At 51.3% G+C, this 55792-nt stretch carries 54 protein-coding genes, 1 other RNA gene and 1 pseudogene (1 of these 56 cut by a window edge); 31 read left to right on the top strand and 25 right to left on the bottom strand.

The window, feature by feature from the left end:
• Nucleotides 1-67 precede the first annotated feature (67 nt).
• Nucleotides 68-1408: a TIGR03862 family flavoprotein gene (locus tag B9Z32_RS11380; RefSeq protein ID WP_108421523.1), complete on the top strand. Its 1341-nt coding sequence runs from the start codon at nucleotides 68-70 to the stop codon at nucleotides 1406-1408.
• Here the strand turns inward: B9Z32_RS11380 and ffs are convergent.
• Nucleotides 1394-1490: signal recognition particle sRNA small type (gene ffs, locus B9Z32_RS11375), an RNA gene on the bottom strand. The two genes, B9Z32_RS11380 and ffs, sit on opposite strands and share 15 nt — an antisense overlap.
• Nucleotides 1491-1524: 34 nt before the next feature.
• Here ffs and dnaX point away from each other — a divergent pair.
• The 4 genes from dnaX (at nucleotide 1525) to B9Z32_RS11355 (ending at nucleotide 5345) form a co-directional block, all read left to right on the top strand.
• The gene (gene dnaX, locus B9Z32_RS11370) at nucleotides 1525-3201 is read left to right on the top strand and encodes a DNA polymerase III subunit gamma/tau (protein ID WP_108421522.1); all 1677 of its coding nucleotides are present in this window, start codon (nucleotides 1525-1527) and stop codon (nucleotides 3199-3201) included.
• Between the two features lie 20 nt (nucleotides 3202-3221).
• A complete protein-coding gene (locus tag B9Z32_RS11365; RefSeq protein ID WP_108421521.1) occupies nucleotides 3222-3545 on the top strand; it encodes a YbaB/EbfC family nucleoid-associated protein in 324 nt (107 codons plus the stop codon).
• A 14-nt stretch (nucleotides 3546-3559) separates the two neighbouring features.
• A complete protein-coding gene (recR, locus tag B9Z32_RS11360) occupies nucleotides 3560-4156 on the top strand; it encodes a recombination mediator RecR (RefSeq protein ID WP_108421520.1) in 597 nt (198 codons plus the stop codon).
• Between the two features lie 139 nt (nucleotides 4157-4295).
• Entirely contained in the window at nucleotides 4296-5345 is a 1050-nt protein-coding gene (locus B9Z32_RS11355; RefSeq protein ID WP_146179485.1) for an ABC transporter substrate-binding protein, read from the top strand.
• Between the two features lie 4 nt (nucleotides 5346-5349).
• Here B9Z32_RS11355 and B9Z32_RS11350 read toward each other — a convergent pair whose 3' ends face one another.
• Nucleotides 5350-7002, bottom strand: coding sequence for a transglycosylase SLT domain-containing protein (locus tag B9Z32_RS11350; protein ID WP_108421518.1), 1653 nt, complete (start codon nucleotides 7000-7002; stop codon nucleotides 5350-5352).
• On the bottom strand, nucleotides 6999-7772 hold the full coding sequence (gloB, locus tag B9Z32_RS11345) for a hydroxyacylglutathione hydrolase (protein ID WP_108421517.1): 774 nt from the start codon (nucleotides 7770-7772) through the stop codon (nucleotides 6999-7001). The genes B9Z32_RS11350 and gloB overlap by 4 nt, the downstream gene beginning before the upstream one ends.
• Between gloB and B9Z32_RS11340 the strand changes: the two genes are divergently transcribed.
• From B9Z32_RS11340 to B9Z32_RS11325, 4 genes and pseudogenes are all read left to right on the top strand, one after another.
• Nucleotides 7771-8601 carry a class I SAM-dependent methyltransferase gene (locus B9Z32_RS11340; RefSeq protein ID WP_108421516.1) on the top strand — a complete coding sequence of 277 codons (831 nt, stop codon included), beginning with the start codon at nucleotides 7771-7773 and terminating at the stop codon, nucleotides 8599-8601. The genes gloB and B9Z32_RS11340 overlap by 2 nt on opposite strands.
• The gene (gene rnhA, locus B9Z32_RS11335) at nucleotides 8588-9037 is read left to right on the top strand and encodes a ribonuclease HI (protein ID WP_108421621.1); all 450 of its coding nucleotides are present in this window, start codon (nucleotides 8588-8590) and stop codon (nucleotides 9035-9037) included. The genes B9Z32_RS11340 and rnhA overlap by 14 nt, the downstream gene beginning before the upstream one ends.
• A 150-nt stretch (nucleotides 9038-9187) precedes the next feature.
• Nucleotides 9188-10549: an efflux RND transporter periplasmic adaptor subunit gene (locus B9Z32_RS11330; protein ID WP_108421515.1), complete on the top strand. Its 1362-nt coding sequence runs from the start codon at nucleotides 9188-9190 to the stop codon at nucleotides 10547-10549.
• Nucleotides 10536-13622 (top strand): annotated as a pseudogene (locus B9Z32_RS11325) (efflux RND transporter permease subunit). Before B9Z32_RS11330 ends, B9Z32_RS11325 begins: the two are co-directional and overlap by 14 nt.
• Before the next feature lie 54 nt (nucleotides 13623-13676).
• Here the strand turns inward: B9Z32_RS11325 and glp are convergent.
• The 4 genes from glp to B9Z32_RS11305 form a co-directional block, all read right to left on the bottom strand.
• Nucleotides 13677-14954, bottom strand: a complete 1278-nt coding sequence (gene glp, locus B9Z32_RS11320; RefSeq protein WP_108421514.1) for a gephyrin-like molybdotransferase Glp — start codon at nucleotides 14952-14954, stop codon at nucleotides 13677-13679.
• Nucleotides 14951-15574: a molybdenum cofactor guanylyltransferase MobA gene (gene mobA, locus B9Z32_RS11315; RefSeq protein ID WP_108421513.1), complete on the bottom strand. Its 624-nt coding sequence runs from the start codon at nucleotides 15572-15574 to the stop codon at nucleotides 14951-14953. Before mobA ends, glp begins: the two co-directional genes overlap by 4 nt.
• A 31-nt stretch (nucleotides 15575-15605) precedes the next feature.
• Complete coding sequence (gene moaA / locus B9Z32_RS11310) at nucleotides 15606-16763, bottom strand: GTP 3',8-cyclase MoaA (protein WP_108421512.1); 1158 nt, start codon at nucleotides 16761-16763, stop codon at nucleotides 15606-15608.
• Between the two features lie 117 nt (nucleotides 16764-16880).
• Nucleotides 16881-18947, bottom strand: a complete 2067-nt coding sequence (locus B9Z32_RS11305; RefSeq protein WP_108421511.1) for a sodium-translocating pyrophosphatase — start codon at nucleotides 18945-18947, stop codon at nucleotides 16881-16883.
• A 209-nt stretch (nucleotides 18948-19156) separates the two neighbouring features.
• Between B9Z32_RS11305 and ppa the strand changes: the two genes are divergently transcribed.
• Entirely contained in the window at nucleotides 19157-19693 is a 537-nt protein-coding gene (ppa, locus tag B9Z32_RS11300) for an inorganic diphosphatase (protein ID WP_108421510.1), read from the top strand.
• Nucleotides 19694-19714: 21 nt separating this feature from the next.
• Here ppa and B9Z32_RS11295 read toward each other — a convergent pair whose 3' ends face one another.
• The gene (locus B9Z32_RS11295; protein ID WP_108421620.1) at nucleotides 19715-20848 is read right to left on the bottom strand and encodes a GNAT family N-acetyltransferase; all 1134 of its coding nucleotides are present in this window, start codon (nucleotides 20846-20848) and stop codon (nucleotides 19715-19717) included.
• Nucleotides 20849-20900: 52 nt separating this feature from the next.
• Here B9Z32_RS11295 and B9Z32_RS11290 point away from each other — a divergent pair, with 52 nt between their 5' ends.
• On the top strand, nucleotides 20901-22574 hold the full coding sequence (locus B9Z32_RS11290; protein WP_108421509.1) for an NAD+ synthase: 1674 nt from the start codon (nucleotides 20901-20903) through the stop codon (nucleotides 22572-22574).
• 23 nt (nucleotides 22575-22597) lie between these two features.
• Nucleotides 22598-22936: a P-II family nitrogen regulator gene (locus tag B9Z32_RS11285; protein WP_108421508.1), complete on the top strand. Its 339-nt coding sequence runs from the start codon at nucleotides 22598-22600 to the stop codon at nucleotides 22934-22936.
• Nucleotides 22937-22939: 3 nt separating this feature from the next.
• On the opposite strand, the gene B9Z32_RS11280 is transcribed toward B9Z32_RS11285, so the two are convergent.
• The 6 genes from B9Z32_RS11280 to B9Z32_RS11255 all read right to left on the bottom strand — a co-directional run bounded on the left by B9Z32_RS11280 (nucleotide 22940) and on the right by B9Z32_RS11255 (nucleotide 26090).
• On the bottom strand, nucleotides 22940-23527 hold the full coding sequence (locus B9Z32_RS11280) for a TIGR00730 family Rossman fold protein (RefSeq protein ID WP_108421507.1): 588 nt from the start codon (nucleotides 23525-23527) through the stop codon (nucleotides 22940-22942).
• Nucleotides 23520-23909 (bottom strand): diacylglycerol kinase, encoded by a 390-nt coding sequence (locus tag B9Z32_RS11275; protein WP_108421619.1) that lies wholly within the window; start codon nucleotides 23907-23909, stop codon nucleotides 23520-23522. Before B9Z32_RS11275 ends, B9Z32_RS11280 begins: the two co-directional genes overlap by 8 nt.
• 22 nt (nucleotides 23910-23931) lie before the next feature.
• The gene (locus B9Z32_RS11270; protein WP_369909942.1) at nucleotides 23932-24396 is read right to left on the bottom strand and encodes an RDD family protein; all 465 of its coding nucleotides are present in this window, start codon (nucleotides 24394-24396) and stop codon (nucleotides 23932-23934) included.
• Nucleotides 24397-24475: 79 nt separating this feature from the next.
• Nucleotides 24476-25084: a DUF3106 domain-containing protein gene (locus B9Z32_RS11265; RefSeq protein WP_108421505.1), complete on the bottom strand. Its 609-nt coding sequence runs from the start codon at nucleotides 25082-25084 to the stop codon at nucleotides 24476-24478.
• Nucleotides 25084-25527 carry a DUF3619 family protein gene (locus B9Z32_RS11260; RefSeq protein ID WP_108421504.1) on the bottom strand — a complete coding sequence of 148 codons (444 nt, stop codon included), beginning with the start codon at nucleotides 25525-25527 and terminating at the stop codon, nucleotides 25084-25086. Before B9Z32_RS11260 ends, B9Z32_RS11265 begins: the two co-directional genes overlap by 1 nt.
• A complete protein-coding gene (locus B9Z32_RS11255) occupies nucleotides 25524-26090 on the bottom strand; it encodes an RNA polymerase sigma factor (protein ID WP_108421503.1) in 567 nt (188 codons plus the stop codon). Before B9Z32_RS11255 ends, B9Z32_RS11260 begins: the two co-directional genes overlap by 4 nt.
• A 226-nt stretch (nucleotides 26091-26316) precedes the next feature.
• Here B9Z32_RS11255 and B9Z32_RS11250 point away from each other — a divergent pair, with 226 nt between their 5' ends.
• The 6 genes from B9Z32_RS11250 (at nucleotide 26317) to B9Z32_RS11225 (ending at nucleotide 33593) form a co-directional block, all read left to right on the top strand.
• Nucleotides 26317-28101 carry an acetolactate synthase 3 catalytic subunit gene (locus B9Z32_RS11250; RefSeq protein WP_108421502.1) on the top strand — a complete coding sequence of 595 codons (1785 nt, stop codon included), beginning with the start codon at nucleotides 26317-26319 and terminating at the stop codon, nucleotides 28099-28101.
• Between the two features lie 92 nt (nucleotides 28102-28193).
• Nucleotides 28194-28685 (top strand): acetolactate synthase small subunit, encoded by a 492-nt coding sequence (ilvN, locus tag B9Z32_RS11245; protein WP_108421501.1) that lies wholly within the window; start codon nucleotides 28194-28196, stop codon nucleotides 28683-28685.
• 35 nt (nucleotides 28686-28720) lie between these two features.
• A complete protein-coding gene (ilvC, locus tag B9Z32_RS11240) occupies nucleotides 28721-29737 on the top strand; it encodes a ketol-acid reductoisomerase (RefSeq protein WP_108421500.1) in 1017 nt (338 codons plus the stop codon).
• 46 nt (nucleotides 29738-29783) lie between these two features.
• Nucleotides 29784-30599, top strand: a complete 816-nt coding sequence (pssA, locus tag B9Z32_RS11235; RefSeq protein WP_108421499.1) for a CDP-diacylglycerol--serine O-phosphatidyltransferase — start codon at nucleotides 29784-29786, stop codon at nucleotides 30597-30599.
• 186 nt (nucleotides 30600-30785) lie between these two features.
• A complete protein-coding gene (locus tag B9Z32_RS11230) occupies nucleotides 30786-32324 on the top strand; it encodes a 2-isopropylmalate synthase (RefSeq protein WP_108421498.1) in 1539 nt (512 codons plus the stop codon).
• 219 nt (nucleotides 32325-32543) lie between these two features.
• Nucleotides 32544-33593, top strand: a complete 1050-nt coding sequence (locus B9Z32_RS11225; protein ID WP_108421618.1) for a serine hydrolase — start codon at nucleotides 32544-32546, stop codon at nucleotides 33591-33593.
• 47 nt (nucleotides 33594-33640) lie between these two features.
• Here B9Z32_RS11225 and B9Z32_RS11220 read toward each other — a convergent pair whose 3' ends face one another.
• The 3 genes from B9Z32_RS11220 to aat all read right to left on the bottom strand — a co-directional run bounded on the left by B9Z32_RS11220 (nucleotide 33641) and on the right by aat (nucleotide 36051).
• The gene (locus B9Z32_RS11220) at nucleotides 33641-34417 is read right to left on the bottom strand and encodes an IclR family transcriptional regulator (RefSeq protein WP_108421497.1); all 777 of its coding nucleotides are present in this window, start codon (nucleotides 34415-34417) and stop codon (nucleotides 33641-33643) included.
• Nucleotides 34418-34546: 129 nt separating this feature from the next.
• Nucleotides 34547-35293 carry an arginyltransferase gene (locus B9Z32_RS11215; protein WP_108421496.1) on the bottom strand — a complete coding sequence of 249 codons (747 nt, stop codon included), beginning with the start codon at nucleotides 35291-35293 and terminating at the stop codon, nucleotides 34547-34549.
• Nucleotides 35290-36051, bottom strand: coding sequence for a leucyl/phenylalanyl-tRNA--protein transferase (gene aat / locus B9Z32_RS11210; RefSeq protein WP_108421495.1), 762 nt, complete (start codon nucleotides 36049-36051; stop codon nucleotides 35290-35292). The genes B9Z32_RS11215 and aat overlap by 4 nt, the downstream gene beginning before the upstream one ends.
• A gap of 23 nt (nucleotides 36052-36074) precedes the next feature.
• Between aat and maiA the strand changes: the two genes are divergently transcribed.
• Nucleotides 36075-36710, top strand: a complete 636-nt coding sequence (gene maiA, locus B9Z32_RS11205) for a maleylacetoacetate isomerase (RefSeq protein WP_108421617.1) — start codon at nucleotides 36075-36077, stop codon at nucleotides 36708-36710.
• A gap of 55 nt (nucleotides 36711-36765) precedes the next feature.
• The gene (locus B9Z32_RS11200; protein WP_108421494.1) at nucleotides 36766-37506 is read left to right on the top strand and encodes a polyphenol oxidase family protein; all 741 of its coding nucleotides are present in this window, start codon (nucleotides 36766-36768) and stop codon (nucleotides 37504-37506) included.
• Here B9Z32_RS11200 and B9Z32_RS11195 read toward each other — a convergent pair.
• Nucleotides 37496-37765, bottom strand: a complete 270-nt coding sequence (locus B9Z32_RS11195; protein WP_108421493.1) for a hypothetical protein — start codon at nucleotides 37763-37765, stop codon at nucleotides 37496-37498. The two genes, B9Z32_RS11200 and B9Z32_RS11195, sit on opposite strands and share 11 nt — an antisense overlap.
• Before the next feature lie 35 nt (nucleotides 37766-37800).
• Between B9Z32_RS11195 and B9Z32_RS11190 the strand changes: the two genes are divergently transcribed.
• The 3 genes from B9Z32_RS11190 to phbB are packed head-to-tail and all read left to right on the top strand — an operon-like array spanning nucleotide 37801 to nucleotide 41516.
• Nucleotides 37801-39519: an alpha/beta hydrolase gene (locus tag B9Z32_RS11190; RefSeq protein WP_108421492.1), complete on the top strand. Its 1719-nt coding sequence runs from the start codon at nucleotides 37801-37803 to the stop codon at nucleotides 39517-39519.
• Between the two features lie 38 nt (nucleotides 39520-39557).
• Nucleotides 39558-40736 (top strand): acetyl-CoA C-acetyltransferase, encoded by a 1179-nt coding sequence (locus tag B9Z32_RS11185; protein WP_108421491.1) that lies wholly within the window; start codon nucleotides 39558-39560, stop codon nucleotides 40734-40736.
• A gap of 42 nt (nucleotides 40737-40778) precedes the next feature.
• Entirely contained in the window at nucleotides 40779-41516 is a 738-nt protein-coding gene (gene phbB, locus B9Z32_RS11180) for an acetoacetyl-CoA reductase (RefSeq protein WP_108421490.1), read from the top strand.
• Between the two features lie 67 nt (nucleotides 41517-41583).
• On the opposite strand, the gene B9Z32_RS11175 is transcribed toward phbB, so the two are convergent.
• Entirely contained in the window at nucleotides 41584-43104 is a 1521-nt protein-coding gene (locus B9Z32_RS11175) for a cryptochrome/deoxyribodipyrimidine photo-lyase family protein (protein WP_108421489.1), read from the bottom strand.
• A 27-nt stretch (nucleotides 43105-43131) separates the two neighbouring features.
• Complete coding sequence (locus tag B9Z32_RS11170) at nucleotides 43132-44121, bottom strand: MerR family transcriptional regulator (RefSeq protein WP_108421488.1); 990 nt, start codon at nucleotides 44119-44121, stop codon at nucleotides 43132-43134.
• Nucleotides 44122-44228: 107 nt separating this feature from the next.
• Between B9Z32_RS11170 and B9Z32_RS11165 the strand changes: the two genes are divergently transcribed.
• The 6 genes from B9Z32_RS11165 (at nucleotide 44229) to egtD (ending at nucleotide 49327) form a co-directional block, all read left to right on the top strand.
• Complete coding sequence (locus tag B9Z32_RS11165; protein ID WP_108421487.1) at nucleotides 44229-44744, top strand: Rrf2 family transcriptional regulator; 516 nt, start codon at nucleotides 44229-44231, stop codon at nucleotides 44742-44744.
• A 104-nt stretch (nucleotides 44745-44848) separates the two neighbouring features.
• A complete protein-coding gene (locus tag B9Z32_RS11160; RefSeq protein ID WP_108421486.1) occupies nucleotides 44849-45709 on the top strand; it encodes a putative selenate ABC transporter substrate-binding protein in 861 nt (286 codons plus the stop codon).
• Between the two features lie 15 nt (nucleotides 45710-45724).
• Nucleotides 45725-46579, top strand: a complete 855-nt coding sequence (locus B9Z32_RS11155; RefSeq protein WP_108421485.1) for a phosphonate ABC transporter ATP-binding protein — start codon at nucleotides 45725-45727, stop codon at nucleotides 46577-46579.
• Between the two features lie 31 nt (nucleotides 46580-46610).
• Nucleotides 46611-47465, top strand: a complete 855-nt coding sequence (locus tag B9Z32_RS11150) for an ABC transporter permease (protein WP_108421484.1) — start codon at nucleotides 46611-46613, stop codon at nucleotides 47463-47465.
• The gene (phnE, locus tag B9Z32_RS11145; protein WP_369909929.1) at nucleotides 47462-48325 is read left to right on the top strand and encodes a phosphonate ABC transporter, permease protein PhnE; all 864 of its coding nucleotides are present in this window, start codon (nucleotides 47462-47464) and stop codon (nucleotides 48323-48325) included. The genes B9Z32_RS11150 and phnE overlap by 4 nt, the downstream gene beginning before the upstream one ends.
• A 24-nt stretch (nucleotides 48326-48349) precedes the next feature.
• On the top strand, nucleotides 48350-49327 hold the full coding sequence (gene egtD, locus B9Z32_RS11140) for an L-histidine N(alpha)-methyltransferase (protein ID WP_108421483.1): 978 nt from the start codon (nucleotides 48350-48352) through the stop codon (nucleotides 49325-49327).
• Between the two features lie 25 nt (nucleotides 49328-49352).
• On the opposite strand, the gene senA is transcribed toward egtD, so the two are convergent.
• A complete protein-coding gene (gene senA, locus B9Z32_RS11135; protein WP_108421482.1) occupies nucleotides 49353-50534 on the bottom strand; it encodes a selenoneine synthase SenA in 1182 nt (393 codons plus the stop codon).
• A gap of 40 nt (nucleotides 50535-50574) precedes the next feature.
• Here senA and senB point away from each other — a divergent pair, with 40 nt between their 5' ends.
• Both senB and selD read left to right on the top strand, forming a co-directional pair.
• Nucleotides 50575-51618 (top strand): selenoneine biosynthesis selenosugar synthase SenB, encoded by a 1044-nt coding sequence (gene senB / locus B9Z32_RS11130; RefSeq protein WP_233248254.1) that lies wholly within the window; start codon nucleotides 50575-50577, stop codon nucleotides 51616-51618.
• Nucleotides 51619-51666: 48 nt separating this feature from the next.
• Nucleotides 51667-52719 carry a selenide, water dikinase SelD gene (gene selD, locus B9Z32_RS11125; protein ID WP_108421480.1) on the top strand — a complete coding sequence of 351 codons (1053 nt, stop codon included), beginning with the start codon at nucleotides 51667-51669 and terminating at the stop codon, nucleotides 52717-52719.
• On the opposite strand, the gene B9Z32_RS11120 is transcribed toward selD, so the two are convergent.
• The 4 genes in view from B9Z32_RS11120 to B9Z32_RS11105 are tightly spaced (at most 8 nt apart) and all read right to left on the bottom strand, a layout consistent with a single transcriptional unit that may run on beyond the window.
• Nucleotides 52696-53487: an ABC transporter permease gene (locus B9Z32_RS11120; RefSeq protein WP_108421479.1), complete on the bottom strand. Its 792-nt coding sequence runs from the start codon at nucleotides 53485-53487 to the stop codon at nucleotides 52696-52698. The genes selD and B9Z32_RS11120 overlap by 24 nt on opposite strands.
• Nucleotides 53480-54421: an ABC transporter ATP-binding protein gene (locus B9Z32_RS11115; protein ID WP_304598442.1), complete on the bottom strand. Its 942-nt coding sequence runs from the start codon at nucleotides 54419-54421 to the stop codon at nucleotides 53480-53482. Before B9Z32_RS11115 ends, B9Z32_RS11120 begins: the two co-directional genes overlap by 8 nt.
• Nucleotides 54418-55593 carry an ABC transporter permease gene (locus B9Z32_RS11110; RefSeq protein ID WP_108421478.1) on the bottom strand — a complete coding sequence of 392 codons (1176 nt, stop codon included), beginning with the start codon at nucleotides 55591-55593 and terminating at the stop codon, nucleotides 54418-54420. Before B9Z32_RS11110 ends, B9Z32_RS11115 begins: the two co-directional genes overlap by 4 nt.
• An 8-nt stretch (nucleotides 55594-55601) precedes the next feature.
• Nucleotides 55602-55792, bottom strand: the final stretch of a protein-coding gene (locus B9Z32_RS11105) for an ABC transporter substrate-binding protein (RefSeq protein WP_108421477.1). 739 nt of this gene lie beyond the right edge of the window; 191 of the gene's 930 nt are visible here — the last part of the coding sequence; the start codon falls outside the window, past its right edge; its stop codon occupies nucleotides 55602-55604.

Here is a 55792-nt window from a genome sequence, read left to right as displayed (position 1 = left end):
TCCCGTATTTTGACAGAAACACGCAAAGCCGCTCTGATGGCAGGGCCTCCCCTTACTTTTTGACACCATGAACTACATCCCCAACGAGTCCCCAAAGCCACAGAGCGTGCCTGTGGCGGTCGTTGGTGGCGGCCCAGCAGGACTCATGGCGGCACAGGTCTTGTCCAGTCTTGGCTATTCCGTGCACCTGTTTGATGCCATGCCCTCGGTCGGTCGGAAGTTTTTGTTGGCTGGCCGCGGCGGTCTCAACCTCACGCACGCAGAGGCTTTTGAACACTTTGTGCATCGATATGGCGAGCAAGAAACGCAGCTAAAACCAATTTTGAGTGAATGGGGTGCAGATCAACTGCGCTCTTGGGCGTTGGCCTTGGGCATTGACACCTTCGTGGGCACTTCTGGCCGAGTTTTCCCCTTGGAAATGAAAGCCGCGCCATTGTTAAGGGCTTGGTTGTCTCGTTTGCGTCATCCTGCAAGTGCCAAGCCTGTCGAATTTCACATGCGCCATCGCCTCATCGGGCTTAAGGCCTGTTCTGGCGCCAAGCTCGATCAAACCCAAGTTGAATTGACCTTTGAAGTTCGGGGTCTGTCATCCACACAGGTAGAGACGCGGCAATGGACGGCACAGTCTGTTGTTTTGGCCCTGGGAGGAGGTAGTTGGTCCCGCCTTGGATCAGATGGCGCTTGGGTGCCCTGGCTGCAAGCTGCTGGCATTCCGGTGAACCCACTCCAGCCCTCTAATTGTGGATTTCATGTGGCCGGAAGAGAGGGACTTGGATGGACGCCCTTTTTCATTTCCCGTTTTGCGGGCAAACCCCTGAAATCAGTGGCTATGGAGTGGACGGCACCTTTGGGACAGATTTCAAGGCAGCAAGGTGAGTTTGTGGCTAGCTCTTACGGTGTAGAGGGGAGCCTGATTTATGCCGCCTCAGCAGACTTGCGCAAATCTATTCAAGCTCAGGGCAGTGCAGAATTTAAATTGGATTTGCTGCCCGATTGGCCGCTGGACAAAGTGGTTCAAGCGGTTTCGCACCCGAGGGGATCTCGAAGTTTGTCCTCGCATTTAAAGGGGCGCTTGGGCATTGAGGGCATCAAGATGGCGCTCTTGAACGAGCTTTTACCGCCTGAAGTATTGCGAAATTCGGCGCAACTGGCTTTGGCCATCAAGGGCTTAAGCATCAAGCTCACTGCCGCTAGGCCCATGGATGAAGCCATCAGCACGGCTGGCGGCGTGGCTTGGGATGGTTTGGATGAGGGGCTGCAAACCAAAGTAATGCCCGGCGTGTATGTGGCAGGGGAAATGCTGGATTGGGAGGCCCCAACTGGGGGCTATTTGCTGACGGCTTGCATGGCCACTGGCTACAAAGCAGCGCTGTCTGTCCATGCTGAAATAAAAGGTGACGAGCCTTGACCCCGGCACTGGCTCTGCGGTTAGAGCTGCTTGGTTCCCCACCTGACTCGGTTGGCCGCTTTACCATGCGGGAAGGCCCGTCGGGGGCTATTGTAAGACACCCTTAGAATCTCAACATGTCTTATCTTGTTCTGGCTCGCAAATACCGACCCCGCAACTTCACTGAAATGGTGGGGCAGGAGCATGTTGTGCAAGCCCTGACCAATGCCCTTGTGCAACAAAGGTTGCACCATGCGTATTTGTTTACTGGCACTCGAGGGGTTGGCAAAACCACTGTCTCTCGCATTTTGGCCAAATCAATCAATTGCCAAGGAGTCGATGGGCAAGGTGGCATCACGGCTGAGCCCTGCGGTGTCTGCCAGGCATGCCAGGATATTGATTCAGGTCGGTTTGTCGATTACACAGAACTAGACGCAGCATCCAATCGTGGTGTTGATGAAGTGCAAAGTTTGCTCGAGCAAGCGGTCTACAAGCCTGTTCAAGGCCGTTTCAAAGTCTTCATGATTGACGAGGTTCACATGTTGACCAACACGGCATTCAATGCCATGTTGAAGACCTTGGAAGAGCCGCCCGAATACCTCAAGTTTGTTTTGGCCACCACCGACCCGCAAAAAGTGCCAGTCACGGTTTTGTCGCGTTGCTTGCAATTTAATTTGCGGCCAATGGCGCCAGAAACGGTCTTTGAACATTTGACGCAGGTCTTGGCGCAAGAGAATTTGCCTGCTGAGCCAATGGCTCTCAAGTTGCTATCACGCGCTGCCAGGGGCTCGATGCGAGATGCGTTGAGCCTTACCGATCAAGCCATTGCATTTGGCAGTGGTCAGTTGCAAGAGGCAACAGTTCGGTTGATGTTGGGCAGTGTGGATCGAAGCCATGTGATGGGCCTGATAGATGCGCTGTCAAGGGCAGATGGCGCAAGCGTGGTGGCCATTTCAGAGGGCTTGCGGCTGAATGGGTTGTCGGCGGCGTCGGCCTTGGAAGACATGTCGGTGGTGTTGCAACGCATGGCAGTTTTGCAAGCCGTTCCAAGTGCAGCTGCCGAATCAGACGATCCTGACCATCACGAAATGTTGCGTTTGTCTCAGGCCATGCCTGCCGATGAAACGCAATTGCTCTACAGCTTGTGTTTGCACGGCCGCACAGAATTGGGCTTGGCACCCGATGAATATGCCGCGCTCACCATGGTCCTGCTCAGGTTGTTGGCATTCAAGCCTCAAGCACCAAAAGTTCAACAAGCCTTGGCGCCTGTGGCTCAAAAAAAAACTCTAACGACAGCTCCAGTTAGGCCCATTGAAGCGACGGCACCCTCTGTGGTGCCAAGTGCAACACCGGTGCAGATTCGCAATCTGCCAATTCGTGAAGCCACTGAACCCTCAGAAAGAACAATGCCCAAGGTGTTGGCCATTACGGAAGAGGGTCATTTTTGGGCTCAAACAGTTGGCCAGCTGGTAGCCAATGAAGCTGTGACAGCTTTGGCGCGTGAGTTGGCATTGCAATCCCAATTGATTGCCCGCGACACCGATCAATGGCATTTGCGAATTGAAAGCGAATCTTTGAACCAAGGCACTGCTCGTGAACGCCTGCAAGCTGCCTTGAATGCTCAGGGTTTTGCAGTCAAGTTGGCGGTCGAAATTGGCAAGGTGACCGATTCACCCGCTCAGCGGAATGCCGCTGCCTTGGCAGAAAAGCAAAAAGCAGCAGAAAATTTGATTCAATCAGATCCCTTGGTTCAAGACATGATTCAAAATTTTGGCGCCAAAATAGTGCCAGGCACAATCAGGCTTATCTCCTAAATTTCACTGAAGGAAAATTGATGTTCAACAAAGGTCAACTCGCCGGCTTGATGAAGCAAGCACAGGCCATGCAAGACAACTTGAAAAAAGCGCAAGATGAATTGGCTTTTGTCGAGGTGGAAGGCTCCTCTGGCAGTGGTATGGTCAAAGTTTTAATGACTTGTAAACATGCGGTCAAGCGCGTCACGATCGATCCCTCATTGTTGGCGGACGACAAGGACATGCTGGAAGATTTGGTAGCCGCAGCTTTCAATGACGCTGTGCGTCTAGCTGAGGAAGTTTCGCAACAGAAAATGGGCAAACTGACGGCTGGTTTGCCTCCAGGCATGAAGCTGCCTTTTTAAGTGTTCTCAACGCCATGCAAAAATCCAACGCCCACGCTTTAGATGCGTTGATACAAGCGCTGCGAGTTTTGCCGGGGGTGGGCGCAAAGTCTGCATCCCGCATGGCGTTTCACCTGATGCAGCATGAGCGATCAGCTGCAATTGTGCTGGCCAAAGCCTTAGAGCATGCCTGCGCCAATGTTCAACATTGCGCCACGTGTCACACCTTGACAGAGTCTGACGTGTGCAACATGTGCGCCGATCCAGAGCGTGATCGTTCGCAATTGTGTGTTGTGGAAACACCCGCTGACCAAGCCGCCATTGAGCGTACTTCGACATTCAAAGGCCTGTACTTTGTCCTTATGGGAAAACTGAGCCCCCTAGATGGTTTGGGCCCTAAGGATTTGGGCTTTGCCAAGTTGTCAGAGCGCTGCAACGATGGCTTGGTGCAAGAAGTCATTCTGGCCACCAATTTCACTGGCGAAGGCGAGGCGACAGCCCACGTCATTGCTGAAATGTTGAAAAAACGGGGTTTGCGAGTCACACGCTTGGCCAGGGGCGTGCCAGCTGGCAGTGAGCTTGAATATGTCGATTTGGGCACCATCGCCCATGCCTTGGTCGATCGTCGCTAAAAACCAAGCATGAGCACTGCTTTTTTATTGGTGTTCAACATTACGTAATTACCCGCTTGGGATGTTTCCCAATGTGCTGATATCGATACCTTTGTATGCTGAACCCATCTTTCATGGGTACTAACAAAGGGGTCTTGGCGTGGTTGAGAGGTTGCGACGGCGTGAGTTTTCAGCAATGGGCTTAGGCATGGCCATGGCTGGTGCAAGTTTGTCGCCAGCTTTCTCATATGCCGCCTCATCCCCTCAAAAGGTCACTATTGCATTGGCTGCCAAGAGCAGCCTTTATCACTTGCCCTTGGTCTTGGCAGATCAGCTTGGCATGTTCAAAACAGAGAATTTGCAAATTGAATGGCTTGAATGTGATTCAGGCCTTCAAGCTGTGCAGACGGCACTCAATGGACAAGCCGATGTGATTTCGGGTGCGTTTGAACATACCCTTGATTTGCAGGCTCGTGGCTTGAATTACCGAGCCTTTGTTTTGCAAGGCCGAACGCCACAAATGAGCGTCGGCTTGGTCTCTCGAAAGGCCATTGCCATGAAGTCATTGGCCGATTTGAAATCTGTGCGCTTGGGCATTTCTTCCTTGGGATCTGCGACGCATTGGCAGGCATTGCACTGGATGTACAAGGCCAATTTGTCGGCTGACAATTTTCAATTTGTGGAGCTGGGCGCCAATACATCCAACGTGATGGAAGCCATCAGATCTAGCGCAGTAGACGCTCTGTGCTTCGTCGATCCCGTCATGCATTACTTAGAACAAAAAAATGAGTTGCGGCTTTTGTCAGACACCCGAACATTTATCAGCTCACAAAGGCTGTTTGGTGGATCAATGCTGTCAGCATGTTTGATTGGCAAGGCCGAGTTTTTACAAAAACGCCCAGATGTAGCACTGATATTGACATTGGGTGTGGTGCGAGCGCTTCAATGGCTCAAAACAGCCGGACCCTCCGATATTCTCAAACTGGTACCTTCGGTCAACTGGATGGGCGATCGCGCCATCTATTTAGGTGCCTTGGACAAGGTGCGAGACAGCTACAGCTTGGACGGCGTGTTCTCTGCAGATGCCTTGCAAAATACTTGGCGAGTGAGAGCCAGCAGGGTGACAAGCGATCGCGCCAATTGGACCACCCTAGGACAATCCTTTACCAATGAATTTGCATTGATTGCCAAACGCAAATTCAGTGCATGAGGGTCTAGTTTTTAGGACTGGTTTTTTCTTTGGACTTGGCAGCACTCGGAGAAGGTGCTGGGGCTTTCTTGCCTTGTTGGGTGCCTTGTTGGGTGCCTTGTTTCGTGACCTGTTTTGTGCCTTGCTTCGTCACCTGTTTGGTGCCAGCTTTTTTGCCAGTTTGTTTGCTTCCTCGAGAGCTGGCCGTGGTGGGTACCAAAATAGCAATCGATTGTCCGGGTTTGAGTGCCACAGGCATTTTGAGTTTGTTCCATGCCGCAATGCTGCTAGGCGTTACATCGTGTCTGCTGGCCAATGATGCAAGCGTGTCTCCCTTTTGAACCTTCACCATGATTCGGCGCAACACAATTTCAGGCGCAAAGGCAATTTGAGCATTGTCTGCCAAATGCTCTGTGACATCTGCGTCAAGAGCACCTTGCCTAGAAACTAACAAGGTCGAGCCCTGTTTGACTTGCATGCCTTTTGGAATTTGGTTGACTGCTCGCAAATCGTTTTCTGACATATTCACCAGCTTGCCGGCTTCGGAAACTTTCATGGTTTTTGGCACCGACCAAGCGGTCCAACTTGCCAGGGGCTTTTGTGCATGTTCTTCTAATCTGCGCAGAAAGCGATCGGCATTGTCCCAGGGAAGCAAAATTTCAGGTGTGCCCGCAGCCAAGATAACTGGGCGGCTCATGGAGGGGTTCAATGCTTTGAAGTCTTCCATGCTCACGCCTGCAAAGTTGGCAGCCAACTTGACATCGATGTCCCTGGTGATGTTGACAGATTTAAAGTAGGGGTGGTTTTGAATGAGAGGCAGACGTGCGTTGAAATTTTGCGGTTGTGCAATGATATTTTTAACGGCTTGCAACTTGGGCACGTAGTAGCGTGTCTCGTTGGGCATTTTCAGATCGGTGTAACTCACTCCCAAGCCCGCAGCTTTGTTCTTTGCAATGGCCCGACCGACGCTGCCTTCCCCCCAGTTGTAAGCCGCCAAAGCCAAGTGCCAATCGCCAAACATGTTGTAGAGCTTTTGCAGGTAGTCAAGCGCAGCGCGAGTTGACTCAATCACACCGCGTCGTTCATCTCTAAATACATTTTGTTTCAAGTCAAAGTATTTGCCCGTAGCGGGCATGAACTGCCACATGCCCGCCGCCTTGGCAGAGGAGACGGCTTCCGGGTTGAAAGCTGATTCAATGAATGGCAACAGAGCCAACTCGGTGGGCATGTTTCTGCGCTCGAGTTCCTCGACAATGTGAAACAAATACCTTCGCGAGCGCTCGGTCATCCGAACCATGTAGTCAGGTCTTGCGGCATACCAAACTTCACGATCTTTCACCAAATCAGTTTCCAAATCAGGCATTGCAAAACCTTGGCGGATGCGAACCCATATGTCGGCGGGTGGTTCTGGGCTGACCTCTAATCTGGGTTGAATTGGAGCCGGGCTAACAAGCGCATTGGCCTTAGAGGTATCGGCTTTGGTGACATTGGCCGTTGTCACGGGTGGCGTTAAATTGGGAGATGGGGTAGCCGCTAGCACAGGAGGCTCAGTGACAAGATCCGCTGCTTTCTCAATGGGAGGATTTATGGCCCCCAGGTTGGCGCATCCAGCAACCCACAAAGCAATGCACAGACTGAGGGGAAGCTTGAGGGTGTTGACCCATGAGAAGTGATTCATTTGTACTCGTTTTTCCAGATTCGCAATTGTGCAAAAATTTCAGCTTCTTTGTCAGTGCCTGGCGGGGCCATTTTTTTCACGGCATTGATCACCGATGGCTTACGCGTTCGCAGAAAAGGGTTGATTTGCAATTCATTGCCTAGCTCGGCAGGCAATGTAGGTAAGTTTTGAGCCCTGAGTTGTTGGCACTTGCTGATGTAGTCTTTTAAAACAAGGTTGTCAGGCTCTACAGCATTGGCAAATTTCAAATTGCTCAAAGTGTATTCATGTGCACAGCAGACCCGTGTTTTGCTGGGTAGCGCAGCCAGCTTGTCCATCGATTGCAACATTTGTTCTGCTGTGCCCTCAAACAAGCGGCCGCAACCACCTGAGAAGAGGGTGTCGCCACAAAAAAGCAAGGGGGCTTGATTGTCGGGCTCAGCATAATAGGCTATGTGCCCAGCCGTGTGCCCGGGAACATCGATTGTGCGAAAGTTCAGGCCGTGCCAGCTCAAAGAGCTGCCTTGTGCCATGGCCTGATATTCAAATCCAAGTTTTTCCTTGGCGGGGCCATAAACCTTGGCACTCCATTCGCGTTGTAGGTCGCTCACGCCGCCGGTGTGGTCGCCATGGTGGTGCGTGACTAAAATGCAGTCGAGCCGGTGATTGTTCTCTTTCAACCAATGGTTGACTGGGGTCGATTCACCTGGATCAACAACCAAGGCCATGCCTTGGTGTTGCAATAGCCAAATGTAATTGTCGGAGAATGCTGGTAGCGGTAAAAGGTTCATGAATCCCCCTATTATAGAAACCAACTCTGTGGTGCAAAACTGGCGTCAATGGCTCAGCACGCCCGCGGGTTCTTTTTTGTTGAACTGGGAGCAGACCCAATTGGATGATTTGGTGTCTGATATCTTTGGATATCACGCGCTTCAGTTTGGCATGCCTGAGCTAAATGGTCTCAAGAACAATCGCATGCCGCACCAGTGGCTTGCTCTTTCAGAAACTGAGGACATTCCAGAGACGCTCAACTACCAATTTGCTGCTCACAGCATTGCGCTGCCATTTCAAGCGGACAGCATGGACTTGCTGGTGATGCCGCACAGCCTCGAATTGAGCTTGGATGCCCATGCCAGCTTGAGGGAAGCCGAACGCGTCCTGATGCCCGAGGGACATTTGATCATGACGGGTTTGAACCCAGCCAGCCTTTGGGGATGGAGGCACAAGCGTTCCCAGTGGTACCAACGCTGGGGGTTTGAAGGTTTAAATGCGCCACCCTGTGAGGAGCTGATTGGTTATTGGCGATTGCGGGATTGGCTGCGATTGTTGGGTTTTGAAGTCAAAGTTAGCAGGTTTGGTTGTTGGAGGCCCGCACTTGAGAAATCCAAATGGTTTGAACGTTGGTCATTCATGGACAAATTGGGCGCTCGATGGTGGCCTATTTTGGGCGGTGCCTATGTCATTGTGGCCGTGAAAAAGGTCCAAGGTGGTCGCATATTGGGTGCCACCTGGAAGAACCGTGTGCCTCAAGGCAAGGCTGCCGTGACTCTGGCCCGTCGTCAAAATCAAATTCAAGGCGACTCTGTCGCCCAACGAAAGAGTGAAATTGAACCACGTTGAAATTCACACCGATGGTGCCTGTAAGGGCAATCCGGGGCCAGGAGGGTGGGGGGCTTTATTGCGTTCTGCTGAGCATGTCAGAGAAATATGCGGGGGTGAGCTAGACACCACCAACAACCGGATGGAGTTGACAGCGGTGATTGAAGCCTTGCTCGCATTGAAGCGTCCCTGTAAGGTCACTTTGTATTTGGACAGTGAGTACGTTCGCAAGGGCATCACGGAGTGGATTCATGGCTGGAAAGCCAAGGGTTGGCGAACTGCCTCGAAACAAGCCGTTAAGAACGCCGACCTTTGGCAAAAATTAGACCATTTGGTAGCTAGTTCAGGGCATCAAATTGAATGGCGGTGGGTTAAAGGACATGCGGGTGACCCAGGCAATGAGAGGGCCGATGCGCTTGCAAACAAAGGTGTAGATCAAGCCCTTGGCAGGGCTTAACTCCTGACAATTGACCAAATTTCTTTTGCAGTTTGTAAAGTTAGTGTAAGGCAAGAGTTTTTGTCATAAGTCTTGAGGTTTTGCCACTTCATAAGATTCTCAGTAACTGTTACATTTCCAAGCTGTTTTGGGTACTGTTCGGAATCATTGATGTCATTCAAAAAACCTTATCTTGCAATTGCGATCATTGGTGTGGTTGCTGCTTCAGGCGCTGCTTGGTGGCTCCAAAATAAACCTACACCTTCAGGTGTAGAGCTTTTAGCAAAAGCAGGAAATACTCCAAACAGTCCTACCCAAGCCGCAGGTTCTGGGGCGCCTGCCACCTCAGCACCTGGCCCTGGCGGTCCTGGCGGTCCAGCAAGGCCGGCGGCCGTAGAGGTTGCCAAAGTTGAATCGGCCCTGTTGGTTGACGAGACCCAGTCTGTTGGCAGCTTGCGTTCATTTCAAGGTGTGATGCTGCGTCCTGAAGTAGGAGGGCGTGTCAGTCAAGTCTTGTTCAAGGATGGTCAAAAGGTGAAAAAAGGGCAGGTATTGGTCCAATTTGACGATCAATTGCCAGCTGCACAAGTGGCTCAAGCCAAAGCTGAATTGTCCATTGCCCAAGCCAACCACACTCGCAATCAAGAACTGGTTGCCCAAAATTTCATCAGCAAACGCTCACTGGACGAATCAGATGCGGCACTTCAGGTGGCACAGGCCAAATTGGCCTTGGCACAGGCCACCTTGCAACGTTTGAAAGTGTTGGCCCCCTTTGATGGCACTGCAGGTTTGCGACAAATTAACGTGGGTGATTATTTGAAAGACGGCACCGACATGGTCAATGTGGAAGACATTGAAGCGGTCTTGTTGGATTTCCGTTTGCCAGAGCGTTTCCAAAACAAAATCAAGCCTGGTCAAAAAGCACAAGTGACCATGGATGCCGTACCAGGCCGCAAATTCACGGCCATCATCCAAGCCATTGACCCCTTGATTGATGCCAATGGTCGCTCGGTGGGAATTCGCGGCTGTATTGACAATCGACAAATGCAATTGCGCCCTGGTATGTTTGCCAGAGTGAATGCTGTATTTGGCGAGCGCGCTGATGCACTGGTCATTCCCGAAGAAGCCATCGTGCCACAGGGTGGCCGCTCAACCGTCATTCGAATTGTGCCTGGTGCCAACAAAGATGAACTCGTCTCAGAAAGAGTGACTGTCAAAATTGGAATTCGCCAGCCAGGCAAAGTTGAAATTCTTGAAGGTTTGTCTATCGGTGATTCCGTGGTTATCGCAGGACAGCAGCGCTTGCAAAAAGATGGCAGCATCGTACGCTTGGTAGACACTTCAAAAGCTCAGGGTGGCCCTGCCGGCGGACCGCCCGGCGCTAGGCCAGGGGGTGCGCCCAATGCGGCGCCCAATTCAGCACCCAATGCAGGACCCCAAGGAGGTGCTAGACCCGCACAAGGCAAAGGCCCTCAGGCCCAAGCACCCGCAGGTGAGAATCCATGCACGCGAGGTATGAATGCAGCTCGCTGAAACATCCATACGGCGGCCCGTTTTTGCCACTGTTCTATCCCTGCTGATTCTTCTGATCGGCTCGGTCAGTTTCAACCGACTTTCGCTTCGCGAATATCCGAAAATTGATGAACCTACCGTAACCGTCAGCGTCAGATACCCTGGCGCTTCGGCTGAGGTTATAGAGTCGCAGGTGACCAAACCCTTGGAAGATTCCATTGCAGGCATTGATGCTGTCGATGTCATCACTTCCATCAGCCGTGCAGATCAGTCCCAAATCACCGTCAAGTTTCGTTTGGAAAAAGATGCTGACACGGCGGCTGCTGAAGTGCGCGATCGAACTTCGCGAATTCGCGGTCGGCTGCCTCAGGCCATCGAAGAGCCTGTAATTGCCAAAGTGGAGGCTGATGCCTTTCCTGTGATTTGGTTGGCATTTTAGAGTGAAACCTTGTCGCCGCTGCAAATCAATGATTTGATCAATCGGGTGGTGAAGCCCCGCCTTCAAACAGTGACGGGCGTGGCAGATGTCCGAATTTTTGGTGAACGCAAATATGCCATGCGCGTCTGGCTAGATGCTGAGCGAATGGCGGCATTCAGGCTCACTTCTCAGGATGTGGAGGACGCAATTCGACGCAGCAATTTGGAATTGCCAGCAGGTCGCATTGAATCGAATTTGCGAGAGTTCAGCGTAACATCTCAAACTGACCTGATCAGGCCTGGGCAGTTTGGCGACATCACCATTCGCAACGTGAATGGATTTCCCATCAAAATTCGAGATGTTGCCAAAGTCGAAGAGGGCACGGCCGATGATCGAAGTCGAGTACGTTTGAATGGAGTACCTTCCATCTCGGCAGGCGTGATCCGCCAAGCTACGGCCAACCCCTTGGAATTGTCCAAAGGTGTTAGGGAGATGATGCCGCGCTTGCAGCAAGATTTGCCGGCCGATTTGACCATCAATGTGGCCAATGACAACTCTGTTTTTATCGACAGATCTATCAAGAGCGTGTTTAAAACCATTGCCGAAGCTGTCGTTTTGGTGGCTCTGGTGATCTTTGTTTTCTTGCGGACTTTCCGCGCTTCCATCATCCCGATCATCACCATTCCTGTGAGCTTGATTGGCACCTTTGCCATGATGGCATTGGCCGGTTTTACCATCAACACTCTGACTTTGTTGGCGCTGGTTTTGGCCATCGGTTTGGTCGTGGACGATGCCATTGTGATGTTAGAAAACATTTATCGGCACATTGAAGAAGGCATGGATCCTTTCTCGGCATCCATCAAAGGGGCCAAGGAAATTGGCTTTGCCATTGTGGCCATGTCGCTTACGCTGGTAGCTGTTTTTGCGCCTCTGGCTTTCACTCCGGGAAGAACAGGCAAGCTGTTCAGTGAGTTTGCTTTGGCGCTGGCTGGCGCAGTGTTGGTATCGGGCTTTGTGGCTTTGACTTTGTCGCCCATGATGAGTTCTTTGTTGCTCAAACACAATCCCAATCCAAATCGTTTCGATCGTTTTATGGAGACCATGCTCAATGGTTTGTCCAATGGGTACGAGAAACTTTTGCGATTTGTCCTTCGAAAAGCGCGTTGGTTGGTGGTGCTTGTCATGGCCTCTTGTGGTGTTGGCATTGCCTTGGTGTATCCCACCATGAAGCAAGAACTGTCACCCTTAGAAGATCGTGGCACTATTTTGGCCACTGTGACGGCCCCCGACGGTTCAACCCTGGATTACACCGACAAATACGCCAAAATGCTAGAGAGGATTGGCAGCTCTTACCCTGAATTTGACAGAATCTTTGCCAATCTGGGCAATCCTACCGTGGCCCAGGGCAGCGTCATTTACCGCGCGGTCGATTGGGACGAGCGCAAACGAACCACGCCGGAAATTGCGCGTGAGATGCAGGGCAAATTCAGCGGCATCCCAGGTGTCAATGCGTTCCCCATTACCCCGCCATCGCTGGGGCAAGGCTTCAGGGAGCGTCCAGTCAATTTTGTGATTCAAACGTCTGACAGCTATCAAAACTTGAATGCTGTCACGCGCCAAATGCTGGACGAGATTGCCAAAAACCCTGGCTTCATTGCCCCCGATGTTGATTTGCGTTTGAACAAACCCGAACTGCGTATCGATATCGATCGAATCAAGGCTACAGAGTTGGGTGTCAGTGTGGATGTGGTGGCCAGAGCCATTGAAACCATGCTGGGCGGGCGCAATGTGACACGTTACAAGCGTGATGCCGAACAATACGACGTCATTGTTCAAACTCAGTCAACAGGGCGCAATACGCCTGAAGACATTGACAACATTTACGTTCGCGGTCGCAACGACACCGTGATCCCTCTGAGTGCTTTGGTCAAAGTGCGAGAGAGCGTTTCGCCGCGCGAATTGAATCACTTTGGGCAGCGTCGCTCAGTAACCATCACAGCCAACTTGGCGCCCGACTATGCCTTGGGTGAAGCCTTGAACTTTTTAGACAAAACTGCTGCGGGCATTCTCAAGTCGGGCTATACCACTGAGCTCAATGGCACCTCGCGAGAATTTAGAAATTCTCAGGGTGCTTTGGTCATCGTTTTTGTGCTGGCCTTGTTCTTTATCTTTTTGGTGCTGGCCGCTCAATTTGAAAGTTTCATTGACCCCTTGGTGATCATGTTGTCGGTTCCTTTGTCGATGTTTGGAGCCCTCATCACATTGAAGTTAACGGGCGGAACACTCAACGTTTACTCGCAAATTGGTTTAATTACCTTGGTTGGCTTGATTACGAAACACGGCATTTTGATTGTTGAATTTACCAATCAATTGCGAGAGCAAGGTATGGATACTTTCGACGCCATTGTGAAAGCCTCCAGCCAGCGTTTGCGTCCTATTTTGATGACCACCGGCGCCATGGTGCTGGGTGCATTGCCATTGGCCTTGGCCACAGGCGCAGGCGCAGAGAGTCGCATTCAAATCGGCTGGGTGATTGTGGGAGGCATGACTTTTGGAACCTTGCTGACAGTCTTTGTGGTGCCTACCATGTACTCTTTGTTTGCACGCAAAAAGGTCCCTGGTCCTAACAAAAATGATGTGTCAGGTGAACCCCCAGAGTCAGCACACGCACATTGACCTTTGACAAGAAAAAAATAGCTCCCTAGGGCGCTATTTTTTTTGAGGTCCTGCTTAAAACATCAAAACGTCAACCCAATCACCCACTTGGGCAGTGCTTTGTTGGTGAGACAAAACAATCAGTGCATTGGCCTGCACCATGGAACTCAAAACACCAGAGCCCTGATTGCCAGTGGTCACCACTTCGAGTTCACCATTGACATTGCGCGACACAATGCCTCTTTGGTATTCGGTTCGACCTGGTTTTTTTCTCAAGACCTCAAGCGTTTTAGCTCTCAACATGGGTGAAGGGCCAGCGCTGGTGCCCATCATTTTCAGCAAGGCTGGTTTGACGAACGCCAGAAATGTGACCATGACGGCCACTGGGTTGCCAGGCAAGCCAAACAAAATAGCAGACCTGTTGCCCTTTTGAATGCGTCCCACCGCCATGGGACGACCTGGGCGCATGGCAATTTTCCAAAACACCACATCGCCCAATTTTTTCATCATGGCTTTGGTGAAGTCGGCTTCGCCCACGCTCACACCGCCGCTGGTAATAATGGCGTCGGCTTTTTCTGCAGCTTGATTGAATGCTTGTTCCAACAAGATGGGATCGTCTTTGACCACACCCATGTCTACCATCTCGCAACCCAATGATTGCAACATGCCATGCACGGTATATCGATTGCTGTCGTAGACAGCACCTTCTCTGGGAGGTTCACCCAAACTTAAAATTTCATCGCCCGTAGAAAAGTAGGCTACGCGCAAGCGCCGAAACACCGACACGGTCGGAACACCTAGACTCGCTAGAAGTCCGGCAGCCGCTGGCGTAATCAAGCCGCCCTTGCTGAGGGCCGCTTTGCCTTGCATGATGTCCTCGCCGCACAACCTGCGGTTGTCGCCAACTTGAAGCAGACCCGCTGGTATTTCAATGGCATCTTCGGCAGTCATCTTGCAAAGCTCTTGAGGCACCACCGTGTTCAAGCCTTGAGGCATGATGGCGCCCGTCATGATCTTCACGCATTCGCCTTCATGGACCTCGCCTTGCCAAGCTTTACCGGCCAAAGCAGTGCCAACGACTTTGAGCGACAAGGCTTGCGTCTTGTTCAATGCAGTGCCGTCAAAGGCATATCCGTCCATTGCAGAGTTGTCATGGGGAGGCACATTGATTGGGCTGATGACGTCTTGCGATGTGACTCTGCCCAGTGCTGCGAAGATATCAACCGATTCCGAGTCTTGAACAGGTTCAAGCAATAGATCCAAAAACTTCAAGACTTCGCTGACTGGCAACGCTTGAGGGTCATAGGCTTCTAGTTTGGCCGCAATGTCAGCCAGTGACGGTGAGTGTGTCATTTGGATTGTTCTAAGCGGTGCAATTCATCCAGGGTGTTGGCATTGAAGAAAGCTCTTGGATCGACATCGTCGGTATCAAAGGGCACCAGCACTGTTGTGTGCTGAGCTGTCCACGCATCAATTTTTCGGCCCCCCGATTGCATGAACTTCACAAGGCTTTCCAACAAACTCACTCGCATCAAGCAAAAGACAGGTTGCGCTCTAACACTGCCGTCTTCCTCTTTGGCAGCGGCCACTGCGATCTCGGCATCTTCAGCGATTAAAGTGTCCAGCAAGCGTTGCGTTAAATTCAATGGGAACAAAGGACTGTCGCAGGGAACGGTGAGAAGCAAGTCTGTTTCGCAACGCTCCAGTCCCGTTAAAAACCCAGCAAGCGGTCCGGCAAAGTTATCGGTGCTGTCGGGCCAGACCTGAACGCCAAAAGACTCGTAGGCCGACAAATTTCGGTTGGCAATAATCATCATCTCAGACACAGTCACTGCGTCTTGCATTTGCAGTCGCATGAGGGTGTGGAGGGTGAGTGGCGTCCCATTGAAGTTTTGCAATCCTTTGTCGACGCCGCCCATTCGAGCACCGCGGCCACCAGCCAAAATCAAACCTGTGATGCTGAGATCGTTCATAAATAAAAGTGTTTCTTAGCTTGCAACTCAGTCAGCCACCGATGTAACTCATCTCGACTTTGCGTTTGGTGCTGCTGGGTGCTGCGTCATTGTCCGTCATGGGCTCCGAGACGCGCAATTCGGAGTATCTGTCATCTCTTTGTGCCCAAATGGCCGCAATGGCTTGCGTCAAAGCCTTGGGGTCTGTTGCACTTCGGACCAGTGGTTTGAGGTCGTAGCCTTGCGTGGCAAACAAACACAAATAAAGCTGACCTTCCGTGGTTAAGCGTGCGCGATTGCAATCGCTGCAAAAGGCCTTGGTGACGCTGCTGATGAAACCAATTTCACCCAAGGCTTCTTCGTGCTTGCCATGTTCATTCAGATAGCCCCAGCGTTCGGCTGTTTCGCCGGCTTGGCTGGCTTTCAGCGGCATGAGTGACATTTCGGCTTGCAAAAGCTTCAGGATGTCGGAACTGGGCATGACCTCGTTCATACGCCAACCATTGGTTGCACCCACATCCATGTACTCAATGAAACGAAGTGCAATGCCTTTGCCTTTGAAATACCGCGCCATGGGCAATATTTCTTGTTCGTTGGTACCCCGCTTGACCACCATGTTGACTTTGATGGGGCCAAGCCCGGCTGCTTTGGCGGCTTCGATGCCTTCAAGCACATCACTGACTGGGAAGTCCACGTCGTTCATGCGTTTAAAAATGGTGTCGTCTAGACCGTCCAAGCTTACCGTGACCCGTTTCAGACCGGCATCCTTAAGTGCTTGAGCTTTGCGAGCCAGCAACGAGCCGTTGGTGGTAAGCGTAATGTCCAGTGGATGGCCATCAAGCGTTTTCAAGGCGGCTAATTGCCCAATCAATATTTCTAAATTTTTGCGCAGCAAGGGTTCGCCACCCGTGAGGCGAATCTTTTCAACGCCCAGCTCAATGAAGCTCTGCGCAGTGCGTGTGATTTCCTCAAAGCTGAGCAATGCGCTGTGCGGCAAATACACGTAGTCATTGTTGAAAATTTCTTTGGGCATGCAATAACTGCAACGGAAATTGCATCGGTCCGTCACGCTGATTCGCAAATCGCGCAATGGCCGGTTTCTTTGATCGCGAAGGGCTTGACCTGATTGCCAAGCGTCAGCAGGTAAGATTTCTGGAACAGGCAAATTTCCGAGTGGCTGACTGATGATGGGAATGACGCGTTCAGACACAAGGAGCCCCAGCTACGGAATGGTTGTGAATCAAGTTGAGTTGCATGCCTGTATTTTGCGCGTAAAAAAGCCCGATCATGTTGCCATGACCGGGCTTTGTGTTGCTAAAGGCTTGGTTTAGCCGTGGAATTGCATCATCAAAGGCACAATGAGCAGGGCCACAATGTTGATGATCTTGATCAAGGGGTTGATGGCGGGGCCTGCTGTGTCTTTGTAGGGGTCACCCACGGTGTCGCCGGTCACAGCGGCTTTGTGCGCCTCTGAGCCTTTGCCGCCGTGATGACCGTCTTCGATGTATTTCTTGGCATTGTCCCAAGCACCGCCGCCGGTACACATGGAAATAGCCACAAACAAGCCGGTCACAATGGTTCCCATGAGCAGGCCGCCCAAGGCTTTGGGGCCCAGAACCAGGCCCACCACTACGGGTACCACCACTGGCAGCAAGCTGGGGATAACCATTTCTTTGATGGCCGCAGTGGTCAGCATGTCAACAGCACGGCCGTATTCTGGCTTGGCAGTGCCTTCCATGATGCCCTTGATTTCGCTGAACTGACGGCGAACTTCAACCACCACCGCGCCCGCTGCACGGCCTACAGCCTCCATGGCCATGGCGCCAAACAAGTAAGGTATGAGGCCACCAATGAATAAGCCCACAATGACCATGGGGTCGGACAAGTCAAAGGAAATGGCTTTGCCATAAGTTTCAAGTTTGTGGGTGTAGTCGGCAAACAAGACCAAGGAAGCCAAACCTGCAGAGCCAATGGCATAGCCTTTGGTCACAGCTTTGGTGGTATTGCCCACAGCGTCCAAGGGGTCTGTGATGTCGCGCACACTGCTGGGCAGTTCTGCCATTTCGGCAATACCGCCAGCGTTGTCGGTGATAGGGCCATATGCGTCCAAAGCCACCACAATGCCGGCCATGGAAAGCATGGACATGGCCGCCACGGCAATGCCGTACAAACCAGCCAGGTTGTAAGACGCCAAAATGGCCATGCACACAAAAATCACGGGCCAAGCTGTGGAGCGCATTGAAACGCCCAAGCCGGCAATGATGTTGGTGCCGTGGCCAGTTGTAGATGCCTGTGCAATGTGCTGAACAGGGCTGTATTGGGTGCCTGTGTAAAACTCAGTGATCCACACCAAGGCGGCTGTCAAAACCAAGCCGACGGCGCAAGCACCGAACAACTTCATTTGGCTGCCGGTGGCCGAAATGGCGTTGTCCGGCATGATCCAGATGGTGACGAAGTAGAAAGCGATGAGTGACAAAACGCCTGCAATGGCCAAACCTTTGTACAAGGCGGGCATCACGTTGGTCATGCCAGGTGAGGCTTTGACAAAGAAGCAACCAATGATGGAGGCCAAAATGGACACTGCGCCCAGGGCGAGGGGGTACATCACGGCATTGCCAGGCGCGCCAGCAATGAGAAGTGAGCCCAAGACCATTGTGGCAATCAAGGTGACTGCGTAGGTTTCAAACAAGTCAGCGGCCATGCCGGCACAATCGCCCACGTTATCGCCCACGTTGTCGGCAATCACGGCGGGGTTGCGAGGGTCATCCTCTGGAATGCCAGCTTCCACCTTACCGACCAAGTCTGCACCCACGTCTGCACCCTTGGTAAAGATGCCACCGCCCAAACGGGCGAAGATGGAAATGAGGGAGGAGCCAAAGGCAAAGCCAATGAGGGGATTCAAGATGGCAGACAACTTAAGGTCGGGAGTGTGGTTGCCATTGCCAGCCAAGAACCAGTAAAAGCCTGTCACACCCAACAGACCCAAGCCCACCACCAGCATGCCGGTAATGGCGCCGCCACGGAAGGCAACGTCGAGGGCAGGGCCAATGCCCTTGGTAGCCGCTTGCGCGGTGCGCACATTGGCTCGAACCGAAATGTTCATGCCAATGAAGCCGCAGGCGCCAGATAAAACGGCACCAATGACGAAGCCAATGGCTGTCAAGCTGTCTAAGAACACACCCATGAGGATGGCCAAGACGACGCCTACGATGGCAATGGTTTTGTATTGTCTGGCCAGATAAGCCGCAGCACCTGCTTGAATGGCGGCTGCAATTTCTTGCATCCGGGCATTGCCAGGGTCTTGGGCCAAAATCCAACCGCGTGCCCAAACGCCATAAATTACGGCGATGAGCCCGCAAACGAGCGCCAAAATCAACGCTGAGTTGCCTGTCATAAATCAATCTCCTTAGTTTTTTACTGCTAGGAGGAGGTGCAACGCTTGAGGTACACCTCCCTGCGTTGCTTCCTCGCCTCCAGAAGGAGTTGATTGGCCAACTAAAGCATTAAAAGGGCAATGTTTGGAAGAAGCAAGCCCTGTGAAAGTAAAATCGGGGTTAATCCTAAGCTTCTTAGGTTTACTTCAACTTTTTATATTTCTGAAAAATGTCCCTAGACAACGTTACCCCCGGCAGCAAAGTTCCCGAACAATTCAACGTCATCATCGAAATTCCGATGAACGCCGACCCTGTGAAATACGAGGTTGACAAAGCCACTGGCGCCATCTTTGTCGACCGCTTTATGAGCACCGCCATGCACTACCCAACCAACTATGGTTATGTGCCCAAAACCATCAGTGGTGATGGCGATCCGGTTGATGTGTTGGTCATTACCCCTGTGCCTCTGATCCCGGGTGTTGTGGTGCCTTGCCGTCCCATTGGTATTTTGAAAATGCTTGACGAGGCTGGCGAAGATGGAAAAATTTTGGCTGTCCCCACCGACAAAATTTTGTCAATCTACACCCAATGGCAAAAGCCTGAAGATTTGAACCCCTTGCGTTTGAAAACCATTGCGCACTTCTTTGAGCACTACAAAGATCTGGAAGTGGGCAAGTGGGTCAAGATTTTGGGTTGGGAAGGCCCAGAGTCGGCCAAGAAAGAAATCTTGGATGGCATTGCAAACTACCAAAAAGCCAACGCCTAAGCCTAATTCAGCCCAGACCGATCACTTCAGCTTCAGAGGTGATCGGGCTTCCAAGTTTTCTAAGTAGGCTTGCACGCCGTGGCCTTCTTTTTCTAAATACCTTTCGACGGCATCGGCAAAACCTGGGTGCGCAAGCCAGTGCGCGCTGTTGGCCTTGACGGGTAAAAGTGCTCTGGCCATTTTGTGCTCACCTTGAGCGCCCCCTTCAAAGCGAACAACGCCTTGGCGAATGCACCACTCTATAGGTTGATAATAGCAAGCCTCAAAATGAAGGCAATCGACACGCTCTAATGCCCCCCAGTAGCGTCCGTAGGCCACTTGGTTGAACAGTCCAATCAAGCTACATGCAATGCGTTGCCCGTCTTTTTCAGCAATGAACAGAACCCAGTTTTGTGCCATATGGTCTTGCATGCCTTGAAAAAATTCTCGGCTGAGATAGGGGGCATTGCCATGTTCAAAATAGGTTTGTGAATAACATTTGTAAAAAAAGTCCCAATCGGTGCTTTGAATTTGCGCGCCTTCAAAAGCCTTGAAAGTCACGCCGGCCTCGCTCACTTTCCTTCTTTCTTGCTTTATTTTTTTGCGTTTTTCCTGGTTCATGGCCCCCAGAAAATGCTCAAAATCCGTGTACGAATCGTTGTGCCAGTGAAACTGCACCGTGTGCCGGCTGAGCCAGCCTGCTGCCTCAGTGGCCTTGACCTCTTCATTGGACAAAAACAGCACATGCAAAGATGACCAGCCTTCTTGCTGGGCCAACTCAACCATGGCCGACAAGAGGGCAGATTGGCTGGCAGGAGAGTCCGCCAACAAGCGGGAGCCTGGCACAGGGGTGAACGGCACAGCAGCAACGGCCTTGGGGTAGTAGTTCAAACCGTGCCTTTGGTAGGCGTCTGCCCAAGCCCAATCGAATACATATTCCCCGTAAGAATGAGGCTTGATGTAAAGCGCCGCAGCGCCAGCCAAGCGACCACCCCCCGTGCCTTTGGTGCCAAGCGCTGAATGTCTCAAGGTCAGTAGGCAAAGTTTCCAACCTGATTTGGCGGAGGCTGATCCGCTGTCTTCCATGGCGCAGAGGTAAGCATGGGACATGAAGGGGGTCGCCTCGGTTTGTTGACCCAATAAAGAATCCCAATCCTTCGCAGAAACATCGTGCATCGAATTGAGCACCTCAATGACATAATTGTTGGAATTGAATTCCTTCACCTGTATGACCCTTCAAATTTGTATTGCCCAACTTAACTTCGTCGTCGGCGACATGTCGGGCAACGCTCGCAAAATCATCGACGCTGCTCGCAAGGCATATGGCCAAGGCGCAAGGCTGGTTCTCACCCCCGAGTTGGCCATTTGTGGCTATGCGGCCGAAGACCTGTTGCTTCGTCCAGCGTTTATCGATGCCTGCGATGATGCCTTGAAAACAGTGGCCCGAGAGTTGGCTGGGTTAAAAGGTTTGCATGTGGTGGTGGGGCATCCCGATGGCGGCGGCATTCAAAGCCGAAGTGTGTCCGTCTCAAAACGGTTCAACCGTGCCAGTGTTCTGTGCGAAGGGCAGGTCGTTGCGTCATATGCCAAGCAAGAGTTGCCCAATTACCAAGTTTTTGACGAGCGGCGGTACTTCACTCCTGGAAGCGAGTCTTGTGTTTTTGAGCTTTCAGGCGTCAAGATGGGATTGCTCATTTGTGAGGACGCTTGGTTTGAGAGACCTGCCCAAAAAGCCAAGGAGGCTGGCGCGCAGCTGTTGCTTGTTCTGAATGCCTCCCCGTTTCATGTGGGCAAAGGGCTTGAGCGCGAAGTTCAAATGGGGCAACGCGTTCAAAATTGTGGCCTGCCATTGGTTTATGCGCATTTGGTTGGCGGTCAAGATGAAGTTATCTTTGAAGGCCGATCATTTGCTTTGAACGCCAAAGCCGACGTTGTTGCGCGCGCGCCAGCCTTCCAAGAATGCATGCCAACGATTACCGTTGATTCGACCGCTGTAGAGGGCCAATTGAATATCACTGGCACGATGGCCAGCGGCGGTGGTTCTTGGCAAGAAGACTTGTGGCATGCCTTGGTGTTGGGCATTCGCGATTACTTGGGCAAGAACGGATTCCCTGGCGCTCTGTTAGGACTTTCAGGCGGAATCGACTCTGCCTTGGTGCTGGCATTGGCGGTGGATGCCCTGGGTGCAGACAAAATTCATGCGGTCATGATGCCATCTCAATACACTGCAGACATCAGCTGGATAGACTCGCGCGAAATGGTCAAGCGACTGGGTGTGCGATACGACGAGATTGCCATTGCGCCCTTGTTTGAGGGTTTTAAATTGGCTTTGGCAGATCAATTCAAAGGCTTGGCAGAAGACACCACCGAAGAAAACATTCAGGCGCGTGTGCGTGGTACTTTGCTCATGGCCATGTCCAACAAAACGGGTGCCATTGTGCTCACCACGGGCAATAAGAGCGAAATGGCCACGGGCTATTGCACCCTGTATGGCGACATGGCGGGTGGCTTTGCCGTGATCAAAGATGTGGTCAAAACACAGGTGTTTCAGTTGGCCGAATGGCGCAACCACAATGACCCCTATGGCACAGGAAAAAATCCTATTCCAGAGAGAATCATCACACGGCCGCCCAGTGCGGAGTTGCGCGCCGATCAAAAAGACCAAGACAGCCTGCCGCCTTACGAAGTCTTAGACGCCATCGTGCAAAGGTACATGGAAAATGATGAGGGAATTCAGGCATTGGTGGCCGATGGTTTTGACCAGGCTGACGTCGAGAAAGTCACTCGTCTCATCAAGCTCAACGAGTACAAACGCCGGCAATCTCCTGTGGGAATTCGTGTCACACACCGCAGTTTTGGCAAAGATTGGCGTTATCCTATTACCAATCGATTTCGAGCTTAACTTTTCCCGACTGGACCTTAATCATGAAACAAATCACAGCCATCATCAAACCATTCAAACTGGAAGAAGTGCGTGAGGCACTGGCTGAATGTGGTGTCACTGGACTCACTGTGACGGAAGTCAAGGGATTTGGTCGCCAAAAGGGTCACACAGAGTTGTATCGGGGTGCCGAATATGTGGTCGACTTTTTGCCCAAGGTGAAAGTTGAAGTGGCCGTGAAAGATGGCGATGTGGAACGCTGTGTGGATGCCATTGTGAAAGCGGCACGCACCGGCAAAATTGGCGATGGCAAAATTTTTGTTACCTCCGTTGAAAAGGTCATTCGCATTCGCACCGGCGAGCTAGACGACGACGCGGTCTAAGCTTTAAATGGCCTGACTCAGGAAGGGCGTTGGCATGCCTGCAGCTTGTATCAAGCGGGGCAACAACTGATGGGCATCAGAATCTGACTGAATGAGGTCCATTTGCCATGTGTCCATAAATCGCTGCTTAACAACGCTGTTGAGGAACGTCAATAAGGGGTCGTAGTAGCCGTTCAAGTTTAAGAGGCCAATGGGCTTGTTGTGATAGCCCAACTGACGCCAAGTCCATACTTCAAAGAATTCTTCGAAGGTGCCAATACCGCCTGGCAAAGCGAGAAAGGCATCTGCGCGTTCAGCCATCATGCTTTTGCGCTCGTGCATGTTTTCAACCACATGCAGTTCGGTGCAACCGTTGTGAGCCCATTCCTTTTCTACCAAGGCGCGAGGAATAACCCCCACCACCCGGCCACCCGCCGCTAGCGTAGCGTCTGCCACAACGCCCATCAGGCCATTTCTGCCACCGCCATAGACCAGTTGCCCGCCGTGCTGGGCTATCCATTGCCCCACTTGAACAGCAGACTCTGTGAAGGCAGGTTCATCGCCAGGTTTAGAGCCGCAGTAAACGCAAAGTGAAAAATTAGGATCAGGCATGGATGTAGTTCCAAATGGCTGTACCCCAAATTCCCAGACAGAGAAGAAGGCTGAGAAGCACAGCAGCACTTCCCATATCCTTGGCGCGTTTGGACAAAGCATGCCATTCTGTGCCAATGCGGTCGATGGCTGTTTCAATGCCGGTATTGAGCAACTCAACCACCATGACCAAAATAACGGAGCCACACAATAGGGCTACTTCTACCCAAGTCTGCCCTAGCCAAAAGGCAGCCGGAATGAGGAAAATGGCAAGTAAAGCTTCTTGACGAAACGCTGTCTCTCCCCAGCCTGCTTTGAGTCCTGCTAGGGAGTAGCCACCCGCGTGGAAAATTCTGGACAGTCCCTTTCGGGCCTTTTGGGGATTCACATTGTCAGTGGTCATGGCGCGAAGGTGGCGGTGGATTTCAGGGTTTCTTTTGAACATCCACCAGCTGCGTACCGGCCCAGACGTCATGCCAATATTGTCGACGTATTTGAAAACGACTAGAAAGAGCCCACACAAAGACCCAGACCAAAATGAGCAAGCCCACCGCAGCGGGTGGGAGTTTGAAGGGGTAAGCCAAGACGATGGGGGGCAAAAACCAAACCCAGCTCAGAACATACCGCCAGAGCGCGCGCGCTTGAGTGAGGGGCTGGCCTTTGGCATCCACCACGCGAATGTGCCAAGTTTTCATAGCCAGTGTTTGACCCTTGGACCACAACCAAGTGAAATAAATGCCAAAGATTAGAAACAAGAATGCTTGAAGTCCGTGTCGATTGTCTAGGGCGTGCTTGGTTTGGCTGAGCGTGCCAAACAAGTAGCCAGCCACAAAGACCACCCCAAACAACAACATGCCTTCATAAAACCAACAAGCCATCCGCCTTCTCAAGGAAGGGGTGGTTAAAGGGTTTGAGCTTTCCGATGGAACTTTAGCTTGCTCATCTTGCTGGATGGGTACTTCGCTCAACTCAGGTGCCCTCGGGTGCGACCACTGTGGTTGGCAGCAATGTTTTTTTGTCGATCACAATGATGGGCACGGATTTGTTGGCACTCTCTGTAGGTGGTGATTTACCCTGCAAAGGAATGACTTTTTGAGGCGAGGGGGCCTGTGAGGCTGTGGCTGCACCTTGAATTTTGGTGGTTTGCTGAGCTGCCAGTTTTTTTCGGTCGTCTTGGCTGAGGGCTTGGTAGGCCTCCCACTGGCTTTTCTTTTGATCAGACCCAAGGGTCTTGGTTTCGTTGAAACTGAGACGTGCTTGGGCTCTTTGTTGGGGGCTGAGCGCAGCCCAATCGGCCATTCTGTTGTGTAGCGTTGCTTGTTCGCGTGGCGATAAATTGTCAAAATTGTTTGACATGACCAACCATTTGTTCCTTTGGGCGAGGCTAATTTGAGCCCAATGGGGCGCAAGGGGCGCAAGAGCCTTTTTTTGCGATTGCGTTAAATTTTGCCAATGTGAATTTGCCACTTTGGTCGAGCTGTTTGGGTCTGTTTGCGGGGGTGCGTTTTGCGCAAACGCAAGCCCTCCAACCCACACTAAGGAAGCAATGAAAACAGCAGCAAAAGCGCGCGAAAGCATCAATCGGAGCCTTTGGGGTCAGCTGGGTTGGACTTGAGAAAGATTAAAAAACCAGGGTCTGTATACGCGCTGGGAGGAAGGTCGTCTGTGAGCAGTTCGGCATCAAGTTGGGCAATTTCGTTGGCGCGAAACTCATTTTGAAAAACGTGAATGGTGGCCAAACCAAAAAGCAAAGCGATTAGTGGCAGTACTGAGGCGAGGCGACTCCACAAGTTCAAACCTTCATCGAGATTGCCAATGCTGGTGCCGATGGCAGGGGCCAACTGGGGAGCGAGGACGCGCAAAGGCTCAGGCTTTCGCATTGCAACGGCTTGCATTCTGGCCACCCGCAAGCGCTCGCTGATGTCGTGAGGCAGATCGATAGCGTGTTCGTTGAGCTGGCGTGCAATAGCCTGACCCACCTGGTCAACACGATGTAGGTTTGAAATGGCGTTCGATTTCATTTGTTAAATCCTTTGGCGCGAAGTGCTTTACTCAGCGCTTGAACAGCCCGAGAACAGTGAGTTTTGACACTGCCTTCAGTGCAGCCCATGGCAACTGCCGTCTCAGAAAGGTTCATTTCCTCCCAATAACGCAGCAGGAAGGCTTCTCGTTGACGTGGCGGCAATTCTTGTATTTCTGCCTCAATTTGATGAAAAATTTGTTTCCGTTGTGTTAAATCTTCCGCACTTTCACCCAGACCTGGCTCGCTCAGCCCCCCTAAATTCTCCAAAAAGTCCAAATCTTCACCTTCGGCATCCGTGCCAAAGTCGCTCATGTTTGAAAACAGGGCGTTGCGGGTTTTTTGGCGGCGAAACCAATCGAGTGTGGTGTTGGACAAGATTCGCTGAAAGAGCATGGGCAGCTCTGTTGCCGGCTTGTCACCGTAGTGGGTGGCCAGCTTGATCATGCTGTCTTGCACAATGTCCAAGGCAGATTCCTCATTGCGCACGTGATACAGCGTGCGTTTGAAGGCTCGCTTCTCCGTGGTTTTGAGGAAATCAGAAAGTTCTTGTTCGGTGGCCAAAGTTAGAAACCAATTTCGGCACTCATTTTGTGCGAACTGGATTATGGCATTCTGACCCCCTATAATGCTTGGTTGCAATTGAAAAAACGCAAACGGATCACCATCCGGCCAAAGTGCTCACATGCGCAGGCTCATGTTGGTGGTCTTAAGTTCTGATGCAACTTCACAAGAGTCCTGCAAAAGAGCACCCAAGGTTTTTCGTTAGAGAAATTCACAAAGGTTGAATATGGAAATCTCCAAAGCTGAAATGGCCAATGCGGCCCATGCTGCCGCTGCAGCCTCGTCGTCTCCCGCCGAATTGCGGGGAGGCGAAATCCTCGTCAAAGCCCTCCAAGCCGAGAACGTCAGGTACATCTGGGGTTACCCAGGCGGTGCAGTGTTGCACATCTACGACGCCTTCTTCAAACAAGACACTATTCAGCACGTGCTGGTTCGCCACGAGCAAGCTGCCGTGCACGCAGCCGACGGCTATGCAAGGGCCACTGGCGATGTCGGTGTTGCCATGGTCACGTCCGGGCCTGGCCTGACCAATGCCGTAACGGGAATTGCCACTGCCTACATGGACAGCATTCCCATGGTCATCATCAGCGGGCAAGTTCCCACTGCGGCCATTGGCCTAGATGCTTTTCAAGAGTGCGACACCGTAGGCATTACCCGTCCTATTGTCAAACACAACTTTTTGGTCAAAGATGCCCGCGACATGGCCATGATCATGAAGAAGGCCTTTCACATTGCCCGCAGTGGCCGCCCCGGTCCTGTCGTGGTCGATGTTCCAAAAGACGTATCTTTCAACAAGGTGCCTTATCACGGCTATCCTGAATCCGTTGAAATGCGCTCCTACAACCCAGTGCGCAAGGGCCACAGTGGCCAAATTCGCAAAGCCCTCCAATTGCTGATGGCTGCCAAGCGTCCCTACATTTACACGGGTGGTGGCGTTCTTTTGAGCAATGCTTCAGCAGAATTGCGCCAGTTGGTCAACATGCTGGGCTACCCCGTCACCAACACGCTCATGGGTCTTGGCGCATTTCCTGCCACCGACCCCAAATTTCTGGGCATGCTGGGAATGCACGGCACGTGGGAAGCCAACAACGCCATGCAACACTGCGATGTATTGTTGGCCGTGGGCGCACGCTTTGACGACCGCGTCATTGGCAACCCCAAACACTTTGCGCAAAACGAGCGAAAGATTATTCACATCGACATCGACCCCTCCAGCATTTCAAAGCGAGTGAAAGTTGATGTGCCTATCGTGGGTGATGTCAAAGACGTCCTCATTGAACTGATCGCCATGATCAAAGAGTCAGGCCTCAAACCCGACAACCATTCGCTGGGCGCTTGGTGGTCTACCATCGATGGATGGCGTCAACGCAACTGTATGAAATACGACAGTGAAAACACCGAGGTCATCAAGCCCCAAAAAGTCATCCAAACTTTGTACGACATGACCAAAGATGCCGATGCTTACGTCACATCAGATGTCGGCCAGCACCAAATGTGGGCAGCCCAATACTACAAGTTTGACGAACCCCGTCGCTGGATCAACTCTGGCGGTTTGGGCACCATGGGTGTGGGCATTCCTTATGCCATGGGCATCAAGTTGGCCAAGCCGGAGTCTGAAGTGTTTTGCGTCACGGGCGAAGGCTCTGTGCAAATGTGCATTCAAGAACTTTCTACCTGTTTGCAGTACAACACGCCCATCAAAATTTTGTCCTTGAACAACCGCTATTTGGGCATGGTTCGACAGTGGCAAGAAATTGAATACTCGGGTCGTTACAGCCACAGCTACATGGATGCCTTGCCCGACTTCGTTAAGCTGGCCGAGGCTTATGGCCACGTGGGCATGCTCATTGAACGACCTGAAGACGTTGAGCCAGCATTGCGCGAAGCTCGCAAGCTCAAAGATCGCACAGTGTTCATGGACTTCCGCACCGATCCCACAGAAAACGTGTTCCCAATGGTTCAAGCAGGCAAGGGCATTACAGAAATGTTGCTCAGCCCTGAAGACCTTTGATCCCCTTTTGAATTAACTAAAGAAGAATCTATTGACCGCCAAGCCTGCACATTACCGTGTGCAGGGGAGGGCGGCGAGAAGAGGAATCGCACATGAAACACATCATCGCAGTTTTACTTGAAAACGAACCCGGCGCATTGTCACGGGTGGTCGGCCTGTTCTCCGCTCGTGGCTACAACATTGAGTCTCTCAGTGTGGCCCCTACCGAAGATCCCAGCCTGTCCCGAATGACCATTCAAACCGCTGGTTCAGACGACGTCATTGAACAAATTACCAAGCACCTGAACCGCCTCATTGAAGTGGTCAAAGTGGTTGACCTCACTGAAGGGGCCTACACCGAGCGCGAGCTGATGCTGGTCAAGGTTCGCGCAGTGGGCAAAGAACGTGAAGAGATGAAGCGGATGGCCGATATCTTCCGGGGTCGTGTGATTGATGTCACCGACAAAAGCTACACCGTGGAGCTAACGGGCGACCAAGCCAAAAACGATGCATTTTTGGAAGCACTCGACCGCAGCGCCATTCTTGAAACAGTCCGTACTGGTGCCTGTGGCATTGGCCGGGGTGAGCGCATCTTGCGCGCCTAAAACCCATTTTGAATAATTTTTGAAGGAGAGAACCCATGAAAGTGTTTTACGACAAAGACTGTGACCTCAGCGTCATCAAAGGCAAAACAGTAGCCATCATTGGCTACGGCTCACAAGGCCACGCACACGCACAAAACTTGAACGACAGTGGCGTGAAAGTGGTTGTGGGTTTGCGCAAAAACGGCGCCAGCTGGCCCAAAGTTGAAAAAGCCGGCCTCAATGTCATGGAAGTGGCGGATGCAGTGAAATCTGCAGACGTGGTCATGATCTTGTTGCCCGACGAGCAAATCGCCGACGTGTACCGCAACGATGTAGAACCCAATATCAAAAAGGGTGCTTCTTTGGCATTCGCGCACGGCTTCAACGTGCACTACAACCAAGTGGTCCCCCGTGAAGACCTCGACGTTTGGATGGTGGCGCCTAAGGCTCCTGGCCACACCGTTCGCAACACCTACACCCAAGGCGGCGGCGTGCCCCACCTGGTGGCAGTGCACCAAGACAAGAGCGGCAAAGCAAGTGCATTGGCACTGAGCTACGCCATGGCCAACGGCGGCGGCAAGGCCGGCATCATTGAAACCAATTTCAAAGAAGAAACAGAAACCGACTTGTTCGGCGAACAAGCTGTTTTGTGCGGCGGCGCCGTCGAACTCATCAAGATGGGTTATGAAACATTGGTGGAAGCCGGTTATGCCCCCGAAATGGCTTACTTTGAGTGCTTGCATGAGCTCAAGCTCATTGTTGACCTTATTTATGAAGGCGGTATCGGCAACATGAACTACTCCATCTCTAACAATGCAGAGTATGGTGAGTACGTTACAGGCCCCGAGGTGATCAACGAGCAGTCACGCGAAGCCATGCGCAATGCGTTGAAGCGCATTCAAACAGGAGAGTACGCCAAGATGTTCATTTTGGAAGGTCGTACCAACTATCCAAGCATGACTGCACGTCGTCGTTTGACATCTGAGCACTCTATTGAAGTGGTCGGCGCTCAATTGAGGTCTATGATGCCTTGGATTGCCAAAAACAAATTGGTGGACAAAACACGTAACTGATCAGGTCACTTATTTTGTTTGCCGCTTAACCTGAAAGAACTGTCGCATGCACGATGGCACTGAAAACCCCGACGACGCCGATCAGGCGGGTCAAGTTCGTAAACCCCGCAAGGGCATTTACGTGCTTCCCAACCTGTTCACGTTGGCAGCCCTGTTCGGTGGCTTTTATGCCATCGTGATGGCCATGAATGGCCGCTTCGACATGGCTGCCATTGGGGTTTTTTGCGCCATGGTGCTCGACAGTCTCGATGGCCGAGTGGCCCGCATGACCAACACACAAAGTGCCTTTGGAGAACAAATGGACTCTTTGTCCGACATGGTCTCCTTTGGCGCTGCGCCTGCGCTCATTGCTTATGAGTGGTCCCTCAAAGGTTTGGGCCGTTGGGGTTGGATTGCTGCTTTCGTTTACTGCGCATGCGCAGCTTTGCGTTTGGCGCGTTTTAACGTCAACACCGCCGTTGTTGATAAAAGATTTTTTCAGGGGCTGCCATCACCAGCAGCCGCTGCGCTGGTGATGGGCTTCATTGCCATCATGTCCGATGCAGAAGTGGCACCCGCCAGCATGGCCTGGCCCATGTTTGTGGTGGCCTTGTTTTCTGGCCTCACCATGGTTACCAACGCGCCTTTTTACAGTTTCAAAGATGTCAGCATGAAGCAAAGCGTGCCCTTTGCGGTCATTGTGCTCATTGCTTTGGGCATTGCAGCCGTCAACATTCACCCGCCCATGGTCTTGTTTGGCTTGTTCGTGATGTATGGCTTAAGCGGCTACGCCCTCTATGCATGGCGCCGTTTCAAAGGTGAACCTACCAGCGTGATCAGCACGTCGACAGAAGACCCTGATGAACGCGGCCTTCATCAATGATGAAGTTTTGCCAAAGTTGTGATACAGTATTTCCATGAAAACGAATTTGCTAGCTCTACTGCTGACGCCCCACGGGCGGGATGTATAGCGCACGCTGTTCAATTTCCCAAGAAGCCCGTATGCCAAACGCAGCGGGCTTTTTTTATTTCAGAATTGTTTTTGAAGTTTTCAAACCAGGAGTGAAAAATGGCTGATAAATTGATTATTTTTGACACGACATTGCGTGATGGTGAGCAATCGCCTGGCGCATCCATGACCCGTGACGAAAAACTGCGCATTGCGCGTCAATTAGAGCGATTGCGCGTTGACGTCATTGAGGCGGGTTTTGCAGCCAGCTCCAATGGCGACTTTGAAGCGGTCCAAGCCATCGCCAATACCATCAAAGACTCCACCATCTGCTCTTTGTCACGCGCCAATGACCGTGATATTTCTAGAGCTGCCGAAGCTTTGAAAGGCGCCAACAGTGGCCGCATTCACACCTTCATTGCCACATCACCTTTGCACATGGAAAAGAAACTGCGCATGACGCCCGATCAGGTGTTTGAGCAGGCGAAACAATCTGTGCGTTTTGCACGCAATTTGGTGGCCGATGTCGAATTTAGCCCAGAAGATGGCTACCGCAGTGACATGGATTTTTTGTGCAAAGTGCTTGAAGCCGTAATTGCAGAAGGAGCCAGCACCATCAATGTGCCAGATACCGTGGGTTATGCGGTGCCTGAGTTGTACGGTCAATTCATCAAGACTTTGCGCGAACGAATTCCCAACTCTGACAAAGCCATTTGGTCTGTCCATTGCCACAACGACTTAGGCATGGCGGTGGCCAACAGTTTGGCGGGCGTTAAGTTGGGCGGTGCACGTCAAGTTGAATGCACCATCAATGGCTTGGGCGAGCGCGCAGGCAACTGCTCTTTAGAAGAGATCGTCATGGCGGTGAAAACACGCAAAGACTATTTTGGACTTGAGATGAACATCGACCCGATCCACATCGTGGCGGCCAGCCGCATGGTGAGTCAAACCACGGGTTTTGTGGTGCAGCCCAACAAAGCGGTGGTGGGCGCCAATGCCTTTGCACACGCTTCAGGTATTCACCAAGATGGCGTGCTCAAAGCGCGCGACACCTACGAGATCATGCGCGCTGAAGATGTGGGTTGGTCTGCCAACAAAATTGTGTTGGGCAAATTGAGTGGCCGCAATGCCTTTAAGCAACGCATGCAAGAACTTGGCGTGGTGCTTGAAAGCGAATCAGAGTTGAATGCAGCTTTTGCGCGATTCAAAGAATTGGCCGATCGCAAAAGCGAAATTTTTGACGAAGACATCTTGGCTTTGGTGAGCGATGAAAGCGTTAGCCAGGATAAAGAGCAATATGCTTATGTCTCTTTGTCGCAACACAGCGAAACGGGCGAACGGCCTCAAGCTTCCGTTGTTTTCACGATTCAAGGCAAAGAAGTCCATGGCAAGTCGGACGGCAACGGGCCTGTTGATGCATCTTTGAAAGCCATTGAATCCATCGTAGAAAGCGGTGCTGAAATGGTGCTTTATTCTGTTAATGCCATCAGTGGATCGACCGAAAGCCAAGGTGAAGTCACGGTTCGCTTGCAAAACAGTGGTCGTGTGGTGAACGGCGTTGGCTCAGATCCTGACATCATTGTGGCTTCCGCCAAGGCCTATTTGAGTGCCTTGAATAAGTTGCAAAGCAAAGCTGACAGAGTGGCTGCGCAAGGTTAAGGGAGTTTGTCAGAAGGCTTCAGAATGTCTTCAAGAAGGTCGCGCAAGGTGTTGATCTTGCGCGACTTTTTTTATTTATGTACACTACGTCAAGTTTCTATTACACTCGCCAAATTGCCACTGACTTTGGCCAAAGAAAGTATTGTTTTGACGTCTCTTCATAGCTTTTTTTCACATCGTGCCATCGGCTTATGCATTTCATTGTGTTTGCTGGTTCCAATGTCTTTTTCAACACAAGCCGCTGAAAACGACAAGCCCCGAAAGCCTGCGAATTCTTCAAAATCAACTGGTAATGCAAAACCAGCCGGTAATGGAAAAACAGCCGGTAGCAGCAAATCAGCAGCCAATACCAAACCCGCAGGTCAAGCTAAAGCTGCTGGAAATGCTAAAAATAGCGCTAAAGCCACCAACAACACTCGCAAAGTCGTTAATGCCAAGGCACAAAGCACCAGAGTTTCACATGGCCATTTAGCGGGCTTGCAACAGGGCAATGACGATCTCGATTTGCGCTCTAGTGTGGCGCTGGTCATTGACCAAGACACCCATGAAGTTCTGATTCGCAAAAACGACAATGCCGTTTTGCCCATTGCGTCCTTAACCAAGCTCATGACTGCCTTGGTCATCAGTGATGCCAATTTGTCGCACAACGACATGATCACCATCACTCAAGAAGATGTTGACACGGAAAAGGGCAGCACCTCGCGTTTGGCAGTGGGCTCTGTATTGAGCCGAGGTGATTTAATGCATTTGGCTTTGATGTCCAGTGAAAACCGTGCAGCCCATGCATTGGGTCGCACCTACCCTGGCGGTTTGTCTTCGTTTGTCAAAGCCATGAATGAGCGTGCCAAAGGGCTTGGCATGCTGTCATCTCATTTTGTGGAGCCCACGGGCTTGTCAAGTCGCAATCAGTCCAACGCCAACGATTTGGCTGTGTTGGTAAGTGCCACTTACAACGTGCCTTTGTTGCGCGAGCTCTCCACCTCACACGGCCGAGAAGTGGCCGTGGGTCGTCGAACCCTTCAGTACAACACCACCAATCGCCTTGTCAAAAGTCCTAACTGGGACATCGGTTTGCAAAAAACGGGCTACATCTCCGAAGCAGGTCAGTGCCTGGTCATGCAAACCAAGGTTGCGGGTCGTCAATTGATCATGGTTTTTCTAGACTCGGCCGGTAAGTTGAGCCGCATTGCAGATGCAGAGAGAGTTAGACGTTGGGTGGAAAATCAGAATGCCCGAACCGAAGTGGCGATGGTCAAAAATGCCGGTTAAATCTTGCTAGCGGCCAAAAAGAAAACCCGTCATTGACGGGTTTTTTTTCATTCTTTGTAGCCCAGCGCTTGGGAGATAGCTTCAGCGGTAGATTGAAGCTTGGTCAACCAAGCTTCATCCAATCGATCGGCCGGGGCTGATATAGAAAGCCCAGCCAAAAGTTTGCCTTGATCGTCGTAGATGCCTGCTGCAATGCAACGAACGCCCAATTCCAACTCTTCGTTGTCGCGTGCAATGCCATATTGCCTCACTTTGGAAAGCTCTCGCTCTAAGATGGGCAATTGTGTGATGCTATTTTTGGTATGACCGTTCAAGCCGGTGCGAGTGGCATAGCTTCGAACTTTCATGGGCTCATCGACTGACAAAAACAACTTGCCCACAGAGGTTAGGTGAAGCGGTGCACGGCCACCAATGGCTCTGACCACTTGCATGCCCGAGCGCTCGCTGTAGGCACGTTCAATGTAAACAATTTCATCGCCTTGGCGCATACTCAAGTTGACTGGCTGTTGAATGAGTTTGTGCAAATCACGCATGGGAGCCAGAGCGGCGTCTCTCACATTGAGGCGTGCCTTCACCATATTGCCCAACTCTAACAAACGCATTCCCAGACGGTAGCTACCCGGTTCTGGTCGATCGACAAATCGGCCAATGGTGAGGTCGTTCAAAATGCGATGTGCTGTGGAGGGGTGAAGCCCAGTTTTTTCGCTGATTTCTTTCAACGAAATGGCATCCTCCCTTGAAGCCAAGACATCCATCAGCGAAAAGAGCCGTTCGATCACTTGGATGGTGGGCGCGACAGGCTGATGTGCTTCAGCTTTTCTCATGGGACTCAACCTCGGTCAATTTCAAAGCAAAAAAGTCTTCCATTCAGAGCCACTGGTAAGACATTGCGAAATTTTATTTTACAAGATGAAATTGCGTTTGGGTAGATCTGAGCTGTCAGATCTCAGAACTCAGCGCAAGCTGAGGTGAGCTTTCCATTCGCCATGCTGAAGACTCTCGCATGGCTTGAAACGTTCTTTGTATTGCATTTTGGGACTGGCACCAATCCAATACCCCATGTACACGTAAGCCAGCCCCAGTTCTTTGGCTTGCTGAATTTGCCACAGTACGCCGTAGGTTCCAAAGCTGGCATGGGCCTCTGGTGCATAAAAGGTGTAAACAGCAGAAAGTCCATCGTTCAGCATATCGACAATGCTGACCATTTTGAGCTCGCCTAAATGGCCATTGACGCTGGGCTCTCTGAATTCGACAAGTCTTGAATTGACGCGGCTTTGCAACAAAAACTGTTTGTACTGTTCAACGCTGTCGTGGTCCATCCCCCCGCCAGCATGTCGGCTGTTTTGATACCTCAAATAAAGGTCGTAATGCTCAGATTCAAATCCTAGGCGAGAGACCCTGGCGACCAAATGCTTGTGTTTTTGGTAAGCACGGCTTTGACTTTTGTTGGGTTTGAACTCTTGGCACAAAACGCGCAGAGGTACACAGGCCTGACAGCCATCACAGTAGGGACGGTATGTAAAGAGCCCGCTTCTTCGAAAGCCACGCGCCACCAAGTCTGAGTAAACATCGTTTTGAATCAAATGACTGGGTGTTGCGACTTGTGATCGTGCTTCGCGGCCCTCCAAATAGCTGCACGGGTAGGCCGCGGTGGCATAAAACTGCAGGGTGCTGAAAGGAAGATCTTTGAGGTGCGTCATGGGGCAACTGTCCGCCAAAGATCCCAGTCTATTTGGGCATTTTTCCAATCAGGGCTTGCCTGCGTGAGGGCTGGAACACTGAGTTCTAAAAACGCAGACCTTGTCATTTCTTGTGCTCCCATCGATGCCAAGTGGGCCGTGTTTTGTTGGCAGTCAATGGCTTGAATACCCTCATGTTGGCAGACATGAACCAGGGCTGCCAGTGCCATTTTGGAACCATCGCTCAGGGTGCTGAACATCGACTCACCAAAAACTGCTTTGCCAATGCAGACAAAATAAAGTCCAGCCACCAACTTGCCATCCAGCCATGTCTCAGCGCTGTGTGCAAATCCTGCGCGATGCAAGGCTTGATAGGCTTTCACCATGTCAGGCACGATCCAGGTCCCATTTTGTCCTTCCCTGGGGCTTTTTGCGCAAGCCTCAATAACCTCATCAAAGGCCCGATCAAAGCACAGTTCAAAATTAGGCTGTGCCGCATATCGACTGAGTGTTTTGCGAAGCGAACGGTGCAACTTAAAGTTGCGAATTTGGAGCACCATTCTGGGGTCTGGGCTCCACCACAGGACGGGTTGGTTGGGGTTGTACCAAGGAAAAACCCCCTTGGAGTAGGCCTCAAGCAGGCGATCGACCCCTAAGTCTGCACCTGCGGCCAATAAACCGGGAGCGTCAGTGTCTGTGCCCCAAGCGTTTTCAACCGAGGGGAGTGGGTTATGGCTTTCAATCCATGGGAGATGAGTTTGCAGGGTGTCGGCCGACATGTTTCCAGTTTATGCTAATGCCTATGAAACTTTACAACTACTTCCGTTCCTCCGCTTCATTTCGCGTCAGAATTGCACTGCATTTGAAGGGCTTGCCCTTCGAATATATCCCAGTCCACATTGCCAAGGGTGAGCACAAGCAAGCGGCCTACAGCAGCGTCGCCGCAGACAATTTGGTGCCCAACCTGGTAGTAGATGGTGAGCACCTTAGCCAATCCATGGCCATCATTGAGTACCTTGATGAGACACACCCAGAGCCCGCACTTCTTCCAAGCGATGCGTTGGGCAGGGCACGTGTTCGCGCCTTAGCGCAATCCATTGCCTGCGAAATTCACCCGATTAATAACTTGCGTGTTTTGAAGTACTTGAGTGGCACACTCGGTTTGGACGAGGAACAAAAAAATACTTGGTATCGCCACTGGGTGAGGGACGGCCTAGAAGCTTTTGAGCGTCAGTTGGCTCAGGGTCCGAAGTCAACTTATTGTTTTGGTCATACCCCAACATTGGCCGATTGCTGCTTGGTTCCGCAAATCTTCAATGGCAAAAGGTTTGCTGTCAGCTTTGATGGCTTGCCTCTCACGATGGCTGCATTTGATGCATGCATGAAATTGGAAGCCTTCCAAAAGGCGCAGCCTTCTGCTTGCCCTGACGCCGAGTAATGACTTGATCGGATTTTCCCCAGATTGGCCTGCCCCTTCGTTCGTGAGGGCGCTCATGACCACTCGCCAAGGTGGGGTGTCTCCCCAGCCTTGGGACAGCCTCAATTTGGGTCTGTTTTCTGGCGACAGCTCCGAAAATGTTTTGAACAACCGTGGCTTGGTACAAAGTGCCATGGGTGTGCCGGCGGTGTATCTCAGGCAGGTGCACGGTGTGAAAGGCCTTGGCATTGACCACCAGACGCCGCCTGGGCTAGAGGCCGATGTGGCCTGGACCACGCATAACGGTGTTGCATGCTGCGTCATGGCAGCAGATTGCTTGCCCATTTTGGTATGTCATCCAAAGTTCAAGTGGGTTGCAGCTGCCCATGCTGGCTGGCGAGGGCTGGCAGGATTGGCTGGTCAGGGTGTGGTGGAAACACTGTCAGAGGGTGCAAAAGAACAAGGACTGCGTGCTGCCGATTGCATCGCGTGGCTGGGCCCATGTATTGGACCTACAGCCTTCGAAGTGGGCGAGGATGTGGTTCAAGCCTTCCTCACCCATCTGAATTCTCCCAAAGAAAAAAAGGCTTTAGAGAATTTGTTCGTGGCCAAAGGTCATGGCAAGTATTGGGCCGATTTGGCAGGCCTAGCCCGCTGGCGCCTAAAAGCAGCGGGCTTTGAAGTCATTTGCGGCAACGACAGCTCACTGTCTTGGTGCACCTATCGCCAAGAAACTCAATACCACTCGCACCGTCGTGATGCCTTGCTCAAGGGCGGCGCAGGGCGAATGGCCGCTTACATCTGGATTACAGCTTAGGTTCTGGTGGCTGAGGCAAGGCAGCCTCTGTTTTGGAATCATTTTGGGGTTTGTTCGCCTCAAAAGCTTCACGTTCACGTGCTAATCTGTTCCGCTTGCGACGGGGTGCATCCATGATGTAAATAATTATTGATGTTGGAAGGATCCCGTAAAGAATGAAGGTCACAATGCCTCCTAGTACAGTGCCATTGGTGTTCGTGGCTTCAGCCACGCTCATCATGAGAGCAACATAAATCCAAGCAATTGCAACGATGTACATGAGTGTCGATATTCAAAATAAGGGGGGATCAGCACATGACAAATTCAAACAATGAATTTTGGTCACGCGCCAGCGAAGAGTTTCAGCAGAACCTGGCCAAAAGCTGGGGTCAGGCCATGCAAACTTTTCAAACCATGGATCTGGGTGGCATTGTGCCTCCTGCCGAAAATGCTGTCCCACAAATTTCTTTTTCTCAGGAAAAGTTGAAGGAATTACAGGCCACTTATTTAGAAGAAGCCACCGCGCTTTGGAATCATGGCCTTGAGTCCAAACACGATATCAAAGATCGCCGATTTTCCAGTGATGCATGGACAGGAAATCCGATGGCGGCTTTCACAGCCGGAGCCTATTTGCTCAATGCCAAAACCCTAATGGGTTTGGCAGAGGCCGTAGAGGCCGACGAACACACACACAACAAAATCAAGTTTGCTGTAGAGCAGTGGGTTGCAGCTTCAGCACCCAGCAACTTCTTGGCATTCAATGCAGAAGCGCAAAAGAAAGCGATTGAAACCAAAGGTGAAAGCCTGGCCAAAGGTATTCAAAACTTGTTGCACGACATGCAGCAAGGGCACGTGTCCATGACAGACGAGAGCAAGTTTGTGGTTGGAGAAAATGTGGCCACCACTGAGGGTGCTGTGGTCTTTGAAAATGAATTTTTTCAACTGATTGAGTACAAGCCTCTGACCGCCAAGGTTTATGAAAAACCATTTTTGTTGGTACCCCCTTGCATCAACAAGTTTTACATTCTTGATTTGCAACCCAACAACTCCTTTATTCGCTACGCCGTCAGCCAAGGGCACCGAACATTTGTGGTCAGCTGGCGCAATCCCGATGAAAGCATGGCGCAAAAGTCTTGGGATGACTACATTGAAAATGCTGCCATCAAAGCCATCAGCCAAGTTCAAGATATCACAGGTGCCAAGCAAATCAATGCCCTGGGTTTTTGCGTTGGCGGTACTATTTTGAGCAATGCCTTGGCAGTTTTGGCAGCTCGCGGAAAAAAGCCTGTAGCCAGTGCCACCTTCCTCACCACCCTGATCGACTTTACCGATACGGGCGTGCTCGATGTGTTCATCGACGAAAACTTTGTCAAGTTTCGCGAAATGCAAATGGGGCAGGGTGGTCTGCTCAAAGGTCAAGACTTGGCATCGACCTTCAGTTTCTTGCGCCCCAACGATTTGGTTTGGAACTATGTGGTGGGCAATTACCTCAAAGGTGAATCGCCCCCACCATTTGACTTGCTCTACTGGAACAGCGATTCCACCAACTTGCCAGGCCCCTTTTATGCTTGGTATTTGCGCAACACCTATTTGGAAAACAAATTTGTGAGTCCTGGTGCTGTCACTGTGTGCGGCGAGGCCATTGATCTGGGCAAGGTCAATATGCCTGTTTACATTTATGGCTCGCGCGAAGACCACATCGTGCCCATTGGTGGTGCTTATGCATCCACTCAGCACCTTCCTGGTAAGAAGCGATTTGTCATGGGTGCATCGGGCCATATTGCCGGCGTGATCAATCCGCCAGAAGCCAAGAAGCGCAGCCACTGGTTGCGCGAGGACGGCAAATTTCCCGCCACTGCCAATGAGTGGATTGCTGGTGCCAAAGAATTGCCTGGTAGCTGGTGGACCGATTGGTCGGATTGGTTGAAGTCACATGCAGGCAAACAAATTGCTGCACCCAAACACTATGGTAAAGATGCCAAATTCAAAACCATTGAAGCTGCGCCAGGCCGCTATGTGAAGGCGCGTGCCTAATTTCAACAATTTAAATTGCGTTTAACAAAGGAAGACAAATGGAAGATATCGTCATTGTTTCAGCAGCTCGCACTGCTGTGGGTAAGTTTGGTGGCTCATTGGCCAAAGTTTCAGCCCCCGAATTGGGCAGCATTGCCATTCGCGAAGCCATAGCGCGTGCTGGTTTGAGCATGGATCAAATTGGCGAAATCATCATGGGCCAAGTTTTGGCAGCTGGTTCAGGCCAAAACCCTGCTCGACAAGCCATGATGAAGGCGGGTGTGGCCAAAGAAACGCCTGCACTCACCATCAACGCTGTTTGCGGTTCTGGTTTGAAAGCGGTCATGTTGGCTGCGCAAGCTGTGGCTTGGGGCGACAGTGAAATTGTGGTGGCAGGTGGCCAAGAAAATATGAGCGCATCGCCCCACGTGGTGATGGGCTCTCGCGATGGCCAGCGCATGGGCAACTGGAACATGGTCGACTCCATGATTGTGGATGGCTTGTGGGATGTTTACAACCAGTATCACATGGGCATCACTGCCGAGAATGTGGCTAAAGCGCACAACATTTCTCGCGACATGCAAGATGCTTTGGCACTCGGCAGCCAACAAAAAGCCAGCGCTGCGCAAGACTCAGGCAAATTCAAAGACGAAATTGTCGATGTGCTCATTCCACAGCGCAAAGGCGATCCTTTGGTGTTCAACACCGATGAGTTCATCAACAAGAAAACCAATGCAGAAGCTTTGGCTGGTTTGCGTCCCGCCTTTGACAAAGCCGGCTCTGTGACTGCGGGCAACGCCTCAGGCATCAATGACGGTGCGGCTGCTGTGGTGGTCATGTCTGCTAAGAAGGCAGCTGCCTTGGGTTTGACGCCCTTGGCTCGCATTGCTTCTTTTGGCACCAGCGGTTTGGATCCAGCCACCATGGGCATGGGCCCCGTGCCCGCATCACAAAAAGCTTTGCAGCGCGCAGGTTGGAAAGCCAGCGATGTCGATTTGTTTGAGTTGAATGAGGCTTTTGCCGCACAAGCTTGTGCAGTCAACAAAGCCTTGGACATCGATCCTGCACGCGTCAATGTGAACGGTGGCGCCATTGCCATTGGTCATCCCATTGGTGCGTCAGGCTGCCGTATTTTGGTCACCTTGCTGCATGAAATGCAGCGCCGCGATGCCAAGAAAGGCTTGGCCGCACTTTGCATCGGCGGCGGTATGGGCGTGTCCTTGGCGCTCGAGCGTTAATATTTTCAGACAGTCAAAATTTTCAACATAGGAGACAACATCATGAGTCAAAAAGTAGCATACGTCACAGGAGGTATGGGCGGCATTGGTACCGCTATTTGCCAGCGTCTTCACAAGGAGGGTTTCAAGGTGATTGCCGGTTGCGGCCCAACACGCGATTTCACCAAGTGGCTCGACGAGCAAAAAGCTTTGGGTTTCACGTTCTATGCTTCCGTGGGCAATGTGGGCGATTGGAACTCAACAGTGGAAGCCTTTACCAAGGCCAAGGCGGAGCACGGCACCATCGACCTGTTGGTCAACAACGCTGGCATTACCAAAGACCGCATGTTTTTGAAAATGTCACGCGAAGATTGGGACGCTGTGATTGAGACCAACCTCAATTCCATGTTCAACGTTACCAAGCAAGTGGTGGCCGACATGGTAGAAAAAGGCTGGGGCCGAATTGTGAATATTTCCTCTGTGAACGGAGCAAAAGGTCAAGCCGGTCAAACCAACTACTCTGCAGCCAAAGCTGGCATGCATGGTTTCTCCATGGCATTGGCTCAAGAGTTGGCCACCAAAGGCGTGACTGTGAACACTGTCAGCCCTGGCTACATTGGTACCGACATGGTCAAAGCCATTCGCCCTGATGTGCTCGAAAAAATTGTGGCCACTGTACCTGTCAAGCGCTTGGGTGAGCCCAGCGAAATTGCTTCCATCATTGCTTGGTTGGCGTCTGAAGAAGGTGGCTATGCCACTGGTGCAGACTTCTCCGTCAATGGCGGTTTGCACATGGGCTAATTGCCTTTTGAGGCATTGGGTCCATACTCAGAGAACCCCGCTTCGGCGGGGTTTTTCATGGGCCATTCTAAAAATCAAATCCCATTTGTTTGGCGTGAGAGCTTTGCTCGATGGCTGTTTTTTTAGATGAGCGAAACCCCTGACGTGAAGCATGCTTGTCAATCACAGCCTTCTTCCCCGCCTTAACCTCAGGGTCACGACGTCTCTCATGAACGCGATGTTTGGCAGTTTTGGTTGCAGCCGCAAGTTCAACCAAGGGCGGCACAATTTGTGGCATTTGAGTTGCATCTGTTAACTCGCGTTGAGGCATCATCCAAGGCTCAAACAGCCAAGTATCAGGAACGCTACGCATGGCAGGAAGCCAGCGCCTGACGAACTTGCCTTGTGGATCGTGATCTTGGGCTTGCTTGATGGGGTTGTACACCCGAGTGGTGTTGATGCCCGTAGTGCCAGATTGCATTTGCAATTGACTCCAATGAATGCCAGGTTCATAGTCCAAAAATTGCGTTGCAAGCCATTCACCGACGGGCCGCCAATGGAGCCAAAGAGGATAGGCTGCAACAGAAACCAACATGGCCCGCATGCGGAAATTCAGCCATCCGGTTTCACGCAACATGACCACGCAGGCATCCACCATTGGCCAGCCTGTTTGTGCCGCTTTCAATGCTTCAAAGTGCGCCTGATTGAACTCATTTTCACGAAGCATGTCATAGCCTCTGTGCATGTTGTTCCACTCAATTCTGGGTTCACTTTCGAGTTTTTGAATGAAGTGACAATGCCAATAGAGTCGGCTTAAAAATGCTGTTAAGCCCGCTTTGTGTCGGCTGGCTTGCGGTGGCAAGGAGGCCAATTGCGCTCGAGTGTGCTGCACCACTTCTCGCATACTGATGCAACCCCAAGACAAGTAAGCGGAAAGCCTTGAGCACGCATCTGGCGCAGACAATGGCGAAGAAATGCCGCCACGATAGCCAATACTGCGAGCATTGATAAAACTATCGAGGGTTGCCTTGGCCAAGGGTCGTCCGCCACGTTGCCGTCTTGGCGGATTGTGTTTCAAGTGGGGTGGTGCTTGCATGACCATGGCAGCGTGGGGTGGCGCTTGCCAGAACCGCAATTTCACTGCCGTACAGATGGGAGCCGACATATGCCGCTCCCATGCGCTTTGCCACAGATTGCGATCCTTCAGACCTCGCACAACGCCAAATTGAGGGAACTCATGCCAAGTCACTGCTTGTGACTGACACCACGAAGCTACTTTCAAATCGCGTGCATAGGTAAAGGCATTGCCAGTTTCTTCATGCGAATAAAGATTTGCAAAGGGTGCGTCTTGCCAAATTTGTTGCAGGACATCGGGCAGCTCGCCCGTGAAGATTTCAATGCAACCGCCCTGAGCTCTCAAGTGCCTGTCCAAAGCCTGTAATGACTCCCTGACAAACTCAAAATGTTGAAGAGCTGAATCGGGCTGCAGCCAAAGATCGGGCTCGATGACATAGATGCATCGCACAGGGCCCTTTCGAGACGCTTGCGCCAAAGCGGCATGATCCTCCCAGCGCAAGTCGCGTTTGAACCAAACCAGTTCGTAGCTCATGTGAGGATCTTGCTAAAGGGAGCGCAATTACTTTGACAACGCTCGCAAATCGATGCCTTCGTGTTTGGCCACCATTTCAAGTGCAGATTCAAATAGTGCCCTGGCAGAACCTGAGACCGTACTGAGGTAGGAATGAAGGTGCGCGTCTTCTGTTGATTTGTTCAAGCAATCTCGGCTGTACTGTTCAAAGCTTGCAAGTTGCGTGATGATTTCTGCAACATGACGCGGACATTCACACAAGATATCACTCGATATGCCCGCAACGCGCATGAGTTCAATATCGTCGTACTTCCTAGCAGGAATAACGGTACCTGATGGCAAATGAGCTGCGCTTGATTGGGTATCTACAACTCGCAGAGAGTTGATGAGGTCGGCTAAGTCTGAATCGCTGATAGGTTCCCGTCGAACAATCATTCCGCTGCGTTTCATCGAATCAATGACGGGTTCTTGTCCGTAGTTGTAGAGAACAATGACTTGCAAGCTGTTGTTTAACTTTGCCAAGCGATGAATGTCAACCTGAACTGCTGCATCCAAAGAGTTAGTGTGAATGAGCAAAATTTGTGTTTTTGTTTGAAAGGTCGCTGCGAGCGCTTCAGTCAGGTTGCTAAAGATGTCGGTGATGCGAATCGCTTGATTGTTAAAACTCAATGTGAATTTTTTGGATTCAATTCTTGCGGCAAGAGTCAGTCCAATGACCGCCACAGAAGCAGACTGTCCCTGAAGTCCTGTTCTGGCTTTTCTTTGATTTGTTTCTTGTTGTTGTTGCAGTAATTTGTTCAGGTCGGTGGTGGAAAGATTTGCAATATTGCTGATGCCATGACCTTGTTCTGTGAGTCGTTTTAGCAAGGTGGCCTTCAAAACATCGTCGTCTGTGAACAGGCGATGCTTACTTTCGGTTTTTTGAGGCTGAAAAGTTTGATACCGCTGTTCCCAAACGCGCAGGGTAGGGGTTGGAACACCGCTAAGGCTTGAAACAGCCCCAATCTTATGCAGATTGCTTAATTTTTTGTGATCCATATTTGTTTTTGAATTGATTTTGAGTAGATTTATTGAATTATTTCACATAATTGAGTAATTTTAAAGTTATGCATGATAAATTCCGTTTGTCTTGAATAGGAGTTCAAATGATCAGTAAACGTGCTTCCCTGGGTTTAAAAGTCATTGCGCACATCGCCAGCACCCCAAGCCACAGAACCACTACGGCGGACTCCCTCGCTACTGCTACAGGTGTTTCTTTGTCTTACATCGAAGGCATTTTGAAAGATGCCAGAGAGTTAGGTTTAGTGCAGGCAACTCGTGGGCCTGGTGGTGGCTACAAACTGGTTGCATCCTTGCATGACCTCTCAGTCTGGGACGTCATCAGTGGCTTTGGTTTTTCCAATGCGTGCACCCACAAAACCCAATCTTCACCGGAGTGGCTTTTAACCAATCTGGTTTCTGAACAGGCGCATCAGTTTGAAAAAGAATTTCTTCAAAATTACCTGCTTGTCGATTTATTGAGTGAAATGCCTGAATCGGCTTCTTCAAAGCCAAGCAAGTCTATGGCCATGAACTTCAAACCACTGCCTGCAGCACTGATACCTGTAGCCCCCAACTCTGTTTTTAACCTGTCGAATTTTTTAAATTTACAAGCTGCTTAGAAATCACTTTTTACAAAACAATTTGCTTGGTTGGCATTGCACCTAAAATGACCCAAGTCTCGGATACATATTGATTTTTAACTCCTAACAGCGAATTTCTCGACATGAACAAACTCCTTTCATCCTTTGTGTGCGCCCTTACTTTGGCCATTTCAGCCATGACGCACGTACAAGCTCAGACCACCTTCAGGGTGACTACCATTCCCGAGGAAGCGGCTACCGAGCAGATTCGCAAGTTCACCCCGCTTGCCACTTACTTGGAAAAGCAACTGGGCATGAAGGTTCAATTCACCCCAGTGACCGACTACCCCGCTGCCGTGGAGTCGCTGGTTAACAAAAAAGTCGACCTGGTTTGGTTTGGTGGCTTTACTTTTGTTCAGGCCAGCATTCGTTCCGGTGGCAAAATTGTGCCTTTGGCGCAGCGCGAGGAAGACACCAAGTTTCAGTCGGTGTTCATTGCCAAAACCAACTCTGGTATCAAGAGTTTGGCAGACATGAAGGGCAAGCAGATATCTTTCGGCTCCCAAAGCAGCACCTCTGGCCATCTCATGCCAAGAAGCTTTTTGTTGCAAGCCAACATCGATCCTGAAAAAGATTTCAAGCGCGTTGCTTACAGCGGTGCGCATGATGCCACCATTGCTTCCGTGGTGAGTGGCAAAGTTGATGCGGCTGCGCTAGACATTACAGTTTGGCAAAAATTTGTGACCGAAAACAAGGTCAACACTCAAGATGTGAATGTGTTTTTCACCACACCAAGCTACTTCAATTACAACTGGTCTGTGCATGCTGACATGCCCATTCAACAACGCGAAAAAATCAAGGCGGCCTTGCTCGCACTGAACCCTGCCAACCCAGAGCATGCCGAAATACTGAAGCTCAATCGCGCCACCCGCTATGTGTCTACCTCGCCTGAAAATTACAAAGGTTTAGAGTCTGCTGCTCGCAGCGCGGGCTTACTCCAATAAACGGGTATTTCACCCGTGAACATTGAGCTTCAGGGCCTTCAGGCTCGCCACCCATCTGCAGCGGCCAATGCACCTCCGGCTTTGCAAGGGATAAGCCTTCAACTCAGCGCCGGTGAGCAGGTGGCCATCATCGGCCCCTCTGGTGCCGGCAAAACTAGCTTGCTGCAAGTGCTTTCTTGTGCGCAGCAACCCACCGGTGGTGAATTGCTTTTGGGGGGGCAATCACCCTGGCGTTTGTCAAGCCATGAGCTTCGTCTCTTGCGCGGTCGATTGTTTCTAGCGCCTCAAGTGCCGCCCTTGCCACCGCGTCAACGAGTTGTGACCTCGGTTTTAGCAGGTCGATTGCCAGCCATGAGCTTGGCTGCCAGCTTGCGCTCGCTGTTTTATCCAGCAGACATTCCAGCAGCCTACGAAGCTCTCAGCCACTTTGACCTGAGTGACAAGTTGTTCGACAGGGTAGACCGCCTTTCTGGTGGAGAGCGGCAACGTGTTGGATTGGCCCGTGCTTTGCTATCGCCCGCCAGTTTGTGGTTGATTGACGAGCCTTTGTCTGCGCTTGATCCAATGCGCGCTCGCATCGCCATGACGGCATTGGTGAGGCTTGCGCGTGAGCGACAAATCACCATGGTTGCCACCTTGCATCAGGTCGACATGGCCCTGACACACTTCGATCGCATCATTGGTTTGCTTAAAGGCCAGATGGTTTTTGATTTGCCATCTGCAGAGGTTACCCGAGAACGGCTTGCAAACTTGTATGAACAGCAAGAGCAAGATGACGAACAGGCGCAAGAGTTTGGGCGCGATGCCCTACTGGCTGAGTCTGATCAAAACTCGCTTGTGCCTGCGCCTGTCGTGATGCACTGCCGCTAAGACCAGCAGGTTTTTTTACTGGCCTGTGAATATGTCTGCTACCAACTTGCCCCAAGCCAATCTAGCAATAGCAGGCAAGCTTCGCGATCCAGATTTTTCCTCAAGAATTTTTTGGCTGACTTTTGCCCTGTTGCTTCTCTGGCCACTGGGTGTGGCCACCGAATTTCGCCCATGGGTGTTGTGGGAGCCTGAAAATCTAAAAGTAAGTCGCGATTTTTTGGCCAGCTTTTGGCCCTTGGTCTACAACGCTGAATTCATGCAAATGGTTGTCAAAGAAACTTGGCGTACTGTTGCCATGGCAACCGCAGGCGTCACTCTGGCTTTGATGTTGGCTATACCCATGAGCTTGATGGCGACTCGTGTGTTGTCGCTGTCTGCGTTGACGGGTCGAATGGATCGCTGGCCGGCTGTGCTGCGCTGGTGCGTGCGCGCCACTTTGATCTTGTTGCGCAGCATTCCTGAACTAGTATGGGCACTGGTCTTTGTGCGCGTTGTAGGCCTAGGTCCAACGGCGGGTGTTCTTGCCATTGCACTCACATATGGCGGCATGCTTGGAAAAGTTTATGCCGAAATCTTGGAAAGTGGCGAGAGCCATGCCACCCACACCCTGATGCGCAACGGCAGTGGACGTCTGCAAGCCTTTGTTTACGCCTTGCTTCCCACTCATGCTGCCGAGTTGGCTTCCTACACGGTGTACCGTTGGGAATGCGCTATTCGGTCATCGGTCGTATTGGGTTTTGTGGGTGCAGGAGGATTGGGTCAGCAGTTAGACAATTCAATGAAGATGTTCAATGGCGGCGAAGTTGCCACTTTGCTCCTGATTTTCATTGTGCTGGTGGCATTGGCCGACAGTGTGAGTGCCTGGCTGAGGAGGGCTTTGTCGTGAAACCCAAGACCTCAGTCGAGCTTTTGTCAAAATCCTTTTACCGAGAGGCGGCCAACCCACCCTACAAACTGCCGCCACCCTTGTTCAATGCCAGATGCAGAGCTTGCTGGTTCAGCGTCGCTTTGCTGCTGCTGGTTGTTGCAAGCTTTGTGTCTTTGAATCTAGATTGGGCGGCCTTTGCTTCACTAGAGGCTGGCCGCAGCATGTACCGGTTTATGGCGGAGTTTTTTCCGCCCGACCTATCGCCTAAGTTTGTCAATAAGGTTGTGTTGGCAGCATGGGAAACACTGGCCATGTCAGCGCTTGGCACCATCATGGCTGCAGTTTTGGGCTTGGCCTTAGCTGTGCCCGCAAGCCGAATCTCTCAACAAGACTCAGCTTGGCTGCGCAGCCCCACCCATTGGCTGCTGAACGCCTTGCGAGCCATTCCCGAATTGGTTTGGGCGGCACTCTTGTTAATTTCTGCAGGCCTAGGACCCATGGCAGGCACCCTGGCTCTGGCCCTTCACACAAGCGGTGTGTTGGGACGGCTGTTTGCAGAGGCTATGGAAAACATACCCACCGGTCCTGGTGATGCGTTACGCACGCAAGGGGTGGGGCCGTTGCGCGTATTTGCTTACGCCACTTTGCCACAGGTCTTGCCGCAGTTAATGAGTTATACCTTGTACCGCTGGGAAAACAACATTCGAGCTGCCGCCGTTTTGGGGGTTGTGGGTGCTGGCGGCTTGGGACAGATGTTGTCATTCAATATGGGTTTGTTTCTCATGAACAAGACCGCGACAATTTTGGGTGCAATGCTGCTCATGGTGGCATGTGTCGATGCGCTGAGCTTTGGTCTGAGGCGATGGCTAAACCGTTAATCCAACACATTCAAAGAGAGACTGATGCAATTCAAAGAGCCCCTGTTTTTTGACATACACAAAGAAAACAAAGATGCCAATGTTCAAGAACTGAGCCAAGGCTTGCTTTGCCCTCAGGCCACCTTGTCCCCCAAGTACTTTTACGATGAGATGGGTTCGGTCTTGTTTGACGCAATTACCTTGCTGCCTGAATACTACCCAACCCGAACCGAGTTGCAGATTTTCACGCAACAAGCGCACGACATTCATGCGCAATTTCCCAAGCAGGCCACATGGGTTGACCTTGGTTCCGGCAATTGCGAGAAAGCAGTTAATTTGTTTTCTCACTCCATGCCCTCAACTTATATTGCGGTTGATATTTCTGTTGACTATCTCTCTAACCACTTAAAAGATTTACAGGCCAAATACCCTGAAGTCGATGTGGTCGGTGTGGGCATGGATTTTTCAAATTCCCTTCAATTTCCAGAAAAACTTCAACAACAACTGACGCAAGAGCCGCTGCTAGCTTTGTACCTTGGTTCCAGTTTGGGAAACTTCAATCCCACAGAGGCTTTGTATTTTTTGGAAAGAGTTGCCGTTCTTTGCAAAAAAGGTCAGCCGGGTTCAGGACTCATCATTGGCATTGACTTGGTGAAAGACACTGGCTCACTAGAGCGAGCCTATGCAGATGACTTAGGCGTCACTGCTGCCTTTAATTTGAACGTGCTCAGAAGAGCCAATCAATTGTTGGGTTCAGATTTTGATGTGCGCGATTGGCAGCACATTGCACTTTTTAATGTGCAAGAGTCGCGCATCGAAATGCATTTGCAAGCCAAACGAAATCTAACTGTTCAGTGGCATGGCCAGCAACGCTTTTTCAAACAAGGCGAAACCATCCACACTGAAAATTCTTACAAATGGTCGATTGACAATTTCACGGCTCAATTGCACAAGTCGGGATTTACAAGCGTTCAGCATTGGACAGATCAAAAGTCGCAATACGCTTTGTTTTGGGCCAGTTAGCCAGAAGGACTTTGATCGATATCGATCAAAGAGCGCAGGTTCTAAAGCCTGAATAAATATCGTCGCGTTCTGGCGTAAAGAAATTTCGATAATTGACATGCCGCAAGAACGAGTGAGTGGTATGAGAGGCGCCTCTTAATACTTTGTGTGTTCCAAACCAAGGCTCTGAATACTCGGTGTAGGGGTGTGCCACAAAGCCGTCATAGGGTGTGAATGTGTCTTGAGTCCATTCCCAAACGTCACCCCACTGAAAGCCTTCGATTGTTTTGGCCGCGCAATCCCACTCTGCTTCTGTAGGTAAACGGCACTGGGCCCAAGCACAGTAAGCTTGAACATCGTGCCACGACAGGTGCACTGCTGGTGTATGCTTGTTCAAAGGCAGCCACTTACCAAAAACCTCTGTTTCAAAATCAGTGTTTGTTTTTCGAATGTATTTTGGAAGCCTATACCCCGTGGCATTGGTAAATTCTAAATACTGCGACCAATTGACAGGCTGCAATGCAATATCAAAGGCTTGAATCGTGCAACTCTTTTCTTTCAATTCGTTGTCAAAGCAAAATGAATTTTCATTCACATCAAGATTTGAAATCTGAGAACCTAGCTTCCAAACTTGTGATGGCACGTGTGCAGTGTTTTCATTCGATTGACTTTGTTGTGGGCTTATTTGTGTTGTTTGAAGCTTCTCATGATGTTCAGCCCTTTGCTGCCAATGTGCTTTGAAGGGCAGACCCAATGATTGCGCCATATAGGCACTTGCCTCTAAATGCATGGCCTCATGCTGCAGCACCAGCCAATAGAAATAAAGCGCGGGGCTGTTGTCATTTTCTTGTTGCAAAAGGACAAGTGTTTGAGCCAAAGTCTCATTGGCGTATGCAATGCATTGTTGTGGCGTTAAGAGCTTTAAATCCCAGCGCGTTGCGTGAGCAACCTTGGCACTGTCGAACCACACATCGGCTTCGGAGAGAATCGATGCGTTGCGAGCCAGCGAAACATCGCAGGCTAGACCTTTGGAGCGTTGTAAATTGCGACCAATCCAATATTCTTGAAACCATGCCACATGCCCTAATTCCCAGACCGGCGGATTGAGCCCTGCTTTGTGGGGGACGGTGAGCATGTTATTGCTCAAATAGCAATCAAATGAGTTGAGTGTCTGCTCACGAAGGTGTGCAAGAGCCTTTGACAGTGTCAGGATATTTACATGACGCATTGATTGCTTTTGTCCTTTTCGATATGCTTGGTTGGTGAATATGAAACAAGCTACTCGTCCGAAGTTACTTCAAAAAAAGATGCTTAAATCAGAAGTTACTCGCCCCCAATCTGCCAAACAAACCGTTGTCATTGTAAGTCCAGCCCTTGCCAGTGCCAACAACGGTAACTGGCAAACAGCCAAGCGTTATCGCCAGCTGTTGAGTTCGAATTTTCGGGTTCGCCTTCTTAGTGAGTGGGACGGCTCAAAACTAGACACGGTTTTAATTGCATTGCATGCGCGTCGCAGTCATTCATCGATTGCAGCTTGGCATGCAATGCATGGCTCCCAAGGTTTGGTGGTGGTGCTAACGGGTACTGATTTGTACCGCGATATCAAGCACGACGAAAATGCTCAACAATCCCTCCAGTTTGCCTCACGGCTGATCGTGTTGCAGTCCATGGGGCTGCAGGAATTGCCGGAGTCACTCCAGGCCAAAACATCGGTGGTTCTGCAGTCAACCACATCCCGTTTGACCTTGGCTAAAACAAGGCGTACTACAAGAGTTGTGATGGTGGGCCATCTGCGTGAGGAAAAATCGCCGCGCACTTTGTTTGAAGCTGCAGCACTGTTAGCGAAGCATCGGGATATTCAAATTCAGCACATTGGTGCCGCGCACGATCAAGCGTTGGCAAATATGGCTGAAAAAACCGCATCCCTTTACCCCCAATATCAGTTTAAAGGTGCCTTAAGCTACCCCCAAACTCGCCATCAAATTCAGCTTGCCCACGTGCTAGTTCATACCAGCGTGATGGAGGGTGGGGCGCACGTGATCATGGAAGCTATTTGCAGTGGGGTTCCTGTTATTGCATCGCGCATAGCTGGAAATGTGGGGATGCTTGGCGAAGACTATGCAGGGTTGTTTCCAGTGGGGGACGCCACGGCCCTTGCCAACATGCTTGTTCGTTTTCGCCAAGACGCCCATTTTGCAAGTTTGTTAAAAGCCCAATGCGCTCAGCGCGCGCCTTTATTTTCAGCTGAGCACGAACGCAAAGCCTTGCTTACAATTGTAGAAAGCGCCATTGCGGCGCGTCTTTTGGCTTGAGTCTTTGGGGCTTCAAGCGACCCCTATTTTTTGCATCAAGGAAATTCCATGAATCAGTCTGAACCCCGGTTGACCTCACTCTCGCATGGCGGCGGCTGTGGTTGCAAAATTGCCCCTGCAGTTTTGTCCGAAATTCTCAAAGGCACACTCCAAATGCCGATTCCACCAGAATTGATGGTCGGTATTGCCACTGCAGATGACGCGGCTGTTTACAAGCTCAACGATCATCAAGCCTTGATTGCAACCACTGACTTCTTCATGCCCATCGTAGATGATCCTTATGATTTTGGGCGTATTGCGGCTACCAATGCCATTAGCGATGTTTATGCCATGGGTGGAAAGCCCATCTTGGCATTGGCTTTGGTAGGAATGCCAATCAATGTATTGTCAACAGAAACCATTGGAAAAATTCTGGCAGGCGGTGCTTCGGTCTGCAACACAGCAGGTATTCCTATTGCCGGCGGTCATACCATTGATTCAGTTGAGCCCATCTATGGTTTGGTTGTACTGGGATTGGTTCACCCTGATCGCGTTAAACGAAACGATGGCGCTCGCGTTGGCGATGTCATGGTGCTAGGCAAGCCTATTGGTGTGGGTGTTTTGTCAGCTGCGCTTAAAAAAGAAGTTCTCGATGCCGCCGGCTATGAGTCTATGATTTCAAACACCACCAAGCTCAACACGCCTGGTCCTGAGTTGGCTGAATTAAAAGGCGTACACGCACTCACAGACGTCACAGGGTTTGGTTTGGCTGGTCATGCCCTGGAAATTGCGCGAGGTGCCAAGCTCACGGCCTACATCAAATGGGCTGATGTGCCTTTGTTGCCCAATGTGCCTGTTTTGTTTAAAGATGGCAATGTGACTGGCGCGTCAGGTCGAAACTGGGATGGCTATGGCAAGGAGATTAGCCTTGACAGTGGCTTACCGGCCGAATGCCAAGCTCTTTTGTCCGACCCTCAAACAAGCGGTGGCTTGTTGGTCACTTGTTCGCCAGATACAGTGCCTGAGGTTCTGGCTATTTTTAACCGGCATGGCTTCCATGACGCTGCCGTTGTGGGGCATATTGGTGAAGCGCAAAATTCACGCTTGATTGTCAACGCCTGAATTTGCTGAGCCATGCAGGGCGAGGGCTAATTCGTCAAACGCTAAGTCGGCTGCAATGGCCAGCAGCCCCACCATCATGGCACCTTGTAGAACATAAGCTGTATTAAAGCCAGACAGACCAATGATGATGGGCAAGCCAAGTGTTTTGGCGCCCACAGTGGATGCAATGGCGGCAGTGCCTATGTTCACGACAACGGAGGTTCGCACACCAGCCAGCCAAAGTGGAAGGGCCAATGGCATCTGAACTTCAGTCAATATTTGCCGTGGCGTCATGCCCATCGCGCGCGCTGAATCTAGCACGGAAGGTGGCACTGAAGCCAGTCCTGCCATAGTAGCCTGAAGCACTGGCAGAACACCAAAAATTGACAAGGCAATGAGCGCAGGAAGCTCGCCAAAACCAACAGCTGGAACCGCCACTGCCAACACTGCCACGGGCGGAAAAGTTTGACCCATACCGGCCAGCATTTCCATCGCCGGTTTGAAGGCGAGCCCCGTTTTGCTCGTGGTGGCCAGTGCTGCTACTGTTGCAATGATCACAGCAATAGAACTCGACACCAACACCAGCCCAATGTGCTGCCACATTAACACTGACATTGGCTCTTGCAAATAAACCGGACGCGCTAGGTCGGGAAATAAAGCTGCAAACAGCGGCTGAGAATAAGGCAAACCATAAGCCAGCAGCAAAAGTGCGCCCAAGCTCAAGCTCAAGCCCAGCCGCTTAGCACCTCGGCCAGGCGCTTGAGCTGGATAAGCGAGCAACTCAGACATGATTGTTCTCTAGCAAATCGGCGGCCCGCACCTGCCCCAGCAGTGTGCCGTCTTCTTTCAGTACGCACAGCGCAGACACATGAAGTGTTGCCATACACGAAATGGCTTCTCTGAGTGTGGCTGAATGGGCGATGACGTGAGTGGGTGGCGTGCCTTCAATCGGTATGACATAGGGAGCAATGGACCGAAATGAAAGTTGTTGCAGCCCCAAATCTGCGCGCCCCAAGAAATTGACAACAAAGTCGTTGGCAGGTTGCTGCAGCAATTCAAGGGGTGTGCCTAGCTGCACGATACGCCCTTGATTCAGCAGCGCGATGCGTGTTGCCAGCAACATAGCTTCATCGATGTCGTGGGTGACAAACAGGATGGTTTTACCGGTTGATTGCTGAATCTGTTGGAGCGCCACTTGCAAGGCGGCTCGCGTTACTGGGTCGAGAGCGCCAAAGGGCTCGTCCATGAGAAGCACATCTGGATCGGCGGCCAGTGCTCGCGCTACGCCGACCCGTTGCTGCTGTCCGCCCGAGAGTTGGTGCGGATAGCGATTGGCGTATTGCGTGGGATCCATTGCTAGCAATGTTAGTAACTCATTGACACGCGCTTCCACACGTTGGGAATCCCATTCCAAAAGCTTGGGTACAGTGGCAATATTCTGAGCAACAGTTCTGTGTGGAAATAAACCCACTGACTGAATAGCATATCCCATGCGACGCCGCAGGTCTTGCACGTTAAAGCTATTGACTTCTTGGCCCTGGAAAAAAATTTGGCCTTCATCATGGCTGACCATGCGGTTGATCATTTTGAGAATAGTCGATTTGCCAGAACCTGAGGGTCCCAGCAGTACCAGTAGTTCGCCCTTTTGGATCTCTAAATTGAAGTCTGCAATGGCTGCTTGTGCACCATAAGACTTGCGAATATTTTGAAACTTGATGATCATGGGCTTGTCCAGAATAAGGAACCCAGCAATTTAAATGCAGTGTCTGCCAACATGGCCAGAAGCACGATGGGGATCACACCCAGTATGACCAGTTCGTTGGCAGCACTAAAGAGCCCGTCAAACATAATTTGACCCAAACCACCAGCACCCACGAGAGCAGAGACTGCCGCTAGGCCTGTGGTTTGTACCACTGCAGTTCGCAATCCTATGAAAAGTGCAGGCAGTGCCAGTGGCAACTCTACTTCCCACAATATCTGGCGCGATGACATGCCCATAGCGCGGGCCGCATTAACAGCCTCTGCAGGAACTTGCTCTAAACCAGCCAGCGCCGAGCGAGCAATGGGCAGCAAGGCATACATCAGCAAGGCGAGCACTGCCGGCGCAATGCCAACACCGCCAATGCCTGCGCGGCTTAAAGCTGGCCATTGCAAAGCTATCCAAGCCAATGGTGCCATGAGCAGGCCAAACAGGGCAATAGATGGAATGGTTTGAAGCACATTGAGAACTGGAAAAATTGCTTGACGCAATTCTCTATTCTTGGACATGCGCCAGGCCAGCAGCAAACCAATGACCAAGGCTGGTGCGACGGCCAGCATCACAATTTGAAGATGACGCAAAATGGCAGGCCCAAAAACATCGCTGTGATTGGCATATTCCTGCGCGATAGACAAGTTCAAACCCTGACTCAATGAAAGTAATAGCGGCAGCAATAGCGCAATTTGTAAAAGCAGGCGCGGGAGTGTTGTTAATTGAAGTCGATCCGCGGCATCAATGCCAATCAACCAGGCCAAAGCCCCCAGCGCCCAGAATCCAGCGCCCAATGCTGTGCGAGCAAAAGAATTTTGGGTTTCAATTGCGTTGTTGGCAATGTGGCCTGCTAGCAACCACAAGCAGGCAAGGGCAGCGGCCATTGCCAAAAAAACCAAAACTTGAGTGATGCGCTTTCTGGGTTGCAAAGCTGCCACGCTCAGCAGAGTGAATAGGGCCAAAAGCAGCGGAACGATCAGTTGACCATTGAGATGCAACAAGGCATCACTTAAAAAAACAGGCTCGCCAGACACAAGTCGATTTGGCGCAACTCGCACAAAGGGCAAGCCGTACGCGGCACCAAGTGCTAGTAGCAAATAGAGCGCCAGCACCGGATTGCAGCGATGGACAAGCGAGAGTCCCATTGCGATGCTTATTTCAGAAATCCCTTGCTTTGGAGATGGCCGGTTGCCACTTTGCGTGGATCTTGGCCTTCCAGTTGAATGCGTGCATTCAGCATTTGCAGGGTGGTTGTATCGAGGGATTTGAAGATGGGAGCCAAAATGGTGGCAATAGCGGGATAACGCTTGAGAACTTCCTCACGCACCAACGGTGCTGGGGCAT

The sequence above is a fragment of the Limnohabitans sp. MMS-10A-178 genome, assembly GCF_003063375.1.
Classification (GTDB): domain Bacteria; phylum Pseudomonadota; class Gammaproteobacteria; order Burkholderiales; family Burkholderiaceae_C; genus Limnohabitans_A.
The sequence above is the reverse complement of the archived record's forward strand: the minus strand, read 5'-3'. Positions and strand labels throughout refer to the sequence as shown.

What these genes read in the sequence shown, in the direction of transcription:
- B9Z32_RS11380 (WP_108421523.1), top strand. Translation starts at nt 68, where the DNA reads ATGAACTACATCCCCAACGAGTCCCCAAAGCCACAGAGCGTGCCTGTG.
- dnaX (WP_108421522.1), top strand. Translation starts at nt 1,525, where the DNA reads ATGTCTTATCTTGTTCTGGCTCGCAAATACCGACCCCGCAACTTCACT.
- B9Z32_RS11365 (WP_108421521.1), top strand. Translation starts at nt 3,222, where the DNA reads ATGTTCAACAAAGGTCAACTCGCCGGCTTGATGAAGCAAGCACAGGCC.
- recR (WP_108421520.1), top strand. Translation starts at nt 3,560, where the DNA reads ATGCAAAAATCCAACGCCCACGCTTTAGATGCGTTGATACAAGCGCTG.
- B9Z32_RS11350 (WP_108421518.1), bottom strand. Translation starts at nt 7,002, where the DNA reads ATGAATCACTTCTCATGGGTCAACACCCTCAAGCTTCCCCTCAGTCTG.
- B9Z32_RS11340 (WP_108421516.1), top strand. Translation starts at nt 7,771, where the DNA reads ATGAATCCCCCTATTATAGAAACCAACTCTGTGGTGCAAAACTGGCGT.
- gloB (WP_108421517.1), bottom strand. Translation starts at nt 7,772, where the DNA reads ATGAACCTTTTACCGCTACCAGCATTCTCCGACAATTACATTTGGCTA.
- B9Z32_RS11330 (WP_108421515.1), top strand. Translation starts at nt 9,188, where the DNA reads ATGTCATTCAAAAAACCTTATCTTGCAATTGCGATCATTGGTGTGGTT.
- glp (WP_108421514.1), bottom strand. Translation starts at nt 14,954, where the DNA reads ATGACACACTCACCGTCACTGGCTGACATTGCGGCCAAACTAGAAGCC.
- mobA (WP_108421513.1), bottom strand. Translation starts at nt 15,574, where the DNA reads ATGAACGATCTCAGCATCACAGGTTTGATTTTGGCTGGTGGCCGCGGT.
- B9Z32_RS11305 (WP_108421511.1), bottom strand. Translation starts at nt 18,947, where the DNA reads ATGACAGGCAACTCAGCGTTGATTTTGGCGCTCGTTTGCGGGCTCATC.
- ppa (WP_108421510.1), top strand. Translation starts at nt 19,157, where the DNA reads ATGTCCCTAGACAACGTTACCCCCGGCAGCAAAGTTCCCGAACAATTC.
- B9Z32_RS11295 (WP_108421620.1), bottom strand. Translation starts at nt 20,848, where the DNA reads ATGCACGATGTTTCTGCGAAGGATTGGGATTCTTTATTGGGTCAACAA.
- B9Z32_RS11290 (WP_108421509.1), top strand. Translation starts at nt 20,901, where the DNA reads ATGACCCTTCAAATTTGTATTGCCCAACTTAACTTCGTCGTCGGCGAC.
- B9Z32_RS11285 (WP_108421508.1), top strand. Translation starts at nt 22,598, where the DNA reads ATGAAACAAATCACAGCCATCATCAAACCATTCAAACTGGAAGAAGTG.
- B9Z32_RS11280 (WP_108421507.1), bottom strand. Translation starts at nt 23,527, where the DNA reads ATGCCTGATCCTAATTTTTCACTTTGCGTTTACTGCGGCTCTAAACCT.
- B9Z32_RS11275 (WP_108421619.1), bottom strand. Translation starts at nt 23,909, where the DNA reads ATGACCACTGACAATGTGAATCCCCAAAAGGCCCGAAAGGGACTGTCC.
- B9Z32_RS11265 (WP_108421505.1), bottom strand. Translation starts at nt 25,084, where the DNA reads ATGCTTTCGCGCGCTTTTGCTGCTGTTTTCATTGCTTCCTTAGTGTGG.
- B9Z32_RS11260 (WP_108421504.1), bottom strand. Translation starts at nt 25,527, where the DNA reads ATGAAATCGAACGCCATTTCAAACCTACATCGTGTTGACCAGGTGGGT.
- B9Z32_RS11250 (WP_108421502.1), top strand. Translation starts at nt 26,317, where the DNA reads ATGGAAATCTCCAAAGCTGAAATGGCCAATGCGGCCCATGCTGCCGCT.
- ilvN (WP_108421501.1), top strand. Translation starts at nt 28,194, where the DNA reads ATGAAACACATCATCGCAGTTTTACTTGAAAACGAACCCGGCGCATTG.
- ilvC (WP_108421500.1), top strand. Translation starts at nt 28,721, where the DNA reads ATGAAAGTGTTTTACGACAAAGACTGTGACCTCAGCGTCATCAAAGGC.
- pssA (WP_108421499.1), top strand. Translation starts at nt 29,784, where the DNA reads ATGCACGATGGCACTGAAAACCCCGACGACGCCGATCAGGCGGGTCAA.
- B9Z32_RS11230 (WP_108421498.1), top strand. Translation starts at nt 30,786, where the DNA reads ATGGCTGATAAATTGATTATTTTTGACACGACATTGCGTGATGGTGAG.
- B9Z32_RS11225 (WP_108421618.1), top strand. Translation starts at nt 32,544, where the DNA reads ATGTCTTTTTCAACACAAGCCGCTGAAAACGACAAGCCCCGAAAGCCT.
- B9Z32_RS11220 (WP_108421497.1), bottom strand. Translation starts at nt 34,417, where the DNA reads ATGAGAAAAGCTGAAGCACATCAGCCTGTCGCGCCCACCATCCAAGTG.
- B9Z32_RS11215 (WP_108421496.1), bottom strand. Translation starts at nt 35,293, where the DNA reads ATGACGCACCTCAAAGATCTTCCTTTCAGCACCCTGCAGTTTTATGCC.
- aat (WP_108421495.1), bottom strand. Translation starts at nt 36,051, where the DNA reads ATGTCGGCCGACACCCTGCAAACTCATCTCCCATGGATTGAAAGCCAT.
- maiA (WP_108421617.1), top strand. Translation starts at nt 36,075, where the DNA reads ATGAAACTTTACAACTACTTCCGTTCCTCCGCTTCATTTCGCGTCAGA.
- B9Z32_RS11200 (WP_108421494.1), top strand. Translation starts at nt 36,766, where the DNA reads ATGACCACTCGCCAAGGTGGGGTGTCTCCCCAGCCTTGGGACAGCCTC.
- B9Z32_RS11195 (WP_108421493.1), bottom strand. Translation starts at nt 37,765, where the DNA reads ATGTACATCGTTGCAATTGCTTGGATTTATGTTGCTCTCATGATGAGC.
- B9Z32_RS11190 (WP_108421492.1), top strand. Translation starts at nt 37,801, where the DNA reads ATGACAAATTCAAACAATGAATTTTGGTCACGCGCCAGCGAAGAGTTT.
- B9Z32_RS11185 (WP_108421491.1), top strand. Translation starts at nt 39,558, where the DNA reads ATGGAAGATATCGTCATTGTTTCAGCAGCTCGCACTGCTGTGGGTAAG.
- phbB (WP_108421490.1), top strand. Translation starts at nt 40,779, where the DNA reads ATGAGTCAAAAAGTAGCATACGTCACAGGAGGTATGGGCGGCATTGGT.
- B9Z32_RS11175 (WP_108421489.1), bottom strand. Translation starts at nt 43,104, where the DNA reads ATGAGCTACGAACTGGTTTGGTTCAAACGCGACTTGCGCTGGGAGGAT.
- B9Z32_RS11170 (WP_108421488.1), bottom strand. Translation starts at nt 44,121, where the DNA reads ATGGATCACAAAAAATTAAGCAATCTGCATAAGATTGGGGCTGTTTCA.
- B9Z32_RS11165 (WP_108421487.1), top strand. Translation starts at nt 44,229, where the DNA reads ATGATCAGTAAACGTGCTTCCCTGGGTTTAAAAGTCATTGCGCACATC.
- B9Z32_RS11160 (WP_108421486.1), top strand. Translation starts at nt 44,849, where the DNA reads ATGAACAAACTCCTTTCATCCTTTGTGTGCGCCCTTACTTTGGCCATT.
- B9Z32_RS11150 (WP_108421484.1), top strand. Translation starts at nt 46,611, where the DNA reads ATGTCTGCTACCAACTTGCCCCAAGCCAATCTAGCAATAGCAGGCAAG.
- egtD (WP_108421483.1), top strand. Translation starts at nt 48,350, where the DNA reads ATGCAATTCAAAGAGCCCCTGTTTTTTGACATACACAAAGAAAACAAA.
- senA (WP_108421482.1), bottom strand. Translation starts at nt 50,534, where the DNA reads ATGCGTCATGTAAATATCCTGACACTGTCAAAGGCTCTTGCACACCTT.
- senB (WP_233248254.1), top strand. Translation starts at nt 50,575, where the DNA reads ATGAAACAAGCTACTCGTCCGAAGTTACTTCAAAAAAAGATGCTTAAA.
- selD (WP_108421480.1), top strand. Translation starts at nt 51,667, where the DNA reads ATGAATCAGTCTGAACCCCGGTTGACCTCACTCTCGCATGGCGGCGGC.
- B9Z32_RS11120 (WP_108421479.1), bottom strand. Translation starts at nt 53,487, where the DNA reads ATGTCTGAGTTGCTCGCTTATCCAGCTCAAGCGCCTGGCCGAGGTGCT.
- B9Z32_RS11115 (WP_304598442.1), bottom strand. Translation starts at nt 54,421, where the DNA reads ATGATCATCAAGTTTCAAAATATTCGCAAGTCTTATGGTGCACAAGCA.
- B9Z32_RS11110 (WP_108421478.1), bottom strand. Translation starts at nt 55,593, where the DNA reads ATGGGACTCTCGCTTGTCCATCGCTGCAATCCGGTGCTGGCGCTCTAT.